The following is a 56585-nucleotide window of genomic DNA, read 5'->3' as shown; positions in this document are numbered from 1 at the left end:
AAATATTACGAAGCGGAGTGAGCGCAATGCAACATTCGAAAATTGCCGTTGTAACAATTGGTCAGGCACCTCGTAAAGATATGGCAGAGGATATACAGCAATTAAGAGAAGCAGGTTTAGATGTTCATGAATTCGGTGTACTTGATTTACTATCCTCAGAGGAAATTGCTACACTTTCGCCTTCTCTTGAGGACTCAGATGTTTTAGTGACACTTCTTACCAATGGTCGACAAGTAAAGCTCAGTAAACAAAAGCTCATGCCTTATATTCAAAGCTGCATTGATGATCTACATGAATTCACTTGGATACTACTTATGTGTACAGGAGATTTTACGAATAAATTATCCTATAAAAATCTTTTACTACCTGATCGTATGATGACTAATTTAGTGAAGGGCTTACATACAGAATTAGCCATTGGTTTAATAGGCCCCGAACCCGAACAACATCGAACGGTTGCAGAGAAATGGCAAAAAGCACAGTTCGATGTAACTTTTTCAGCAAGCTCCCCATACCACTTTGATAACCAACATTTATTGTCAAAAGCACAACAATTAGAAGAGCAAGGAGCCGATTTGCTTATTCTTGATTGTATGGGCTATTCCACAACAATGAAAAACATGATTAAAGATCAACTCACTATCCCCATCATCGTCCCTCGAGAAGCGGTTTTTACAATTTTAAAAGCCATTTGTTAATAGAAGAAAAGGTCACTTCTGATTCAGTGACCTTTTCCCCTATTCGCTAGACACGTTTGTTGAAATAAGGAAGCTGCTCAACGAATGCCTTCGTATCATCATCTCCATATTCATGAACAAGTGCATAGATTTTCATTAATCTTTTATCTATTTCATCATTTTCTCTGTCTTGGTGATACTGTATATACGGTAACTGTGCACGCCATGCATTCGAAATTTCTAACAGTTGCATTTGCTGAAAGATTCTCTCAAATACATCTAATGCTTGTCGATCTACATTGAGTTCGAAATTCCATGGCCCTGCATATGGGTTGGTATAATACGTTCTATTGGCAAGTGAAAAATATACGCGCTGACGATCCATCTTTACGATTCACTCCTTTTTCCATAGTATGGGGTGATAGGTGGTGTTTTATTCGCTTTTATGTCAAACTTCCTTCACAATTAATAGAACCAGATAATTTATAATAGGTATGATGAATAAAGAACGGAGTGAATACTATGAGTTTAACTACGCTCTTAATAGTCGCAGTTATCATCGTTATTTTAATCACCATTGCGACAATTATCAGTGTCAACCGTGCCTATGCCTTTAAACATACTGTTGATGAAAAACCGAAGCAAAACTATCATCAAGAGGAAAATTAAATACCATTACTGAATTTGGAGTGAAAGAAATGGGTGTACCTTTACCAATTATCATTATGATTGCGATGATGATGCTAATGTTTGGTGTTTCTGTCATTATTATTATGAAGAAAAAAAATAATATTTTTACACAAACAATTGATCCAAAGCCTGAACAACATACGTCTCAGCAAAAGGAAGAGCAACGATGAAATACCCCTTTATTTGGCTCATCCAGTTTTATAGAAAGTTTATTTCACCTATGACGCCACCTACTTGTCGTTTTCATCCTACCTGTTCTTCTTATGGGCTCGAAGCTTTTCAAAAGCACGGTGCATTTAAAGGCTTCCTCTTAACCATTACACGTATATCCAAATGCCATCCATTTCATCCTGGTGGCTTTGATCCTGTGCCTGAAAAATGGCCTTCGAAAAAGAATTAATTTCGGAGGGCATTTTTTTCTTGTACTTTTTTAAGTTGTGCGTTATTATAATAACTGTTCTAAAAAATAAATCGTAATGATTACTATTTAAGAGAGGTATCTTACTTATATGAAAAAACTATCTGTATTATTGTTAGTCGCAGTTCTTGCTTTATTTACTGCCGCTTGTGGAGACAAATCGTCCACATCCCAAAAGACTGAGGAAAAAGATAAATTAAGTATTTATACAACGGTTTATCCATTAAGCTATTTTGCACAGCGCATTGGTGGAGATTATGTTGAAGTAGCTTCAATTTACCCAGCTGGTGCGAATGAACACACCTTCGAGCCAACTCAAAAAGATATGATGAAATTAGCAGATGCTGATATCTTTTTCTATATTGGCTTAGGACTTGAAGGCTTTGTAGAAAACGCTAAAAAAACTTTAGCGAACGAAGATGTCACAATGGTGGCAACTGCTGATGACGTTTCAGATGAAAAATTAGCTGTAAGCACAGGACATGTTCATGCAGAAGAGGAAGAACATGAAGCAGACGCACATGATGAGCATGAGCACGGTACAACCGAGGAAGAGCATGAACATGAAGGTGAAGAACATGGACATGATGAGCATGAGCATGGCGATATCGATCCGCATGTTTGGTTATCTCCTACAATTAGTCAAGACTTAGCACTGGCTATCAAAAACACACTAGTTGAAAAAATGCCAGCTCAGGAGGCAACTTTTAACACAAATTATGATGCATTAGTAAAAGAATTACAGGATTTAGATCAAGATTTCGAAGCAATGACTGACAAAGCACAAAATAAAACATTCTTTGTATCCCATGCTGCATTTGGCTATATTGCTGGTCAATACGGCTTAACTCAAGTGCCGATTGCTGGCTTGAATTCACAAAATGAGCCATCTCAAAAGGAATTAACAAAGATTGTAGACAAAGCAAATGAATTGCACATTCACTATATTTTATTTGAGCAAAATGTCTCTTCCAAATTAGCAGAGATTATTCAAAAAGAAGTTGGTGCAGAATCTCTTGTCTTGCATAATTTAAGCGTATTAACAGCTGATGATGAAAAAAATAAGGAAACCTATTTCACATTGATGCAAAAAAATATTCAAACATTAGAAAAAGCTTTAAGCGTTCAATAATATGAGTAAGGAGGTGCCCCTCTATTGGGACACCTCCTTTATTATGACGTATTTTTCTTGTGGCATCCGTTTTTCCGTTCGATAAAAAGACCCTAGCCACTTCATTGTTTTTTGCTTAGTCACATGCTTAGCTTTTGGCTGAAGGACAACAAAAGCCATTATACTACTTTCTACTAGCATAGGTGGCCACTCAGTAAAGTTAAACTGAACTAAATTGTCTTGTTTATTTGTTTTTTGAGTAACAAGCTTCATCGGCTGCTCCACTAATGGTTGTACGGCTAACCGATTTTCTCCGATGATTGATAACCCCATAATTTCATTCAATTGATGTTGTATAGGTGACGCTAAACTTTGTCTTTTTGTTTCTTCCTGTAAATCTATATATTTTTCGCTTGTTGCAGCAGGGAAACTTGCATAATCCCAGGTATGATCTTGTGCTAATTGGCGATCCGACACTAAAAAATATTGATAGCGAACTTCTCCTTTACGATCAGGCAAAGGGTCATCCCATGTCACATCAATATGATACCAAGCATGATCAAGTTTCACTAATACCCAGGCATGTAGCTGTTCTCCTACTTTTCCTGGTACATATTGTACCTCAAAACCCAGCATTTCTAACATTCGATATAGCACTAAAGCATATGCCTGACAGACGCCCTTATTCTCCGTTAATAATGTATATGGAGAATATTGACTTCCTTCTGTTTCCTTAGAGTATTCCGCGGACAATACAATAAAATCATGTGCAGCCTGTAGTTTTTCTATGTCACTTAATCCATGCATAGGTGCAATAATATTTTCCAAAGTTTGCTCGACAAATAACGCCTCTGTTTGTGATAGATGGTACGTAAATGCAAAGGCAATGACAATATTATTGCTATAACCTTCGTACTTCCATTGGAAACTTGAAATATTAGTATAAATATAAGAGTTTTCAATTGCATTTTTAGTAATTTCTGTTAGTTCATCTTTTATCTCGGCTAAGTCACCAGTATAACGAATCGAGAATTCGGATGATAGATGCATAACTTCTTTATTAATGAGAGATTGTAGTGTTTCAATTGAATGAGCTGTTGCTACATCTTCTTTTTCATAGTTTGCAAATACTTGCACATGACTCATTTGTAGAACAAATAATATAATGACAACATTATATATATATTTCCTCATATGAGTCATTCTCCTTTACTAAATAGTTTATGCCTCTCTTTTTTTATTATGTTAATAAATGATTAATTTCATGCTAAAAGTTCAAATAAAAAAGAAGCCTTCCTTTTTAGAAGACTTCTTAACAAGATTTTTATTGTAATAATTTCCGTCTCAACAATTTATCCGCACCATTGCGCGGAAGACTGTCTGTAATAATCATTTCTTTAGGCACTTTATATTTAGCAAGTTTCTGTAAACAAAAGGCCTTTAGTTGCTCAACAGATACCTGCTCATTTAACACGATAAATGCAATGGGTACCTGACCCCATTGTTCATCAGGCATACCGCATACACCCGCCTCTTTGACAGCTGGGTGTGTGAGTAGTACATTTTCTATTTCTGCAGGATAAATATTTTCTCCCCCTGAAATGATTAAATCTGCCCTTCGATCAATGACGAATAAATAACCCTCTTCATCCACATAACCAATATCACCTGTATGAAGCCAGCCAGCCTTCGTTGCATTTTTTTGTGCAAAACGTCCAATATAGCCAGGTGTGACATGAGGACCTCGAATGCAAATTTCCCCTTCACCTTTAGCATTTGGCTCAGCAATCATAATTTGATTAAAAAATAAAGGCTTTCCAGCAGAACCAATTTTCCTCATAGCATCTTCACTTGCCAATGTGGCTGTCTGTGAAGAGGTTTCTGTCATCCCATATGTTTGTGCGACAGCTAAATTTAACGCATGTGCTCTCGCTAAATAATCAACGGGAACAGGTCCACCTCCAGCTAACATTAACTTAAAATAAGATGACGCTCTCGCATTGCGTTGCTCTAGCGTATGTAGAATTCGTTCCAAGGTCACCGCTACAACAGACATATGGGTGACATCCCCATCCATAATATTTTGTGCGATAGATTCCACATCAAATTGCTCATATAAAAAGATTTGATTTCCATATAGCAGTGAACGCACTAAAATGGAGAACCCACTAATATGGAATAAAGGGACCGCGCATAGCCAAACGTCCTGAGCCTGTAGCCCAATATTTAAAACGGAGGCAGTGGCACTAGCCTGATGATTTCCAACTGTTTGGCGAACCCCTTTTGGGAAGCCGGTTGTACCTGACGTATACATAATAGTTGTTGTTTGATGAAGAGGCCATTCCTTGACAATATCTACTGCACCCTCTGCACCCTTTTCAATTGCTGAAAATAAATGATAGGTTGTTTCAGTTGGTAGCTTTTCTACATCCTCATCGGCAACTAATACCGCTACAGCCTCTGAATCCTCTAGCTGATAAGCTAGCTCATCCTGTGATAGTCTACGATTAAGCATCACCATTTCACATTGCAGATGCATGCAGGCATACATCATGATTACAAGCTCAGGCTTACTTGGCCCCATAATAGCAATTCGATCACCCTGTTGAATACCGAGTGTTACTAATTGTCGAGCACGTTTTATTGATTCATCATTCAATTCTTGAAAAGTCCAGCTTTGCTTTTTAAAAGTAAGTGCCTTACGGAAAGGTGTTAAATAAGCTCTTTGTAAAATCCAGTTAGGATACATCTTTGTCACTCCAATCACCCTACATCTTAACGCTTTCCCATATAGTTTGTCTATTATCCATGTAGTATCTAGCTTTTTAATGAATACCTCTATCCTTCACCTATTGAGTTTTATCCACCTCTTAGACACTTCTATCCCCTATTTTTATCTTCAATCTGTTTAAGACATATAAAAAGCTCGTATCTCCAAAAGATACGAGCTTTAAACCCCATACTAATCAAGGGAATCTTGGGAATTGACCGAAATCTGGTTGACGTTTTTCTTTGAATGCATCGCGGCCTTCTTTTGCTTCATCAGTTGTGTAGTAAAGAAGTGTAGCATCTCCAGCCATTTGTTGAAGACCTGCTAAACCATCTGTATCTGCATTCATCGCTGCTTTTAAGAAGCGTAGTGCAGTTGGTGACATTTGAAGCATTTCTTCACACCATTGAACTGTCTCATCTTCCAATTGCGCATAAGGCACAACTGTATTGACTAAGCCCATATCAAGTGCTTGTTGTGCATCGTACTGACGGCATAGGTACCAAATTTCGCGTGCCTTTTTATGACCAATAATACGAGCAAGATAGCCTGAGCCATAACCAGCATCGAATGAACCCACTTTTGGTCCAGTTTGTCCAAAGCGAGCATTGTCAGCTGCAATTGTTAAGTCACAGACAACATGTAAAACGTGACCTCCACCAATTGCGTAGCCAGCTACCATTGCTACTACTGGTTTTGGAATTACACGGATTAAGCGTTGTAAATCAAGAACGTTTAGACGTGGAATTTCATCTTCTCCTACGTAGCCACCGTGACCGCGAACTTTTTGGTCTCCGCCTGAGCAGAAAGCATGTTCACCTTCACCAGTTAGAATAATAACACCGATATTTTTATCATCGCGTGCACGTGAGAATGCGTCAATCATTTCCATTACCGTTTTTGGGCGGAATGCATTACGCACTTCTGGACGGTTAATCGTAATTTTTGCGATACCGTTATAGAACTCATACTTAATATCTTCATAAGTATGTAATGTTGTCCATTGACGTGTCATTGAATTGCCTCCTATATCATTAAATTCGTCTCGTTTCTAGCGAGGCGCTAACGTAATCGTATATTACGTTAAATACTCCTCTACTATTGTAGCAAACTCAGCGGGATTTTCCACATGAATTGCATGTCCAGCGTCATTTACTGTTAAATGCTTAACAGTATTTAATAGCGCTTTCATTTCTAGTGCAATTTTACAAAATTTCTCATCCAATGAACCTGTAATTAACAGGACAGGTATTTCTAGTTGCGACAATCTATCCCAATTTGAAGGTTGAACGCCTGTCCCGATACCTCTCAAGCTACCAGCAAGTCCCTCTTCTTTCTGTGATAGTCGCTCTTCTCGAATAGTTTCTCTTACAGTTTTAGGTAGACGTTGCTGTGAAGCAAAAAGCGGTATGCTTTCCCAAGCATTGACAAAGGAAAGTACACCATTCGTCATTATTTTTTGCGCTAGTGCTTCATCTCGCATACAACGTTCATTTTGCTCTTCCATTGTTCGCAAGCCAGGAGATGCACTTTCTAAAATGAGCTGATGTATACGAGCTGGATACGAAATGGCATAGGATAAAGCGATTCTTCCACCCATTGAATAGCCCAACAGCGTAAATTTCTCTAAATGAAGCTGGCAAAATAGTTCTTCTAAATCCTGTAATTGCTCCTCCATAGAAAAACGCTGTACGTGCTGTGGAATAGCTGTTTGACCATGTCCGATTAAATCAACGGCAATAACACGCACATGAGGTAGAGCTTGTGCTAGATTATGCCATGTTGCTGAGCTACCAGTAAATCCATGTAAGGCAACGACTGTATATTCACCGTTTTCGTTCCATATATCTACATGGGTTTCAAGCCCACGAATCATCCACTTTGTCATACTTTTAACTCCGCATTAATTCGATTCCATAGACCTCGATGTGCATTCACATTCTCGGTTCTATCTGTAAATATTTCAACTAATCGTAAAGAATGGTTTTTACATGTTGAAAATTTCTCAGAAAGCTCCGATATTGTTTCGACACGTACATAGTCCATATCATACATATGTGCAATGTCACGGAATTCAAGGGCTGTTGGTGTGCCAAATAAATCCTCATAGTGATCTTCAACAGTTGACTGTGGTAAATAAGAAAAAATACCACCACCATCATTATTCATCACAATAATCGTTAAGTTACATTCCTGATATCTGGAAGCAATGAGTCCATTCACATCATGTAAAAAGGCTAAATCACCAATCAGTAAATAACTTTCTCGATTATTTCCCTGACTGAAACCGATTGCTGTTGATACGACACCATCAATCCCGTTCGTTCCTCGATTGGCAAAAACACGTAGATCTTTCGGTGTAGCCAATAAAAATGTATCAATATCTCGTACTGGCATACTACTGCTAACGAAAATATCACTACCGTCAGGAATCATTTTGAGTAAACGACTGACTATAGCCCCTTCATCTTTTTCTACCTCTGCGTATTGTTCAATAAACATAGAAGCAAGCTGATTTGCTTTTTGCCATTCGGCTAAGTATGTTTTCTCGATAGCCGTTTCAGTGATAGCTAATTCTGTTAGCCACTGATCGACATTCGCATGAATAAAATGCGTAGATACGCCTGTAGCATCTCTAAACATAGGGTCTTCATCGATAATCACATACGCATTTGGACGTGACTTTGTAATAAATTGCATTATAAACTTCGAAACTGGTTGTGCCCCTATTCGGATTACTGTATCTGGTTGTACCAGTGCTTTGAAGTCATCACTCTTCATAAGGGCATCATAGGTTGTCACGATATATGGTAAACAATCCTCTGGTACGGATGTACGCATATTCGATAAACTTTCAACAATGACAGGCCACTTCAGCTGACGTACAAATTCCCAAACTATGGATAATTCTGTACCAAGAGCTAACTCACCAATGATCATAAAACCTCTTTTAGTTGATTGTATAATAGAGGATAGTTCCTGTTGATCCCCGCGTGTTGGGGTTAATTGTCCCATACTGCTGTGCTTAAACGTCACTGCTGGTAGCTCCTGCTGTAAATCAATTAATAGTGGTTCACGGAAAGGTACATTAATATGGACTGGTCCAAAAGGTGCGCTCGTGGCAATGGCTACCGCACGAGCAAGATGACGCTCAATAAAAGGCAATGTTGGTTCAGCACCATCTGCTAACGGAAAATCAACACTCCACTTTACATGTGAACCATATAAATTGGGTTGGTTGATAGCCTGTGGAGCGCCTACCTCACGTAATTCATGTGGGCGATCAGCTGTTATAATGATTAATGGTACACGTGCATAGCTTGCCTCCACAATCGCAGGAAAATAGTTAGCTGCTGCTGTACCAGATGTACATAAAAGAACCACAGGCTTAGTAGTTGCCTTAGCAAGCCCTAGCGCAAAGAATGCTGCTGAGCGCTCGTCTACCTGCCGATACATTTTTACTTGTTTAGTAGAAGCAACCGCATAAGCAAGCGGTGTTGAACGTGAGCCTGGACTAACGACAACATTTTCTACACCAGCTTGCACTAGCGATGCGACCATTTTATAAACATAATCTGTTAGTATTTTTCGTTCACTCATGTAATTGTCCCCCTAGCGCACGAAGCATTGGACGGAATTTTACTAATGTTTCTTCATATTCAGATTGCGGTTCTGAATCTGCGACGATTCCACCGCCTGCATATAAATAAGCTTTATCATTTAGTAAGGCTGCTGAACGTATGGCAACTGCAAATTCACCGTTACCCTCTGCATCTAGCCAGCCTATTGGCGCAGCATACAGTCCCCGATTCATCGGCTCATATTTACGGATGGCTGCCAATGCTTCTTTGCGTGGTACGCCACCTAAAGCGGGTGTTGGATGTAATGATTTAGTCAATTGTAAGATTGTTGCATCCTGATTTAACTGACCTTCAACAGGCGTATACAGATGTTGAATATCTCGTATTTTTAACAAGCGTGGTCTATCTGGCACCGTCATGTCCACACAATTTTTACGGAATGTTTCCGCAATCATATCCACAACATACTGATGTTCTCCGCCATTTTTAGGGTCATTTAATAAACTTTGTCCAAAAGCCTCATCTTCCTCTGCAGTCTTACCTCGTTTAATTGAGCCAGCAACACAAGAAGAAAATGCTCGACCATCTTCTACTTTCACAAGTCGTTCAGGTGATGCTCCGAAAAATAATAAATGTCTATGCTCTAAACCAAATAAATAGCTTTCTGGTTGTTCATGAATAATTTGAGAAAGTACTTGTGGTGCGGATACATACTCTTTAAATTGCAAAGCAAGTGATCGTGCAATGACCACTTTATCTGCCTTTTTCTGTTTAATTAATGCTGTCACTTGATCGATTGAGGCTAAATAAGGCTCTTTATATGGTTCAAAATAACTTATGATTTCAGGTTTTGTATACGTTTTCACTTCTTTAACCTGAGCTGCATGGATTAAATGATCGCGCTCTTTTCTTAGCGCTTCGAACTGATCCTCAGCCTGTTGGTCTTGTGTCAAAAGGTGAATACTTACGTATGCTTTATCATCGCGTATCACCAGTTGAAACGTTGCTAATGCAAAATAAGCCTCTGGGAAATCCGTCCATTCCCCGTCTACATTATTTTGAGGATCAAATGTAAAACCGCCAAACAAAATTGGTTGTAACGCTTGTTGACCTTTTGGACAGTTTTTCGTTATGTTTTTCCATTCCGCTTCAACTGCATCAAAGCGGTTTTCTTTAGCGTTGTTTTGAATAGTATGAGCATGTCCTAGCCCAACTAATGTCATTGTTTTTTCTCTATTTTGCCAATAAAATCGTTCACCTTTATAACATTCCTCGCCAGCTGCATAGAACGCCAGTGCAGATAGGCGACTTACTTCAATTGTTTCCATATAAAAATGAAGGCTTTGGCCCAAAGAGTCCACTTCTACTTCTGTGGCTTGGTACCACTTCTGTTGCATGAAAATTACCTCCGTTGTTGCAATGTACATAATGAATGATGGTTAAATAACACATCATATTTTAGTTGGCAACACGTTATTCGTACTGTTGCTAATTGTTCTTTTTTATTTTCAGTTCATAAATGCATGTTCTATTGTATCACTTTTTTTCATTAAACAGTATGTAATAAGCTGTGAACCTACCCATTTTCTCAATCTTCGTTTAAAATAAGAAGAGTCGACAACATTTGAAGGAGAGAAAGACCTTATGACCAAAGTCATTGAAGCTGATAGGGGTTTTAAAGTATGGTGGCATTTAACACGTCCACATACTTTAACCGCTTCATTTGTTCCTGTATTCCTAGGAACAGCAATTGCCTTAGCAATTGAAAAAGAAACAATTGATTTTGGACTATTTTTTGCTATGCTCATTGCAAGTATGCTTATACAAGCAGCAACGAATATGTTCAATGAATATTATGATTACAAATTAGGATTAGATAACGAGCATTCCGTCGGGATTGGCGGAACGATTGTCCGTCATGGTGTACAGCCAAAAACAATTATGATGATTGCATTAAGCTTTTATGCTATTGCCATGCTTCTTGGCATTTACATATGTGCCTCAACATCTTGGTGGTTAGCTGTTGTCGGACTTGTTTGTATGCTTATTGGCTTTTTATATACAGGTGGACCATACCCAATCGCCTATTCGCCATTTGGTGAAATTGTTTCTGGCGCAGTAATGGGGATGGGCATTGTATTAATTGCCTTCTATATTCAAGCGCTTACAGTAACATTAGATGCTGTCTTGCTCTCTGTACCAAGCATGATTTTAGTCGGTGCCATTATGCTATCGAACAATATACGTGATATTGTTGGCGATACAGAAGGCGGACGAAAAACCTTAGCTATTTTGGTAGGACGTGATAATGCAATTTCCGTGTTATCAGGCTTTTTTATCGTCTCTTATTTATGGGTGATTGCTCTTGTAGCAGTTGATGGTATTACTTTTTGGGCATTAATCATCTTCCTAAGTATTCCAAAACCATTACGTGCCATTCAAATTTTCCGAGACAAAAAAGAAGCCAAAGAGGTAATGCCTGCGATGAAATATACAGCGCAAACAAATACATTCTTCGGCTTCCTATTAGGAATCGGTTTATTAATTCATTATTTCTTTTATTAAGATGCGGCAGCCTTAACGGGTTGCTGCTTTTTTTACATAGCGTCGGAAATTTTGGCTTGCAATACCATACACTTCTTCATCTGAAAAGCGTGTACGTAATGCCTCTAGTAAATTTTGTGCCTCTCCTGCATGGGCTAAGCCACTGACAGTCCTATCAATCCCATCAAAATCGGAGCCTAATCCAATATGCTCCACACCTACCAGTTTAGCTAAATGCTCCACATGCCCCACTAAATGGTCTAGTGTTGCACCTTTGCCTATAAAGAGTGGGAAATAAACTACATGGATATGTCCTCCCGCCTCAACAAGTGCCTTTGCCTGGGCATCAGTTAAGTTACGCGGGTGATCACATAGTGCACGTGCATTACTATGGCTTGCAATAATATGCTTTGCAAGCGGCAAGACATCCCAAAAGCTTTGCTCATTTAGATGGGACACATCAATAATAATATCGCGTTCATTTAATAATTGTATAACTTCTTTACCAAATGGCTTTAAACCAAGAGTTGCATCCTGTTCAGCACCATGGGCCACAGCATTTTCTTCATTCCATGTTAAACCTACCAACTTCACCCCTGCATCCAGTACAGCTGTCAGTTTTGTTAAATCTTCGCCAATGGCACTACAGCCCTCTAAGCTTAAAATGGCTCCTATTTCGTGGGGAGCTAATTGATCTAACTGTGCCCAACCTGTAATATGCACCATGCCCTCTGTTTGTAATACGTGAGTATGGAATGCTTCGATTTGGCGCATGACCTCAAGAAATTGTAGACTTTGTGGGATTGTTGGGTCAATAAAGATAGCGAATACTTGAGCCTCTACTTGCCCTAACTGCAATCTTTTTTGATTAGCATGTATTCGCACATCCTCAGCAAAATTGGCCGCTTCAAGAGTAGTTAACTTTAAAAGCGCATCACAATGTAAATCAATAATCTTCATATCCTCACCTCTACAGTTATTATACTGCTTCTGCGAGGAAAAACTTACTAAATTTTATCCTGTGGTGTATCAGAAGAGCCGAATTCCTCCAGCTCAATAAAATCATCTGATTTTGGTGTTGAAGAAAGAACATCTTCTTCCACTGGTCGTAAATTGTCTTCTTTCTTTTCTGCATGTTCCACACATGTCAGAGCTTGCGGCATTGCCTTTAAGCGACCAATTGGAATTTCTTTACCACAGACTGTACAATTGCCATATGTACCGTCTGCCATTGCTTGAAGAGCTTCTTTTATTTCTTCAGCATTATCACCACGATGCTCATCAATAGCCATTTCTGTAAGCTGATCCGTTAAATCACTTGCATTATCAGCTGGATGATTATCATAATTCGATAATTCTGTCGCTTGAGGTCGCTCTGATTCTTCTATTCGTTGTTCTATTTCTTGTAATTCTTGCTCTAGTTGTCTTTTTAATTGTTGCATTATTTGTTGATCCACAATAATCTCCTCCTCATGCTTTCATTTTTTCCTATTTTACGATTTCTAAAACATGTCAGCATAAGGAAGACCTATTTACTTACTTGTATAAGCTATAATGGCGTCATGCAAAAATTGCGCTGCTCCTGTTTCACCACGTTCATCATAATAAGCTGTAAAGCGTTCATCAGCAATATACATTTGTGCCAGCCCTGCATGTGCCTCTTTGGAATACTCTTTCCACGTAAAGTTGAGCCAGCGTTTATGCAACTCTGCAACTTCCATCGCAATGTCACTTGTAGTATCTCCAAGTTTCATTGCCTCTGCTAAACGTTCAAACATTTGCTGTTCTAGCTGTTGCATCGCTTGATATTGTTGCTCCGTCATGTTCATAAGCTTAGCATTGGATGCATCCACTGTTTCATTCCCATATTTCTCACGGATTTCTTTGCCGTACTGCTTTTCGTTATTCTCAATTAACTTTTCTTTAAAGCCTTTAAATTTTTCTTCATTAGACATTGGTTGTTCCTCCTCAATGGATTGTATTGTTTTTTCTACTGTCTGTAAGATCGTTTCCAACTGCTCTTTGCGTTGAAGCAAAGCAGCTCTATGTGTTTTGAGCGCCTCAGCATGCTGAAAATTTGGTGCTTGAATAATAGCCTGAATTGTCGCTAATTTCATATCCAAAGCACGGTAAAATAAAATCTGCTGCAACATATCGACCTCCCATTGGCCATAAAATCGATAACCTGCCTCATTGGTTCTTGCTGGTTTCAGCAATCCAATTTCATCATAATAACGCAATGTTCTTGTACTAACGCCCGATAGTTGAGCAAGCTCCTGAATGGTATATTCCATCTCATCACCTCCACTAATGCTACTGTAAGCTTTGACGCAACGTTAAGGTCAAGAGTTAAAATAAAAAAATTTAATTAAACTTAATTATACTTTCAAATCCTTTTACAAAAGGAAAATAGCAAACTAGTAAATCACTAGTTTGCTATTGATTCGCATATTTCCCATGCCATACTATTTCTCGATAACTCTCTTTATCTGTATCACCCTCTGTATTAATAAACAGCACCCTTGCTTGTTCATTTAGGTGCAAGGCATGTTTTAATTCCTTATATTGTTCATTAGTCATTATTTCATAAAAGCAACCAAATGGCGCCGCTCCTGATTCACCAGCTATAATGCGAGTGTCTGTAGCTAAAGGATTTCCTAGAACGCGCATACCTGTTGCTGCTATTTCTTCCTCACAGGAGATACTTATTTTTGTGTAGGCTTTTAAGATTTGCCAAGCCTGTGGATTCGGTTCACCACAAGCAAGACCTGCCATTATAGTTTGCATCTCCCCACCAACAGTGACAAATTGATCTGTATTTTTCTTAAAGCTTTCATAATAGCAATTAGCGACATGTGGCTCAACCAAGACAAATGTAATATCCTGCTCATAGTATTGCTGTAAAAATGCTACTACTGCTCCGGCAAAGGACCCCACACCAGCTTGCAAAAATACATGTGTTGGGGCTTGCTGTATCTGTTCAACAATCTCCTGTACAAGGGTTGTGTACCCCTGCATAATCCATAATGGAATTTCATCATAGCCTTGCCACATTGTATCCTGAATCAAAACCCAACCATTTTCTAGTGCAAGCTGTGAGGTATAACGAACAGTATCGTCATAATTCATTGTCGTAATTTCAGCAAAAGCCCCTTCACTTTTAATATGCAGTAACCGCTCAGCGGCGCTACCAGCTGGCATATATATTCTTGCTTGAAAACCCAGTTCTCTTGCAGCCCATGCCACACCACGACCATGATTTCCATCAGTCGTTGAAATAAATGTTAAATTGCCTACTTGCGCTCTTACTTCTGGAGTTTTTAACTGTTCAAACGATAGCTCCTCTATATTCCTTCCAAGCTTATTGGCAACATATTGCGCAATTGCATAAATACCTCCTAAAACTTTAAAGGCATTTAAACCAAATCGATAAGATTCATCTTTAATCATAATTTTTTCTACATCTATATATGAAGATAGTGCCTCAAGATGATGGAGTGGTGTCTTCTCAAATTGCTCATATGTACGCTGAAATTGACCAACTTTCCTCACTTGATCTAGTGAAAAATATGGAAGTATTGCTGTTGCTTGTTTTATATGATCTTGCTCTAAATAATGCTGATTATAAACCCACCTTAATTTTTCCTTCATCGCCATCCCCCTCAATTTATGGTCAATATCTACATCATAGTCTATCTAACTTTAAAGTACCAGGAGAGTATATATTAGGAAGTAAAAAAACTATACATTTATCGAACATCGATAAATGTATAGTTTATAAGAAAATTATTTAACAAAGATTTCTTTCACTTGATCTAGCATAATATTCGCAGCTAAAATGCCTCCAGCCGTATTCCAAATGACATCATCCACCTTATGTGCATTGCCTTTTTGGACTGCTGTTAAGTTTTTCCAAAGCGGGTCTTGTGTCCACTCTTGTTCAGTTGCTAGTGCTGAATCATCGCCTGTTGGCATGTACGTGAAGTAGAAAATAACATCCCCATCCATTTGAGGGATCGCTTCTTTCCCTACTTCAATCGCTAAGTTTCCTAGTTTAGCATTATCTTTAAATAAATCTGCTTGCGCTGCAACACGTTTAAATCCTAAAGCATCAAAAATCACACCTGAGAATGAATCTGTGTAATAGATACGAGATTTATCGGCCATAAAGCGTACAAATGAAACTTCTTGGTTGGTTTGTTCTCCAAGTTCTTCTTTCAGAGCTTGTAACTTATCTTCGTAAGCTTTTAGAACTTCTTCACCTTTTGTTTCTTGATTTACTGCTTTAGCGTATAATTTAAAATTCTCTTTCCAGTCACCACGTAATGTATCAGAAAACACAGTTGGAGCAATTTTGCTAAGTTTAGCATAATCTTTTTCTTGTCGTAATTTATTGCCAATGATTAAATCTGGCTTTAAAGAAGCAATTTTTTCGATATTTATTTCATGTTCAATACCGACAACCTCTACACCTTCCATTTGATCCTTGATGTGATCATACCATGGATCGCCTGTCCAAGATTGAACAGCACCTACTGGTTTAATACCTAGAGCTAATAATGCTTCTGTTCCTTCATTAGTTAAAACAACGATACGTTTTGGTGTGTCTTTTACTTCAGTTGTCCCCATTGCATGGTCAATACTGTAAGCATTGCTTTCTTTTGTACTTTCTTCTTTGGCATTATCTTTAGAAGTACCGCATGCTGCCAGAACAAAAATAGCAACCACAGCTAGTAAAACTAATAGTTTTTGAAAAGCTTTTTGCACCTTTTCTTCCTCCATTGTATATGATAAAATATTTAAGCATATTTGACGAGAATGAAAATCACTTTCATCTGTCTAAGAACGATATTAATCGTATTGTATGTAACTATCAAAGTCAATAACTAATTTATTAATTTTCCAAGAAAAGAGTACACGTTAAATATGATATTAAAAAATAATTATTCTAAAATGATTGCTTTACTAGTAGGAGTCATACTATTACTTCTTTCTATGGGGATCAGTATTGTGTATGGTTATGCAAATACTTCTATTCAAACTACGTATGAATCTTTTAGACAATTTAACAATTCAAATGAGCATCTTATTATTCAAAATGTTCGAATTCCAAGAGCTCTTATAGCCAGTTGCGTTGGTGCTTCATTAGCTATTACAGGCGTGCTTATGCAGACCTTAACGAAAAATCCATTAGCCTCTCCTGGAATTTTGGGCATTAATGCAGGAGCAGGCTTTGCTGTTGTCTTTGCCATGATTTTTTTCCACATTTCAAGCTTGCAATCTTTTGCGTGGATTGCATTTCTTGGTGCAGCAATCGCTGCTTTATCCGTTTATGGAATTAGTTTCTCAGGTAGAGATGCTGTTACTCCAGTGAAAATAACTTTAGCTGGTGCTGCCATCAGTGCCCTATTTGCATCATTTACGCAAGGTTTACTCGCTACAAATGAAGCAGAGCTTGATCAAGTTTTGTTTTGGTTAGCAGGTTCTGTACAAGGTAGAAAACTTGAAATTCTACTATCTGTTCTACCGTATCTAGTAATTGGGTGGATTGCTGCCCTCATCATTTCCCCCAAAATGAATATTCTCGCTCTTGGAGATGATGTAGCAAGAGGTCTTGGTTTACGTTTAGGACTTATGAAGATATTGGTCGGTCTTATTGTTATTTTTTTAGCAGGGGGAGCAGTTGCAATTGCTGGCCCCATTGGTTTTATAGGGATTGTCGTTCCCCATTTTGCGCGCAAGTTTGTCGGCACTGATCATCGATGGCTTATTCCTATGGCTGCTTTACTTGGGGGGATACTTTTATTGCTGGCTGATGTTGCGGCTCGTTATATTATCATGCCACAAGAAGTTCCAGTAGGAGTCATGACTGCTATGATTGGCACACCATTCTTTATTTACCTTGCGCGAAAAGGTGGAAAAAAATAATGAAACATGTAAAAACAATTCGTTTACTTCAACAAAAAATTTCATTTTTAATAGATGTACAAGCTATAAAAAAATTAACAGTGATTTGCATACTAACTCTTGCCGTGTTCTTTCTTAGTGCATCATTTGGTGATTCATTCATCAATCCATTTAAAGTTTTACAAGCTTTTTTTGGTTACGGCTCAGATTTTGATCAACTGATTATTATTGATTTTCGAATGCCTCGAATTTTCATGGCCTTGTTTGCTGGAATGGCGTTAGCCGTCGCAGGTGCAGTTTTACAAGGAATCATTAAAAATCCACTTGCCTCACCTGATATAATCGGCATATCTGCTGGTGGTGGGGCAGCGGTTGTTGGTTTCTTAGCCATTTTCAGTGATTCTAATCACTCTTTAACAGTTAGTATAGAGTGGTTGCCATTAGCAGGATTCATAGGTGCTACTATCGTCGGATGTATAGTCTACCTATTTGCTTGGAAAGATGGTGTCACACCAAATCGTCTTGTCTTAATCGGTATTAGCGTGTCGGCATTCATGCAAGCAATTACTACAATGTTAATGATTATCGGCCCAATTTATCAAGCAAGTGAAGCGAATAAATGGATTACGGGTAGTGTCAAAAGTTCGGATTGGGATCAAGTACAAATCGTTGTTCCATTGATTATTGTACTTCTACTTATCACCTTTTTTATTACTCGGCAGTTAAATGTTCAAGAATTAGGTGATGATACAGCATCAAGCCTAGGGCAGCCTGTTCAAAAAACACGCCTTTACTTAATTCTATTATGCTCCAGTTTAGTAGCGAGTGCCATAGCATTTGCTGGTGCTATTGGGTTTGTAGGATTAATGGCTCCTCATATTGCACGACGCATTGTTGGTTCATCGTTCGGTGTACTTATTCCGGCATCCGCAGCAATTGGTGCATTGCTTGTAATGGTTGCAGATATTATAGGTCGTACAGCATTTAGCCCATTAGAAGTACCCGCAGGCGTCTTTACTGCTGCTATCGGTGCTCCTTACTTTATCTATTTATTATTTAGAAACCCTAAAAAATAAAGGAGTCTATACTACATGACTGAATCTTTATTAACCAAATCTCTAACATTAAGTTATGGTGATTTCAATATTATCGAAGATCTCAATTTATCTATTCCTTTGAATGAAATTACTGTATTAATCGGAGCGAATGGCTGTGGTAAATCCACACTCTTACGCTCCATTGCTCGATTATTAAAACCTAAAAAAGGCTCCGTTTTATTAGACGGTGAGGATATTTTTAAATTATCTACAAAACAAGTGGCTAAAAACCTCTCTATTCTTCCTCAATCTCCTGTTGCACCAGAAGGCTTAACTGTCCTACAACTTGTGAAACAAGGTCGCTATCCTTACCAAAGTTGGCGACAACAGTGGACTGAAAAGGATGAAGAAATCGTTTTAAGCGCTTTAAAAGCTACAGGTACAGAGCATTTACAAGATAGACCAGTAGATGAGCTATCAGGAGGACAACGTCAACGTGCTTGGATAGCTATGACGCTTGCTCAAGATACAGATATCATTCTTTTAGACGAGCCTACGACATACTTAGATTTAACTCATCAAATAGACGTTTTAGATTTACTATTCGAATTGAACCAACAGCAAAAGCGAACTATTATTATGGTACTACATGATATTAATCTTGCTTGTCGCTATGCCGATCATATTATTACAGTGCGTGACCGTGGTGTCTATCGTCAAGGGAAACCAGAAGAAATTATGACCACTGATTTAGTTAATCATGTGTTTGACCTTGATTGCCAAATGACGACAGATCCAATCTTTGGTACACCTCTTTGCATCCCATATGGAAAAGGGCGAAAAATTTAATCGCTAATTTGAAAAACAACAAGCCTACACAGTTTAATCCTTCTGTGTAGGCTTTCATTTATTATAGCTTTGTTATAAATCTAAATATCAAGTAAATTAAAAAGTGCAGTAGATGTAAATTCATCTACTGCACTTAGTATGACCCGTACGGGATTCGAACCCGTGTTACCGCCGTGAAAGGGCGGTGTCTTAACCACTTGACCAACGGGCCCATGGCGGAGAAGGAGGGATTTGAACCCTCGCGCCGGTTACCCGACCTACACCCTTAGCAGGGGCGCCTCTTCAGCCTCTTGAGTACTTCCCCAAAATAAAAATGGCTCCGAAGGCAGGACTCGAACCTGCGACAACCTGATTAACAGTCAGGTGCTACTACCAACTGAGCTACTTCGGAATAATGGTGGGCCTAAATGGACTCGAACCATCGACCTCACGCTTATCAGGCGTGCGCTCTAACCAGCTGAGCTATAGGCCCTTGGAGCGGGTGATGGGAATCGAACCCACGACATCAGCTTGGAAGGCTGAGGTTTTACCATTAAACTACACCCGCATAAATGGTGGGTCAGGACGGAATCGAACCGCCGACACTTAGAGCTTCAATCTAATGCTCTACCAACTGAGCTACTGACCCATTTCGTCCATGCTAAGCTTGCTCACTCTTTTGCTTCTCATGACTTTTATCTTTAAAAATGGCGGTCCCGACCGGGATCGAACCGGCGATCTCCTGCGTGACAGGCAGGCATGTTAACCGCTACACCACGGGACCTTTTGGTTGCGGGGGCCGGATTTGAACCAACGACCTTCGGGTTATGAGCCCGACGAGCTACCACTGCTCCACCCCGCGATAATTTTATGTTGTTTCGAGTTTTTAAAGCACCATTTATAAAAATTTAAAACTGGAGGAGGTAGAGGGATTCGAACCCCCGCGCGGTGTTACCCGCCTGTCGGTTTTCAAGACCGATCCCTTCAGCCAGACTTGGGTATACCTCCGTTACAATATATAAATGGTGGACCTTGCAGGACTCGAACCTGCGACCGGACGGTTATGAGCCGTCTGCTCTAACCAACTGAGCTAAAGGTCCTTTAAGATGGCGGCAGAGGGGATCGAACCCCCGACCTTACGGGTATGAACCGTACGCTCTAGCCAGCTGAGCTACGCCGCCAGGATCTTTATACTGGTTAATTTACTTATGGTGGAGCCTAGCGGGATCGAACCGCTGACCTCCTGCGTGCAAGGCAGGCGCTCTCCCAGCTGAGCTAAGGCCCCATAATCTTTTTGGAAATGGTCGGGAAGACAGGATTCGAACCTGCGACCCCTTGGTCCCAAACCAAGTGCTCTACCAAGCTGAGCTACTTCCCGTTGTTCTTTTGGCGCGCCCGACAGGAGTCGAACCCATAACCTTCTGATCCGTAGTCAGACGCTCTATCCAATTGAGCTACGGGCGCATTTAAAATGGTGCCGAGGACCGGAATCGAACCGGTACGGTAGTCACCTACCGCAGGATTTTAAGTCCTGTGCGTCTGCCAGTTCCGCCACCCCGGCACATTTGGAGCGGAAGACGAGGTTCGAACTCGCGACCCCCACCTTGGCAAGGTGGTGTTCTACCACTGAACTACTTCCGCATGTGCATAAGCTTTTTTATCTGGCAATGAAAATAATGGTGCGGGTGAAGGGAGTCGAACCCCCACGCCTTGCGGCGCTAGATCCTAAGTCTAGTGCGTCTGCCAATTCCGCCACACCCGCTTATTATTATTTATAAATGGTGAGCCATGAAGGACTCGAACCTTCGACCCTCTGATTAAAAGTCAGATGCTCTACCAACTGAGCTAATGGCTCGAAAAAATGGTGCCGGCTATAGGAATCGAACCCACGACCTACTGATTACAAGTCAGTTGCTCTACCTGCTGAGCTAAACCGGCATATGGTGGAGGATGACGGGCTCGAACCGCCGACCCTCTGCTTGTAAGGCAGATGCTCTCCCAGCTGAGCTAATCCTCCTGGGTATTATGCCTAGCGACGTCCTACTCTCACAGGGGAAGCCCCCAACTACCATCGGCGCTAAAAAGCTTAACTTCCGTGTTCGGTATGGGAACGGGTGTGACCTCTTTGCCATCATCACTAGACTTTGTTATGTATCTTGTTTTGAAGTTGTTTACCTGTCCTTCAAGACAAGAATTATTGTATAACGTTTTCTAACATTGTGCAATACTTTTTTATAAAAAAAAGAAATTATTACTTTTTAAAGATATTTTTGTTAAGTAAGAGAAAATATTGCCCTGCAAAATATTATAGCAATTGTTGGTTCAAAAGAAAACAATTATTTTATTTGGCCGATATTATTAGCTTATAATCTATTTCACTACAAGTGAAGAATATAGATAATCCTTCACTCGTCTTTTCGTTAAATATTTGAAAGCTCTATTTTTAATTTTACAATATCCTCAAGTGTAGTGGAAGGTCCAAAAGATATTCTAAAAAATTGGCGTGCCGCTTCCAAAGAGAACCCCATTGATAGAATAGCCTTTGTTCCCGATTCACTATGAATATCACATGCACTACCTGTAGAGATACAGATTCCCACCTCATTTAACTTTAAAAGAACATATTGCCCCTCTACTTTTTCCATCATTACCCCACAAATATTAGGTAGTTGCTGTTTACACTCAACGAGCTGACATTTTTCAGGTAAATTATTTTCAAAATAATTTCTTAGCGTTTCATAATGTTGCAATTCATATTGATAGTTTTCAATTGCCGCGGCAAAGGCCACGATTGCAGGAGTATCTAATGTCCCCCCTCTAAGACCCCTCTCATGTGTCAAACCTGGTGTTAATGCAGGTACTCTGATTGCAGGGTTCAGATATATAGCACCACAGCCCTTTGGTCCGCCTATTTTATGAGCCGAGATGGTAATCGCATCTGCCCCTTGTGGTATAGCTAGTTTGCCAAATGATTGTACACAATCAACATGACAGAATATATTTGATTTTCTTGCCATCTTTACGATTTTCTCTACAGGCTGGATTGAACCAATTTCAGAATTGACATGTTGAATGGTAATCAAAGCAGTCTCTTCCCGGATTGCTTGTTGCAATTGCCCCAGATCAACACAACCATCCTTCTGCAAAGGTAATTTTGTTACAGTAAAGCCCTTTTTCTCAAGTGTATTCAAAGCCGCATGCACTGACGTATGCTCAGCTTGAGATGAAATAATGTGTTTTCCTTTTTTTGAGGCTAGCGCTAACGACAAGATGGCTATGAGATTTCCTTCTGTTCCACTACCCGTAAAAATTACGCCATCACTAGTTACACCTAGGGCTTGGGCTACAACCTCCCTTGATTGCTGGACAAAATAAAAAGCTTGTCCCCCTAAATCATGCAAACTCGCACTATTTCCATAATACCGTTGTGCCACCTCTACATATGCCTCAAGAGATTCCCTCATCATAGGTGATGTTGCAGCATAATCCATATAAATCATCGTCTTCTTCCTCTCTTGTTCATCAGGTCTTGTTTTCTTTTATATTTTATGTAAAGATAAGTGTCAAGACAACTGTAAAGAAGGTATAACAATGGATGTAAAGACAGACGTCCTTATAATTGGTAGTGGTATTGCTGCACTTCAGGCTGCTTTAGTGCTTGAAAAACATTTTCAAATACAAATTGTTACAAAATCATCTATATATATGAGTAGTTCTTATCGTGCACAAGGTGGGATTGCTGCTGTTACCAGTGAGGAGGATCATATTCAACATCATATTGCTGATACATTGAAAGCTGGAGAGTATCATCATGAGAAAAGGCATGTTAAAACACTTATAAAAGATGGCACTGAGATTATGCAAAACTATCTAAAGGATGGCCTCCCTGTTGATCGGCAGGTCGATGGAAAACCTGCTCTAGGACTTGAAGGAGCACATAGTCATCATCGTATTCTACATGCAGGTGGTGATCGTACTGGTCAGATTTTCATAGATTACTTGCTTCATAAACTTTCGCCCAAAACAAAGATCAATTGCTATGAAATGGCTTATGAGCTTTTACGGAATACAGATGGTGACTGTGTAGGAGTGCTAACTAAAGGAGAAAAAGGTACAAAACGTTATTTGGCTCATCATGTTATTTTAGCGACAGGTGGCGCAGGTGCCCTTTATTCAAGTACATCTAATTTTCCAACTAATACAGGGGATGGGATCGCATTAGCATTTCGAGCAGGCGCTGCCATTAGTGATATGGAATTTATGCAATTTCACCCGAGTCTTCTGTGGTGTAAAAATGAAGCAAAGGGATTAGTTTCTGAAGCTGTCAGAGGGGCTGGTGGTATTTTTGTTAATGCCCAGCATCAGCCCATTATGACAGGTTTACATGCTCAACTTGACCTAGCACCAAGACATATTACTGCACTTGCCCTATTTACAAAACGTGCAGCGGGTGAAGAAACGTTTATTGATATCACTAACATTCAAGACTTTGAAGCAAAGTTTCCAACAATTGCTCAGCTGTGCCATGTTCATCACGTTCATTTACAAGATGGTCTAATCCCCGTGGCTCCAGGAAGTCATTTCTTGATGGGTGGTGTTATTGCTGATGACAAAGGAAGAACTACTATACCGAACTTATATGCAGTCGGTGAGGTTGCCTGTACAGGCGTACATGGTGCGAATCGTTTAGCAAGTAACTCCCTATTGGAAGGTATTACATTTGGTCAAAAAATGGCGCAGTTCATTATTCAAAAAGGGTGTCATCAAAAAAACTTTTTACTGGAAAAGCATCAATGTCCTGATAAAATGCCACCTTTATTTAGCAAACCCCAATTACAGCAACACATGATGCAGTTCCTAGGTATTGTTAGAAATATTGATGACTTGCAGCATTTTGTAAAGCAACTACCCTCCTTGCAATCACTTATTCAAGTTAATTTAAAGGGTCTAGAACTAGCTGAGTTGGAATTATTTATGATGCATGTAGTCGCCACATTAATGGCACATGCAGCAATTACTCGAACGGAAACAAGAGGAGCTCATATTCGGAAGGATAAATCCGAAATGAAATCACAATGGGCAAGTCGATGGATTATTTTTTCGCAAGGACAAATGAAAGTGAGGAACTCATTGTATGAATATCATCAAACTTGAGGAAATGCTCAAGCAATTTTTTAATGAGGATTTAGGAGATGGAGATTTATCGAGTGAATTTATCTTTTCAGCCGAACAACAGGGAGCTTTTTCTTTTTACGCGAAAGAAAGCGGAATTTTTTGTGGGGCTAACATTATTGAGCATGGCTTTCTCTTACTCGATCGATCAATCGAAGTCAATCTTCATACAAAAGATGGAGAGATGGTGAAGTCAGGTGATGTACTCGCTGTGATTAAAGGTCCCTTACAAAAATTATTAATCGGTGAGCGTGTCATTTTAAATCTTATTCAACGTATGTCTGCTATTGCAACGGCTGCCCATCTTGCCGTTCAAGAAACAGTAGGTACTCACGCAAAAATATGTGATACGCGTAAAACACTACCTGGACTGCGTATGTTAGATAAATATGCTGTTCGAATTGGTGGTGCTTTTAATCATCGTAATGGCCTGTACGACGCAATTATGCTAAAGGACAATCATATTGCCTTTGCTGGTAGCATTACAAAGGCAGTTCAGACCGCTAGAGCGAAAGTCGGTCATACCGTAAAAATTGAAGTTGAAATTGAATCAAAAGAACAATTAGAAGAAGCTATCAACGCAGGAGCAGATATTATTATGTTTGATAACCGTAGCCCAGAAGAAATCCGTGCATGGCTTCCCATTGTTCCTCCCACTATTGCGACTGAAGCATCTGGGGGCATCACACTTGAAAATTTAAAGGCTTATGCCCAAACGGGTATTCAATGGATTTCACTTGGCTCCTTAACACATTCAGTTAAAGCTTTTGATATTAGTGCACTCGTTCAAATGAAAGGAGATCATTCCCTTGTCCATCACTAGTTTATTACAACAGACGACATTACTCCCAGAGCATTATCGGGCACTATCTGTAAAGGAAATGGAATCTCGTATTTTATCAATAAAGAAAAAATTAGGTTCTAAATTATTTATTCCTGGCCACCATTATCAAAAAGATGAAGTCATTCAATTTGCAGATTCAACTGGGGATTCTTTACAGTTAGCTCAATTATCTGCAGCAAATAAGGAAGCTGAACACATCGTATTTTGCGGTGTACATTTTATGGCAGAAACTGCTGATATGCTGACAACGAAACAGCAACATGTCTATTTACCAGATATGCGCGCTGGTTGTTCAATGGCTGATATGGCTGATATTTATCAAACTGAACAAGCATGGCCAATTCTTCAAGAACTCTTTGGTGATACGATTATTCCTCTAACCTATGTTAACTCAACTGCGGCTATTAAAGCCTTTACTGGAAGACATGGTGGTGCTTGTGTCACTTCATCGAATGCAAAGGAACTTGTTCAATGGGCTTTTACCCAAAAACAGCGTATCTTCTTTTTACCTGACCAACATTTAGGAAGAAATACTGCCTATGATTTAGGTATACCTCTTGAAAATATGGCTGTTTGGAATCCACATAAGAACTTGCTCGAAACAAAAGAGCCACTTGAAAATATCCAGGTTATTCTTTGGAAGGGTCACTGCTCTGTGCACGAAGGTTTTACTGTTCAACATACAGAGGTTATTCGCAAAGAACACCCGACTATGAGGATAATTGTTCACCCTGAGTGCAGCCGTGAAGTGGTTGCAGCGGCTGATGATGCAGGCTCCACAAAATACATTATTGATACAATCAATCGAGCTCCAAGCGGATCTGCATGGGCAATTGGAACAGAAATGAACCTTGTCAATCGCATTATTAAGCAGCATCCTGATAAACATATTGTCTCCTTAAACGAAAACTTTTGTCCTTGTTTAACAATGAATCGAATTGACCTTCCACATTTGTTATGGAGCTTAGAAAGTATTGAGCAAGGTCAACCTCATAACCGTATACAAGTAGATGAACATACTACCGCTGAAGCACTTAGTTCACTTGAAAGAATGCTAGCCAGAGGATAAATAGTTAAAACTTTTTAAACAGAAAGGTTGAAGATATAACCTTTCTGTTTTTGTTGACATAACGCCTACTTCTAATAGTGCTAATGGCTTCCATTTGCGCCCCGCTTTGCTATAATTGACACGACTTTATGCTCCATGATACTGTCAATTTGGAGGTGATACTAAATGGCTTTTCAATCGAAAAATATCTTTATCAATTTACCAGTACAAGATCTAAACAAATCTATCAGTTTTTTTAAGGAATTAGGTTTTGAGTTCAATCAACAATTCAGTGATGAAACAACAGCCTCAATGATTATTAGTGAAAATATCTTCGTATTAATAATGGTTGAAGAACGATTTAAAGGATTTAGTAAGAAAGAAGTTACAGATACTACTACTTCTGCAGAAGCAATCTTATGTCTTTCTGCTGAAAATCGTGAACAAGTAGATCAATTAGTGAATAAGGCTCTTGCCTCTGGTGGTAAACCTTATAGTGAACCACAAGATCACGGATTTATGTATGGTTGGGGTTTTCAAGATGTAGATGGGCATATCTGGGAAGTAGTTTATATGGATGAAAATGCATTGAATCAAGAGTAAATTTTGTATCTATGAATATCAAAAAACAGTAGATGCAATTGCATCTACTGTTTCTAGTATGACCCGTACGGGATTCGAACCCGTGTTACCGCCGTGAAAGGGCGGTGTCTTAACCACTTGACCAACGGGCCCATGGCGGAGAAGGAGGGATTTGAACCCTCGCGCCGGTTACCCGACCTACACCCTTAGCAGGGGCGCCTCTTCAGCCTCTTGAGTACTTCCCCAAAATAAAAATGGCTCCGAAGGCAGGACTCGAACCTGCGACAACCTGATTAACAGTCAGGTGCTACTACCAACTGAGCTACTTCGGAATAATGGTGGGCCTAAATGGACTCGAACCATCGACCTCACGCTTATCAGGCGTGCGCTCTAACCAGCTGAGCTATAGGCCCTTGGAGCGGGTGATGGGAATCGAACCCACGACATCAGCTTGGAAGGCTGAGGTTTTACCATTAAACTACACCCGCATAAATGGTGGGTCAGGACGGAATCGAACCGCCGACACTTAGAGCTTCAATCTAATGCTCTACCAACTGAGCTACTGACCCATTTCGTCCATGCTAAGCTTGCTCACTCTTTTGCTTCTCATGACTTTTATCTTTAAAAATGGCGGTCCCGACCGGGATCGAACCGGCGATCTCCTGCGTGACAGGCAGGCATGTTAACCGCTACACCACGGGACCTTTTGGTTGCGGGGGCCGGATTTGAACCAACGACCTTCGGGTTATGAGCCCGACGAGCTACCACTGCTCCACCCCGCGATAATTTTATGTTGTTTCGAGTTTTTAAAGCACCATTTATAAAAATTTAAAACTGGAGGAGGTAGAGGGATTCGAACCCCCGCGCGGTGTTACCCGCCTGTCGGTTTTCAAGACCGATCCCTTCAGCCAGACTTGGGTATACCTCCGTTACAATATATAAATGGTGGACCTTGCAGGACTCGAACCTGCGACCGGACGGTTATGAGCCGTCTGCTCTAACCAACTGAGCTAAAGGTCCTTTAAGATGGCGGCAGAGGGGATCGAACCCCCGACCTTACGGGTATGAACCGTACGCTCTAGCCAGCTGAGCTACGCCGCCAGGATCTTTATACTGGTTAATTTACTTATGGTGGAGCCTAGCGGGATCGAACCGCTGACCTCCTGCGTGCAAGGCAGGCGCTCTCCCAGCTGAGCTAAGGCCCCATAATCTTTTTGGAAATGGTCGGGAAGACAGGATTCGAACCTGCGACCCCTTGGTCCCAAACCAAGTGCTCTACCAAGCTGAGCTACTTCCCGTTGTTCTTTTGGCGCGCCCGACAGGAGTCGAACCCATAACCTTCTGATCCGTAGTCAGACGCTCTATCCAATTGAGCTACGGGCGCATTTAAAATGGTGCCGAGGACCGGAATCGAACCGGTACGGTAGTCACCTACCGCAGGATTTTAAGTCCTGTGCGTCTGCCAGTTCCGCCACCCCGGCACATTTGGAGCGGAAGACGAGGTTCGAACTCGCGACCCCCACCTTGGCAAGGTGGTGTTCTACCACTGAACTACTTCCGCATGTGCATAAGCTTTTTTATCTGGCAATGAAAATAATGGTGCGGGTGAAGGGAGTCGAACCCCCACGCCTTGCGGCGCTAGATCCTAAGTCTAGTGCGTCTGCCAATTCCGCCACACCCGCTTATTATTATTTATAAATGGTGAGCCATGAAGGACTCGAACCTTCGACCCTCTGATTAAAAGTCAGATGCTCTACCAACTGAGCTAATGGCTCGAAAAAATGGTGCCGGCTATAGGAATCGAACCCACGACCTACTGATTACAAGTCAGTTGCTCTACCTGCTGAGCTAAACCGGCATATGGTGGAGGATGACGGGCTCGAACCGCCGACCCTCTGCTTGTAAGGCAGATGCTCTCCCAGCTGAGCTAATCCTCCTGGGTATTATGCCTAGCGACGTCCTACTCTCACAGGGGGAAGCCCCCAACTACCATCGGCGCTAAAGAGCTTAACTTCCGTGTTCGGTATGGGAACGGGTGTGACCTCTTTGCCATCATCACTAGACTATGGTCGACCTTCCATACACGGCGTACTGCTGTATCTAGAAGCTCTCTTTTTAGAAAGATTTGCTCTTTCAAAACTGGATAAACGGTGCATTGAATGTTTCAAACGTTTTGGTTAAGTCCTCGATCGATTAGTATTCGTCAGCTCCATGTGTCACCACACTTCCACCTCGAACCTATCTACCTCATCGTCTTTGAGGGATCTTACTTACTTGCGTAATGGGAAATCTCATCTTGAGGGGGGCTTCATGCTTAGATGCTTTCAGCACTTATCCCGTCCACACATAGCTACCCAGCGATGCCTTTGGCAAGACAACTGGTACACCAGCGGTGTGTCCATCCCGGTCCTCTCGTACTAAGGACAGCTCCTCTCAAATTTCCTACGCCCACGACGGATAGGGACCGAACTGTCTCACGACGTTCTGAACCCAGCTCGCGTACCGCTTTAATGGGCGAACAGCCCAACCCTTGGGACCGACTACAGCCCCAGGATGCGATGAGCCGACATCGAGGTGCCAAACCTCCCCGTCGATGTGGACTCTTGGGGGAGATAAGCCTGTTATCCCCGGGGTAGCTTTTATCCGTTGAGCGATGGCCCTTCCATGCGGAACCACCGGATCACTAAGCCCGTCTTTCGACCCTGCTCGACTTGTAGGTCTCGCAGTCAAGCTCCCTTGTGCCTTTACACTCTACGAATGATTTCCAACCATTCTGAGGGAACCTTTGGGCGCCTCCGTTACCTTTTAGGAGGCGACCGCCCCAGTCAAACTGTCCGCCTGACACTGTCTCCTGCCCCGCTAAGGGGCATGGGTTAGAATTTCAATACAACCAGGGTAGTATCCCACCGACGCCTCCTTCGAAGCTGGCGCTCCGAGATCTCTGGCTCCTACCTATCCTGTACAAGTTGTACCAAAATTCAATATCAGGCTACAGTAAAGCTCCACGGGGTCTTTCCGTCCTGTCGCGGGTAACCTGCATCTTCACAGGTACTATAATTTCACCGAGTCTCTCGTTGAGACAGTGCCCAGATCGTTACGCCTTTCGTGCGGGTCGGAACTTACCCGACAAGGAATTTCGCTACCTTAGGACCGTTATAGTTACGGCCGCCGTTTACTGGGGCTTCAATTCGCAGCTTCGCTTGCGCTAACCACTCCTCTTAACCTTCCAGCACCGGGCAGGCGTCAGCCCCTATACGTCACCTTACGGTTTTGCAGAGACCTGTGTTTTTGCTAAACAGTCGCCTGGGCCTATTCACTGCGGCTCTCATGCGCTTGCACGCTCAAGAGCACCCCTTCTCCCGAAGTTACGGGGTCATTTTGCCGAGTTCCTTAACGAGAGTTCTCTCGCACACCTTAGGATTCTCTCCTCGACTACCTGTGTCGGTTTGCGGTACGGGCACCTCTCACCTCGATAGAGGCTTTTCTTGGCAGTGTGAAATCAGGAACTTCGTCCATACGGACTCGCCATCACAGCTCAACGTTACAGTGTGCGGATTTGCCTACACACACGCCTTACTGCTTGGACGCGCACAACCAACGGCGCGCTTACCCTATCCTACTGCGTCCCCCCATTTCTCAAACGGTGAGGAGGTGGTACAGGAATATCAACCTGTTGTCCATCGCCTACGCCTATCGGCCTCGGCTTAGGTCCCGACTAACCCTGAGCGGACGAGCCTTCCTCAGGAAACCTTAGTCATACGGTGGACGGGATTCTCACCCGTCTTTCGCTACTCATACCGGCATTCTCACTTCTAAGCGCTCCACCAGTCCTTCCGATCTGACTTCAACGCACTTAGAACGCTCTCCTACCACTGACATCGTAGATGTCAATCCACAGCTTCGGTGAATCGTTTAGCCCCGATACATTTTCGGCGCAGCGTCACTCGACCAGTGAGCTATTACGCACTCTTTAAATGATGGCTGCTTCTAAGCCAACATCCTGGTTGTCTGTGCAACGCCACATCCTTTTCCACTTAACGATTACTTTGGGACCTTAGCTGGTGGTCTGGGCTGTTTCCCTTTTGACTACGGATCTTATCACTCGCAGTCTGACTCCCGTGTATAAATATCTGGCATTCGGAGTTTGTCTGAATTCGGTAAACCGGGATGGCCCCCTAGTCCAAACAGTGCTCTACCTCCAGTATTCTCATCACGAGGCTAGCCCTAAAGCTATTTCGGAGAGAACCAGCTATCTCCAAGTTCGATTGGAATTTCTCCGCTACCCACACCTCATCCCCGCACTTTTCAACGTGCGTGGGTTCGGGCCTCCAGTAAGTGTTACCTCACCTTCACCCTGGACATGGGTAGATCACCTGGTTTCGGGTCTACGACCACGTACTATTTCGCCCTATTCAGACTCGCTTTCGCTGCGGCTCCGCCTTCTAAAGCTTAACCTTGCACGTAATCGTAACTCGCCGGTTCATTCTACAAAAGGCACGCTATCACCCATTAACGGGCTCTAACTACTTGTAGGCACACGGTTTCAGGATCTCTTTCACTCCCCTTCCGGGGTGCTTTTCACCTTTCCCTCACGGTACTGGTTCACTATCGGTCACTAGGTAGTATTTAGCCTTGGGAGATGGTCCTCCCGGATTCCGACGGAATTTCACGTGTTCCGCCGTACTCAGGATCCACTCAGGAGAGAACGAACTTTCGACTACAGGGCTTTTACCTGCTCTGGCGGACCTTTCCAAGTCGCTTCATCTAACTCGCTCTTTTGTAACTCCGTATAGAGTGTCCTACAACCCCAAGAGGCAAGCCTCTTGGTTTGGGCTCTTCCCGTTTCGCTCGCCGCTACTCAGGGAATCGATTTTTCTTTCTCTTCCTCCAGGTACTTAGATGTTTCAGTTCCCTGGGTCTGCCTTCAAGACGCTATGTATTCACGTCAAGATACTACGCGATTAAACGTAGTGGGTTCCCCCATTCGGAAATCTCCGGATCAAAGCTCACTTACAGCTCCCCGAAGCATATCGGTGTTAGTGCCGTCCTTCTTCGGCTCCTAGTGCCAAGGCATTCGCCGTGCGCCCTTAATAACTTAACCAAGTTATTAAGCCTATAAAAAACTTAAAAAAATAAATGTGTTTGTTACAATTTCAATGTCGTTTTATCCAGTTTTCAAAGAACAAGTTTTGAAGTGTTTCATTCAGAAGAATGAACCTTCAAAACTGAACGCAAAACGTAATCTTACAAACCCAAGGTTTGTATTCCGAAATAATCCTTAGAAAGGAGGTGATCCAGCCGCACCTTCCGATACGGCTACCTTGTTACGACTTCACCCCAATCATCTATCCCACCTTCGGCGGCTGGCTCCAAAAGGTTACCTCACCGACTTCGGGTGTTACAAACTCTCGTGGTGTGACGGGCGGTGTGTACAAGGCCCGGGAACGTATTCACCGCGGCATGCTGATCCGCGATTACTAGCGATTCCGGCTTCATGTAGGCGAGTTGCAGCCTACAATCCGAACTGAGAACGACTTTATCGGATTAGCTCCCTCTCGCGAGTTGGCAACCGTTTGTATCGTCCATTGTAGCACGTGTGTAGCCCAGGTCATAAGGGGCATGATGATTTGACGTCATCCCCACCTTCCTCCGGTTTGTCACCGGCAGTCACCTTAGAGTGCCCAACTAAATGATGGCAACTAAGATCAAGGGTTGCGCTCGTTGCGGGACTTAACCCAACATCTCACGACACGAGCTGACGACAACCATGCACCACCTGTCACCGTTGCCCCCGAAGGGGAAACTATATCTCTACAGTGGTCAACGGGATGTCAAGACCTGGTAAGGTTCTTCGCGTTGCTTCGAATTAAACCACATGCTCCACCGCTTGTGCGGGCCCCCGTCAATTCCTTTGAGTTTCAGTCTTGCGACCGTACTCCCCAGGCGGAGTGCTTAATGCGTTAGCTGCAGCACTAAGGGGCGGAAACCCCCTAACACTTAGCACTCATCGTTTACGGCGTGGACTACCAGGGTATCTAATCCTGTTTGCTCCCCACGCTTTCGCGCCTCAGCGTCAGTTACAGACCAGAAAGTCGCCTTCGCCACTGGTGTTCCTCCAAATCTCTACGCATTTCACCGCTACACTTGGAATTCCACTTTCCTCTTCTGCACTCAAGTCCCCCAGTTTCCAATGACCCTCCACGGTTGAGCCGTGGGCTTTCACATCAGACTTAAAGGACCGCCTGCGCGCGCTTTACGCCCAATAATTCCGGACAACGCTTGCCACCTACGTATTACCGCGGCTGCTGGCACGTAGTTAGCCGTGGCTTTCTAATAAGGTACCGTCAAGGTACAGCCAGTTACTACTGTACTTGTTCTTCCCTTACAACAGAGTTTTACGATCCGAAAACCTTCTTCACTCACGCGGCGTTGCTCCATCAGGCTTTCGCCCATTGTGGAAGATTCCCTACTGCTGCCTCCCGTAGGAGTCTGGGCCGTGTCTCAGTCCCAGTGTGGCCGATCACCCTCTCAGGTCGGCTACGCATCGTCGCCTTGGTGAGCCGTTACCTCACCAACTAGCTAATGCGCCGCGGGCCCATCCTATAGCGACAGCCGAAACCGTCTTTCAGTCTTTCACCATGAAGCAAAAGAGATTATTCGGTATTAGCCCCGGTTTCCCGGAGTTATCCCAAACTATAGGGTAGGTTGCCCACGTGTTACTCACCCGTCCGCCGCTAACGTCAAAGGAGCAAGCTCCTTTTCTGTTCGCTCGACTTGCATGTATTAGGCACGCCGCCAGCGTTCGTCCTGAGCCAGGATCAAACTCTCCATAAAAGAAATTTGATTAGCTCAAATTGTTTTGCTGGCATCATGTTTGATGTCCAAAATTGTGTTTTATTCACTAGCAAAACTAGCTACTTAAAACTTTATTGATTACGTTTTGCTTGTTCAGTTTTCAAGGTTCATTTTATTTAAGTCGTTTTCAGCGACTTTATTATCTTATCTCATTCCCAACTAAAAGTCAACAACTTTTCAAAACTTTATTTTCAAGCGTTCCTTCTTGTTAAGGACAAGTAATAATATATAATATAGCATTTTAAAAATCAAGCATTTTTCTTAAAAAAATTAAAAATCTTTTTAATATCTATTACAAACAATAGAATTCCTGCTAATACAATCAATCCACCGATGATTTGTGTCATGATTAAATACTCTTTAAATATCACCAAAGCTAAAAGAGCAGCTCCTACAGGCTCAAATAATATAGCAATTGAAACAACATTCGTACTAACATATTTAATTGACCAATTAAACAAAGTATGACCAAGTAAATTTGGTATTAACGCTAATAAGATAAACCATAACCAATCCATCGAAGAATATGGACCAAAAGATTCCCCTTTAACCATTACATATATAAATAAAGTGATGGTACTTACAACATATACAACCATTGTATAGGTTACAAGTGATAATCTCTTACGTACATCCTGTCCTAATAGAAAATAAGCTGTCGCTAGTGCACAAGCAACGAGCGCCAGTACATCTCCATATAAGGCTGTTCCACTTACTTTAAAATCGCCCCAACTAATTAAAATACTTCCTATTATTGCAATTGATCCTGCTACGATTGTTTTCACCGTAATTTTCTCTTTAAAGAAAAAGTAAGTGCCCACAAACGCAAACAAAGGTTGTAGTGTTACTAAAACTGTTGAACTTGCTACTGAAGTATAGTTGAGTGATTCAAACCATAATATAAAATGAAAAGCTAAAAAAATCCCTGCAACTGAAGAAAATAGCCAATCACGTCTTTTTAAAGTCGTTAACTCCTTTGTATATCCCCTTAAAAACCATGGCGCCATGATTAAAACGGAAAATAGCATGCGATAAAATGCTATAATCCCCGCTTCCGCCGATGCTAATTTCACAAAAATAGCTGACATCGATACTGAAATTACACCAATCACAATCGGGATGTATGGATGGATTTTTGGCTGCTCCAAAAAACCCCACCTTCCTAAAAAAATACTTATATGTCCTTACTTCATGTTGTACAATACAAAAAAGTGATGCACATATAATAATGACAGTTTGCATATCTCTTAGCAATACGAAATATCAATGGAGGGTTGTGTATGGAAACATTATTCGAAAATATGATTACATATGAAGTTGGCATAAAATTAGTTATTGCAGCCACATTAAGTTTAGTAATCGGTATCGAAAGGGAATTAAAGAAAAAACCAGTTGGATTAAAAACAAGTTTAGTTATTGCTACTTTCAGCTGCTTATTAACGATTATCTCCATTGAAACTGCCTACTCAACCCCCGCTAGAGAAGATATTAATATTACGATGGACCCTCTTCGTTTAGCCGCACAAATTGTTAGTGGAATTGGCTTTCTTGGTGCAGGAGTCATTCTAAGACGCGGGAATGACAGCATTACGGGTTTAACAACCGCTGCTATGATTTGGGGAGCCGCTGGTATTGGTATTGCGGTTGGTGCAGGTTTTTACATGGATGCAACACTAGCTGTTGTGATCATTGTTTTTGGAATTGAAGTACTATCACCTTTTCTTATGAAAATCGGACCAAAGCGAATTCGTATGCGGGAAATTTTATTAAAAGTCCAAATTGATGATGACAACCATACAGAATCATTTCTATTATTTTTAAAGGACAACAACATTATCATTGAAAATATACGCATTAAAGATGTGCACTTAAAAAACGATAGTGTTTTACATGAGTTAGATTTACGTCTTTCCTTAATCGTCTCGGATAATTTGTTGTCATTTTATCGTTCATTACGAGCACTATCTTATATAGAAAAAATCGAAATGGAAATTTTAAACTAGTTGGAGGATTTTTTATGGCAGAACTATTAAAACTACTAAAAGACGGTAACAAACCCTCTCTAATGGCTGCATGTGTAAATGCATTTTTAGGAATTATTAAAGGAATCGCCTTTTTCTTTACAGGTAACGTTGCGATGTTTGCAGAAATGATGCACTCTCTAGGCGATGCAGCAAACCAATTATTTGTGTATATAGGGTCAGCACTCTCTAAAAAGGCACCTACAAAACAATTTCCCGGTGGCTTTGGTCGTATTGTCAATTTAGTATGCCTTTTCGCCGTAATAATTGTAGCTATCCTTTCTTATGAAACAATAAAAGAAGGTTGGCATCATTTTATTCATCCCACAGGAGAGTCTAGCGGGATATTGATTGCCCTAGGAGTATTATTCATCGGGATTGTTTTAGAAGGGACAGTGCTAGCTAAAGCGGCTGCAGAAGTGCTACATGAATCAGGTCAAGAAAAAGCAGGTATCGCATCTATTCCGAAAGCATTCACATACTTGAATAGAGCAAAACCGGCAACAAAATTAGTTTTTATGGAAGATTTAGTTGCTACTGGGGGCAACTTCTTAGCCTTTGCTGCTATTTTAATTGCTTATTTTACAGGTTGGGGTCGAATAGAAGGACTAGTTTCGATGATAATTGGGGTCATGATGTTTTATGTTGTAGGTAAGGTATTCCTTGATAACGCACGTGGTGTCATTGGTGAAACTGATGAAGAGATGTTAAACCATATCGCTCATCTCGTAATGGATGATCCAAATATCAAAGATATTGTGCGTCTTGAAGTGATTAAAGAAGGAGAGTTTTTACATGTAGAATTAGTGGCTGAAGCTGATCCGCTTTTATCGTTAGCCTTTTTAGATGATGTTCGGGATCATTTAACAGAGGTAATCCTAAGCCAAAAAGGAGTATCTAAAGTAGCTATATTATTCGACGAAGATGACGGGAAAACAAGCTGGATACACGTTGGTGAAAAACCAAACAACTCCATTTAATACTTTATAAAAACAAATAGCCAATTGCCGTATTTCAGGCAGTTGGCTATTTGTTAGACTAATTTTAAATTAGGAATATCCTCATAACCTACATAAACATGGTTTGTAATCATAAAAGTAAGTAATTTATTACAAGCAATCATTTGTCTTTTACCATTCTGCTGAATAACGATTTTTGAAAATAGTAAGGAGGCTTGACGATTAGCTAATGCATATTCTTCTGCATTGAGAATATTTCTGCCATCCACATGACAACCCAACACGAAATTTCCTAAAAAAGAATCCTTTAATACATTCGGATGCATGGATTGATAATGTACTTCAGCAATTGAATCTTCTATAATCATAAATTGATGGGCTACCAAATAATGTTTTAAAGCACCTTTTAAATCAATTGCAATAGCTGTATCTGCTAAAATTGTTCGATAATAAACAGGAACAATCTCAGCACCCCCCAAATACGGCTTAACTTCTACAACAATTTCTCCAGAAGGACGAACAAATAATTGTACAATTGCTTTATTTACACCATCCGAAAAAATAACATTCGTTTGCCCAAAACGCACGCTTTTAAAAAATATACTTTGATCTACAATGTATCCAGTGATAATTTTATCATTTTCAATTTGCAATGATTTCGCTTCAATCCCCAATACCTCTACACAATTTTGCATTTTATAAACATGTTGCTGAAATGGCATTTCTATACAACTTAATGTAACAATACGATCCTGTAGCAATTGTTTCAACATTTGATCCCTCTCCTCTTTGTTTAATATTGTAATTATTTTAGTAAAGGTGGCTGAACAACTTCTGAACATTGACACACGAATTGACTGATTACGACAAAAAACTATCCTTTTCTGTCATTCCATAAATCACCTTATAGTAAAATAATCTACAATATAGGTTGAATGACTCAATTAAAAACATGACTTTCCTCACTTAAAATAAAGAAAAATACATTTATATTCCTTCTATTATGTATCTATTTTATTATATTGCAGGACTAAAGAAACTTCTACGACAAAATTCTACATTAATCGTTAATTTTTCTTAACCTTGCAATAAAAAAAAGTATGAGGCTATAAGCATAGCCTCATACTTAAAGTATTAAAGAGAATTTCGTAAAATGGTTCTTACATCTTCCTCTTGCAATCGATTAAAGTTGCCAAAAGGGCCATTTTGCATAGCATGATCTACAATTTGCTGGAATTTCGAATCATCAATATCATAATCTGCCAAACGACTAGGTGCCCCTAATGATGTCCAAAATGCAGATAAACGATCAATCCCCTCATAAGCAACCTCTTCTACTGTTTTGCCTGTTGCATCGACTCCAAACACACGTGTTGCTATACCTGCAAAACGCTCAGGATTTACTGGTACATTTAAACGCATCCAATGCGGTTGAAGAATGGCTAAACCACCTGCATGTGGAATGTCATATACAGCAGACACTGCATGTTCAATATTATGAGATGCCCAATCCCCTCGTGAACCAATTGATAGGAATCCATTTAAACCAATTGTCCCTGCTAATAGAATGGTTTCGCGTAACTTTGTATTTTCTAGGTCCTCTAATAATTTTGGAGCTGTCGTAATAACCGTTCGCAATACCCCTTCACACATTTCATCTGTGATAGGAGTATTCGTTGTATTGTGGAAATATTGCTCAAATACATGTGACATCATATCCACTATTCCATACACAGTGTGATTTTTAGGTACAGTCACTGTATATGCTGGGTTTAGTATCGAAAATTTCGGGAAGGCTGCTGGACTACCCCAACTTAGTTTTTCTTCTGTAGCAGCATTCGTTATCACAGATCCAGCATTCATTTCTGAGCCTGTAGCAGCAAGTGTTAATACCGTTCCTAGTGGTATAGCTTGTTCTACAAACACTTTACGTTTCACGATATCCCAAGCATCTCCATCATACTTAGCGCCAGCAACAATTAATTTAGAACAATCGATTACTGAACCACCACCCACAGCAAGAACTAAGTCAATTCCTTCAGTTTTGCATATCTCAATACCTCGTCTAGCTGTTTCTACTCGTGGATTTGGCTCTACACCACCTAATTCAAATACGGTTTTATCCGCCTGTTGTAATTTTTCTATAACAGCATCGTATACACCATTCGATTTAATACTTCCTCCACCATATACAACTAATACCTTGTTTCCAAATTGCTCTAATTCTTTCGGCAATTTTTCAAGTGCATCCTCACCAAAATGTAGTTTCACTGGGTTAAAAAAAGTAAATGAATCCATCTAATTCGCCCCTTTCTAGTTGGATTTTCTCATAATTACGCTAGAGAAAGCAAAGATTAAACGCTGTCAACACTTTGCTATTTCGAAAGCGTTTTTTCAAACTGTTCAGATTTTGTTCAGACAATAGTTGTATAGTACTACTCATTACATAAAATAAAAGGAATTTTTGCACATGCTTATTATTGTAATTGTTGTCGTAACCATAATTTTGGGCTTTTTTCTGCTAAGATTTTTTAAAATCAAAAAAATAAGGAACGAAAAAAAGATGCTATTAGAGCAGCGCCTAGACCACCTTCTTCAATCAAATAAAAACGAAAAAAATGAGTCATCCCAATAATATAGGAATGACTCATTATCTTCTTTTTACTTAAACCCAACCACGGAAGCGAGAAGCTTCTGCAGTACGGCGAACACCTACCATGTAAGCTGCTAAGCGCATGTTGATGTTACGTGTTGTTGCTGTTGTATATACATTATCAAATGCTTCGACCATTTTTTTGTATAGACGTTCTTCCACTTCTTCTTCTGTCCAATAATAACCTTGGTTATTTTGCACCCATTCAAAGTAAGAAACTGTAACTCCACCTGCAGAGGCTAATACGTCTGGTACAAGTAAAATGCCACGCTCTGTTAAGATTTTAGTTGCTTCAGCTGTTGTTGGACCATTTGCTGCTTCTACTACGATATTTGCTTTCACATTATGTGCATTGTCAGCAGTAATTTGGTTTTCAATAGCAGCTGGTACTAAAATATCACAATCAAGCTCTAACAATTCTTTGTTTGAAATTGTGTTTTCAAATAGAGTAGTTACTGTTCCGAAGCTATCGCGACGATCTAATAAATAGTCGATATCTAAACCTTCAGGATCATGAAGTGCACCATAAGCATCTGAAATACCGATTACTTTCGCACCTAAATCATGCATGAATTTTGCAAGGAAGCTTCCTGCGTTACCAAATCCTTGAATAACAACACGAGCACCTTTAATATCAATACCACGTTTTTTTGCTGCTTCTTCGATTACGATTGTAACACCTTGTGCAGTCGCACGGTCACGACCTTGAGAACCACCAAGTACTAGTGGCTTACCAGTGATGAAGCCTGGAGAGTTGAACTCATCCATTCGGCTATATTCATCCATCATCCATGCCATAATTTGTGCATTTGTAAATACGTCTGGCGCAGGAATATCTTTTGTTGGTCCTACGATTTGACTTACCGCACGAACATAGCCACGGCTTAAACGTTCGATTTCGCCCATTGACATTTGACGAGGATCACAAATGACACCGCCTTTACCACCGCCGTACGGTAGATCGACAATACCACATTTCAATGTCATCCACATTGAAAGCGCTTTAACTTCCTCCTCAGACACTTGTGGGTGGAAACGAACCCCACCTTTAGTTGGTCCTACAGCATCATTATGTTGTGCACGGTAACCAGTAAATACTTTTGTTGTACCATCATCCATTTTCACTGGGATACGTACTTGTAGCATGCGAAGCGGTTCTTTTAGTAATTCATACATTGCTTCATCATAGCCAAGTTTATTTAGAGCATCTTGAATGACATCTTGTGTTGATGTGAAAAGATTTAAGTTTTCAGACATTATTAAATCGCCTCTTTGTTTTTTTTAATGATAGTTATCGGCATCATTGTAACATACTTCCGAATTAAAATGTGAACATTTTGTTAAAGTTTAAATACTTTTTCAATTTGTTCAATTGACCAATCTAAATCCTCTTGAGAAATAACAAGTGGTGGTGCAAAACGAATTACTGTATCATGTGTTTCTTTACATAATAGACCTAATTCTTTAAGTTTTTCACAGTATGGACGAGCCGCTTCTGTTAGCTCCATACCGATAAATAAACCACGACCACGTACTTCCTTAATAACTGGGTTGTTAATTTCTTTTAATTTACCTTTGAAGTATTCGCCAAGTTCGTGTGAACGCTCTGCTAATTTTTCATCTAATAATACTTTAATTGATGCAATTGAAACTGCACAAGCTAAAGGATTACCGCCAAAAGTTGAACCATGTGAACCCGGGTTGAATACACCTAAAATACTACGGTTTGCAGCCACACAAGAAATTGGGAATACGCCGCCACCTAGAGCTTTACCCAAGATATACATATCTGGTTCTACTTCTTCCCAATCACAAGCAAACATTTTACCTGTACGTGCTAAACCAGCTTGAATTTCGTCAGCAATGAAAAGTACATTGTTTTCACGGCAAAGTTCACGAGCTGCTTTTAAGAAGCCTTCTGTTGGAATGACGATACCCGCTTCACCTTGAATTGGCTCAATTAAAAATGCAGCAGTGTTTGGTGTAATAGCCGCTTTTAAAGCTTCAAGATTACCATAATCTACTAATTTAACATTTGGTAGCATTGGACCAAAACCACGACGGTATTCTTCATCAGAAGATAAAGATACAGCTAGCATTGTACGACCATGGAAGTTACCATTACATGCAATAACTTCAGCTTTACCCTCTTCTACGCCTTTTACATCATATGCCCAACGACGAGCTGCTTTAAACGCAGTTTCTACTGCTTCAGCACCAGTATTCATTGGTAATACCATTTCTTTATTTGTTAATTTCCCTACTAGCTCATACCATTCACCAAGGTTTTCACTGTAAAAAGCACGTGAAGTTAACGTTACTTTATCAGCTTGCTCTTTTAAAGCAGCGATAATTTTTGGGTGACGGTGTCCTTGGTTTACTGCTGAATAAGCAGATAACATATCTAAATATTTGTTACCTTCTGGATCTTTAACCCAAGCACCCTCAGCCTCTGAAATAACGATTGGCAGTGGATGATAGTTTGCTGCACCAAAATTTTGTGTTTGTTCAATAACTTGTTGAGTTTTTGTCATATCCTATTCTCTCCTTACTAATCATGTTGAAAAACTTTATAAAAGAAAGGGATTATGTATCACTATAAGTAGAATGATTAAGAATATAGCAACAATTCAAACGGTAAATTTGCTAACTTCTCCAAGGTAAACTACGTCATGAAAGTCTACGGTTTTAGCCAGGTAGCGTTACCTGGAGAAGTGTCACAAATTCATTCAAAATGCCTCAATTTCTACCTACTTTGAACAGCCCTCACGTCAATGTGAAAATTAAAGCATTTCTGAAGTTGTTTTTGCTTGCATATGCAGTTGTAGGTAGTCTGGGCCACCTGCTTTTGAATCTGTACCTGACATGTTGAAGCCACCAAATGGTTGGTAACCTACGATTGCACCTGTACAGCCACGGTTGAAGTAAAGGTTTCCTACATGGAATTCTTCACGTGCTTTTTCTAGGTTCATACGGTTTGTTGTGATAACAGCGCCTGTTAAACCGTATTCTGTATCGTTTGCAATTTCAATCGCATGGTCGAAATCTTTTGCTTTTGCAATGGCTACCACTGGTCCGAAGATTTCTTCCTTCATAATACGAGCAGAAGGCTCTACGTCCGCGAATACAGTTGGTTGTACGAAGTAGCCGACTGAATCGTCTGCTGTACCACCAGCTACTAAACGACCTTCGCCTTTACCGATTTCGATGTACTCTGTAATTTTATTGAATGCTGCTTGGTCAATAACTGTTGCCATGAAGTTGCTATAATCAGTTGGGTCACCCACTGTTAAAGCGTTTGTTAACTCTTCTACGCGATTTACCACTTGCTCATACACATCTTCTACGATGACAGCACGAGAACATGCTGAACATTTTTGACCTGAGAAACCAAATGCTGATTTCACGATGGATTGTGCAGCTAATTCTAAATCTGCTTCTTTATCCACTACGATTGTATCTTTACCGCCCATTTCAGCGATGACACGTTTAATCCAAATTTGGCCTTCGTTTAATACAGATGCACGTTGGTTGATACGTAAGCCAACATCACGTGAACCTGTGAAGCTGATGAAGCGTGTTTTTGGATGATCGACTAAGTAGTCACCTACTTCAGCACCAGAACCTGGTACGAAGTTCACCGCACCTGCTGGAAGACCAGCTTCTTCTAATACTTCGATAAATTTATACGCTATAACTGGCGTTGTTGAAGCTGGTTTTAATAACACTGTATTCCCTGTTACTAAAGCAGCTACTGTTGTACCAGCCATGATTGCAAATGGGAAGTTCCAAGGAGAAATGACAATACCGATTCCTAATGGAATGTAGTCATAACGATTATATTCACCTGGACGGCTTTCGACTGGCTGACCGTTTTTAATGCGTAGCATTTGGCGACCATAGTATTCCATGAAGTCGATTGCTTCCGCTGTATCTGCATCAGCCTCTGCCCATGGTTTCCCCGCTTCTTTTGTTAATAGTGCAGAGAATTCATGTTTGCGACGACGGATAATCGCTGCCGCTTTGAAAAGAACGTCCGCACGAATGGCTGGATCAACTTTTTTCCATGTTTTGAATGTTTCATCTGCCGCTTGCATCGCTTTTTCAGCTAAATCTTTGCTTGCTTTCGAAACGCGACCAATGACTTCTGTTTTCTTTGCAGGATTGTACGAAACGATTTTATCTTCTGTTGTAATGCGCTCGCCACCAATAATTAGTGGGTAGTCTTGACCTAAGTAACCTTCAACTTTATTTAAAGCCTCTACATAAGCATTGTAGTTTGCCTCTTGTGAAAAATCTGTGAATGGTTCGTGTTTGTATGGAATCATACTTAATCCTCCCTTGTGAGATGTGTTTGGGTATGCAAAAAACATTGACGCAAAATATCTTTGCGTATAAAATATTCTTACACTTATTATAATGCAAAATTTCGTTGCATATTTCAAGTAAAAAATTTTTGAGGTGCACATTTTTATGAAAAATTCTGAACCTTTACTACCTTTTTATGAGTTTATTGCAACAAATGTATCCGTTGGTATTCATGCAGTAGACCTATCTGGCAAAACGATTATTTACAATACGAAAATGAAAGAAATTGAAGGATTTCATTTTGATGAACTTGCGGATCGTTCCATTATTGAAATGTTTTCCTTCCGTCAACATGAAAGTACGTTAATGCGTGTTTTACAAACGGGAAAAAAAGAAATTAACGTTAAACAATCCTACTGGAATAAAAATGGTCATGAAATTACAACAATCAATGATACTTTTCCACTTTTTGTTGAAGGCAAACTGATTGGCGCAATTGAATTTGCACGTGATATTACCTCTCTGGAAAAGCTTGTTTATCAACCCCTTCGTCGTTACGATGAACCATTAACATTTGATATGATTAAAGCTGATTCTGAATCCATGAAGCAGGTTATCGACAACGCTAAAAAAGCAGCTGCTGTAAAATTACCAGTATTATTAATTGGCGAATCTGGCACAGGGAAAGACTTAGTAGCAGAGGGCATTCACCACGCCGCTTCACCTGATCCTGATGCCTTTGTGACACTCGTTAGTCGCCGTTCAGCTCAATCGGTGCTTGATAAATTACAGCAATTATTAGAAGAAGATAAAGATTACACCTTCTTCTTCGAACGTATAGATTTTTTAAGCTTAGACATTCAAGAGCAACTTTTGGATATACTACATTCACTTCCACAGTCCAAATATATGCTAATTGGCAGTGTGGGCAGTGATCCCATTACATTGATTGCCGAAAAGAAGCTGTCAAAATCTCTATATTATTTCTTTGCTACAATGGCCATTACCATTCCTAATTTAACGGATCGAAAAGAAGACATTCTTCCATTTGTAGAAGATTATTTTAGTCGACATCGAGAACGATTTGCTTCACAAGTCACTGAACTTGCACCAGATGTACAGGAATTATTTTTACAATATGATTGGCCAGGAAATCTAAAAGAGCTTGAGCTACTACTGGATGAAATTGTTTCATTTATGACAACGGAATCCACTGTTACTTCGGATTTATTACCTTTACATTTCCGCTTCAAAGTGCAGCAACAAGATACAAATAATCGTGAACCAGAATTTTTTATGTTCCATCAAAATCACAATGTCATGCCACTCGATGCCTATTTGCGTGAAGCCGAATCATATTATGTGCAAAATGTCTTAAATTTATATGAGGGCAATATTACAAAGGCAGCGAATGCACTTGGTATGAGCAGACAAAACCTGCAATATCGAATCCGCAAAATAAAAAAGCAATAGAAAAAACGAGGATACTTTCATTCGAAAGCATCCTCGTTTCTTTATTGACCAGATTGTTCAATCCAGTCCTGCAATTTATCTTTTAAGGAATTAAAACCATTTGCATCCGATTCATCTACACGGTCCTGCAATGATTTACGTGGTGGTGCATCTTTTTTTCTTACTGTTGCTGGGCGATCCTGTAGCGCTCTCATCGATAAACTAATTTTTTCGGCCTCTTCATCGATTTCAAGAATCTTGACTTCAACTTCTTGCCCAACAGCTAAAAATTCACTAACGTCCTTCACAAAGCCGTATGTTATTTCCGAAATATGCACAAGGCCTTGCGTATTGTCATCTAGTGCAACAAATGCACCGTATGGTTGAATACCTGTAACTTTTCCGGTCAACACGTCTCCTAATTCATATTTTTTTACCATAACCTTTGCCCACTTTCTTTTGTTTGCTACGTATATATCGCTTAAATTATAACATACGTGTAAAAACGGGGCAAAAAATCATCTCATCAATCCATGATACCAATTATACGGTAAAAACCATCTTCATTTTGAGATAATCTAAACAAAATTTGCTTGCCATACTCTTTTTGATGTTCTTCATCAAGTCGTACAGCCACCATTGGATAAATTCCATTGTATTGTGATATTTGGCTAATTATGGATAATCCTTTTACTTTGTTTAAAAAATCAGACTCTATTTCTACATTTGATAGGATTACTTTCTCTTGCAATGATTCATCTCCAATAGAAATTGCATATAAATAAAGGGATACCATATTTAAAGGACTGAGCTGATTAATAAATGGTTCAGGGTCACTTTTCAAATACTGATCATAAATTCTCTTAATTTGTGCAATCTCTGCATCATCGATGTCTACAATATTAAATTCTTCAACTGCCGTATCTTTCCTAACTTGCAAAATGGCCGTTGAAATATCTTGTATTGACAGCCCTACTAACGTTTCTGAGTTGTTATATTGGTGTAATTCATTTAAAATAGTTGCCGCATTCTTTGTCATTACCTCCCCATACTTTCCATTAGCAACTTTTTGTAAAAAATTCAGGTATTCTTTATTAACGATTCCCTTTTCAGCATACACTTGATAATTAGTGGATCCTTTCATTAGAGCTAACCAAGTATTTTCAAATACTGCCTTTAATTCCTTATAAGTAACATTCGCCGTATTGATATCAAACAGCAATGAACGCTCCATAATTTTCAAGGATTCAGCTGTTTCTTCTCGTGTATACCTCAAGCCTTCTTCTCCTACTAAAAATCCTTTTTGTAAAAACTCAAAGTAACCAAAAATATCAGGGTGCATGTATTTTATAGGCTCAAAAGCATATTCCCCATCGATGGGATTAGCTTTAAAATAATAGGAACCATCCGTATCCAAATGAAGTTCCATATATTGCTTGCTTGCTGTTTCAATGATTGCTTTTAAATCTGATGGATACTGACTACGATCTATCTTTTTCTTTAAAAACTGTTCATAAGGTTCAAGTAAAGAATTAAAATACATTTCTATGTCATTAAGCGATTGCTTATATAAGCTAAAGATTCCGTAAGATTCATTAAAGGATAATGGCCCATATCCTTTGATTGTCTCTAAGGCTCGTCTTGGGGTCATTAATCCGTCTAAAATTTCTTTCTCCATTATTTGCAATTCCCAATCCTCTTCTATCGGACGTTCGTAACTCGTATAGAAGGCTAACATGGAATCTGCATTTTGAATATATGAAAAAGTATTCAGTTCTTCTACTGAAACTTTCAACTCTCTACTGATATCTTCTTTCACTCTCTTATATTTCTTGGTGATTCGCTCTACCCATTTTTCATACGTCCCTATCGTTTTGTCATCATTTTCTTGGGAAATCTGTTTATCACTGTTATTGTATGTTTCAGGCTGTCTAATCATATATGAAGTTCCTAATAAACCCACTAATAACATGCTCGCAATACTTACAAACCAAACAACCGACTTTTGCCATCTTGAGGGGCGCTGATGACCTTTATTAATAATTTCAAAAGATAATTCCTTGGATATATCCTCTTCTTCAATTTGTTTAAAGACAGTATCAGGATCAAGCTTCGCTTCCATTCGTTCATAGGATTTTTTCAGTAGTGCCATACGTTGGTCAAATTGCTTATCATCCATTTTCAACACTCCCATCTTGCATTAATGCTGCCTTTAGCTTTTCCTTCGCTCGTAATAATCGCACTTTCACCGTCGATAACGAAATATTTAAAACTTCAGCGATTTCTTCGTATTTTAATTCGTGGAAATAATACAACACGAGAGGATAACGGTATTTTTCGTCAAGTGCCTGAATAGCACGATGTAGATGCCTGTCCTCTTCAAACAAAAGAACATCCTCTTCAGCAGATGAATGAGTCTTTTGCTGTTGGGCTTGTAGCTTGTCCTCTTTAGCCTGCTGCCGTTGTTCCTTACGATAATAATCACGCGTAGCATTTAATGTGATTTTATAGAGCCACGTGGTAAATCGATCCTGTTTAAATTGGTGTAAAAAGCGATATAGTTTAACAAATACCTCCTGTGAAACATCAGCTAAATCATTTGTATGTACGCCACATTGAAAGGCAAACTTTTCAACGGTTTGCTGATGTATGCGGATAAGCTCGATATAGGCTTCTTTATCTCCTTGCTGCGCCCTTGCTATTAGTTCAACCTCCGTCATAGCTCTCCCCCTTTTTGATAATGAAACGAAGTATTCTACCTAATTGTTACATAATTTAAATGTCTTTCCTCATATGTCATCTCTCTATATTTTTACTCCATCAAATGTCTTTCTTGCTATCATCAATTTTCTGATATTTGCTTGTGTTATGAGAATATTGAGGTAAAATAATACTTTAGTATAAGGAGGATTTATTTTCGTGTCATCGAGGGATCAATTTACAACAAAAATTGGGTTTATTTTAGCTGCCGCAGGAAGTGCTATAGGTTTAGGAGCCATTTGGAAATTCCCCTATATGGCGGGTACGAATGGCGGTAGTGTCTTTATTTTATTATTTATTTTATGTACTTTCTTTATTGGCTTACCCGTCCTCATTGCTGAGTTCATGATAGGTCGTCGAGGTCAAAAGGATGCCGTCACTTCCTTTAAGGAACAAGCACCAGGAAAGCCATGGTATTTGATTGGCTGGGGCGGTATGGTAATTGCAGGCCTTATCTTATCATTCTACAGCGTTGTTGGTGGATGGATTTTAAGCTACTTAGGTCGTGCCTTTACATTTAAGCTAACGAATGCTGGCTCTGACATCAACTACGCTGATTTATTTGGCGATATTATTTCAAGCCCTTTCGAAGCAGTACTTGTACAGGGACTATTTATGTTATTAACAGTAGTCATTGTGTCAGCAGGTATTAAGGGCGGAATTGAAAAAGCCAGCACATGGATGATGCCTCTCCTCTTTATTTTCTTTATTGTCCTAGTTATTCGCTCTTTAACTTTAGATGGGGCTATGGAAGGCGTTAAATTTATGTTTGTACCTGATTGGTCCTATTTAAATGCTGAAACATTTTTAATGGCCTTAGGACAAGCTTTCTTCTCATTAAGTGTAGGTATTGCGGTTATGATTACATATGCTTCCTATTTATCTAAAACAGAGAAGATTGGTAACTCTGCGATTAATGTAGCATCTATGAATATTATTATCTCTTTACTTGCAGGACTTGTTATTTTCCCAGCAGTATTTGCGCTTGGTTATACGCCTGATCAAGGGCCAGGCTTAGTATTCATTATTTTGCCAGCTGTATTCGAGCAGTTACCTCTTGGTGGCTTATTCTTAACTATTTTCTTCATTCTATTGCTTTTTGCTACAGTCACTTCTTCCATTTCCATGTTAGAAATAGTCGTGGCAATCGCTATTGGTGATAAACCAGAAAAACGTAGAAAAATTGCTTGGATTGGTGGAATCGTTATTTTCATCTTTGGTATTCCAAGTGCCCTTTCATTTGGCATATTAGCAGATGTAAAAATAGTAGATCGCTCTATTTTTGACTTTGTTGATTTTATGACTAATAGCATCGGAATGCCGATTGGAGCTTTGTTGATTTCAATTTTTGCAGGTTATTATTATACAAGGGATATTTCACGTAAAGAATTAGCTGCGTCTAGCTTCATGTTTAATATTTGGTACATTTTAATTCGCTACGTCTCCCCACTCGCCATTTTTATTATTTTCATTCAGGGGATTTTGCCTTTATTTAAATAAGTACTAGCCTCATGATGCATTAAAAAAGAGGTTGTCCATTGACAACCCCTTTTTTTATAAGGAATATGCAAAATATTTTAAATAATACATTTCGCTTCAAATTTAATGGCAATTAGTTTGTAAGAAATGGCTACACAATCTTCAAACGGTATCCATTGCTCAAACGAATGCTCATATGTTTCTTGAATAACTTTTGCAAGTGTTGATGGATCATCAATCCCTTGCAATGCTGCAACTACATCTGCTGTTTCTGTATCATAATGGTCTGGACCTAAGTGGAATGGATCCCACTCCTCTAGCAGATGGACAGCTGCTTGATTCATTTTTATATTTTCCAAAATACTCACCTATTATCCTTTGATCATACTCGTATGATACCATAGTAAAAAAAAAAGAAAAGAGTGATTTGCTTGTCTATTTTTGATCAAACTATCAAACGTCGATGTACAAACTCAGTAAAATGGGACGCAATGGAAAAGGTTTATGGCCTAAACGATGCCTCAGATATCTTACCAATGTGGGTAGCCGATATGGATTTTCCTGCTCCAATAGCCGTTTCAAAGGCTTTACAACAACATGCTGAACATACTATTTTTGGCTATAGTTATATGAGTGAAGAAGCGATACAATCCATTGTAGACTGGCAAAATACTCGCCATGACTGGCACATAGAGAAAGAAGCCATCCTATTCTGTAATGGTGTTGTGGCTGCATTAGCTAACAGCATTGTTGCCCTAACTAACCCTGGGGACAAAGTACTCATTTCACCTCCAGTTTATCCGCCATTCTTTAACATACCAAAAAGTAATGGTCGTGAAGTTGTGAGCTGCCCATTAATTGAAAAAGACGGATTGTTTGTCTATGATTTTGAAGCCTTCGAGCAGTCTTTAGCTCAAGATGTGAAAGCCTACATACTATGTAACCCGCATAATCCAGGAGGCTATGTATGGGATGAAGCTACTTTAAAGGAAATTGTACGACTTTGCGCTAAATATGATGTCATCATTATTTCTGATGAAATCCATGCTGATTTAATGATTAATGGGGATAAACATATTCCTTTAGCTAAAGTTGCAGGTGATGAAATCAATCGCATTGTTACGTGTATGGCTCCTACTAAAACATTTAACTTAGCAGGAATTCAAGTTTCATATATGATCGTAACAGATAAGAAAAAACGCTTGAAGCTAGAGGCCATCAATATGGCAAGTGGTCAAGGCTCATTAAATACATTTGCCTCTGTTGCCCTTCATGCAGCATACACAGAAGGGGCTCCTTGGTTAGATGAATTACTTCCTTATATTTCTGCCAACATGGATTATGTGAAAACGGAGTTAGAGCAGATCCCAGGTATTCGTGTTACGATTCCTCAATCCACTTATTTAATCTGGATTGATTACCGAGAACTAGCGCTTGAAGAGAAGGAGATCATGAACCGCTTACTTGAAATCGGAAAGCTTGCTCTAGAACCAGGGACAAAATACGGAGAAGAAGGTCGTGGCTTCCTACGTATGAATGTTGCTTGTTCATTTGATACTGTGAAAGATGGAGTCGAGCGTTTTAAAAAGGTCTTTGCGCAATAAAATGATTGAAAGGATATCTCTCCCCTTAGAGCTATCCTTTTTCTATGTTTAAAAACAAAATTTTGTGGAAAAGGTTCTTATCAATCGGATTTATACAGAGGTGATTTTACATGGACATTGTCCCATTAACGATTAAATGTGCTTATATGACATTCCTATTTCCCTTCGCCTATTCCGAAAAAAATCGTCAAAAAATCAGTGATATACTACTAAACGAGGGCTTTTCCTTTTTCACCTTAAACAATACATCTCTTGAAGACGCTTTTTATGGTGATATGACGATTATACATGAGGAGCTTGCCCAATTTTTCTATCCTTTTTTGGAGGATAAATTATTTCCAAACGAAATGAATAACCCTGACTTTATTCGTTTTTCGAAAGCTTTTTATACACAAGGCGCCTTACATCTGCAAGAAAGTCAAATCAATTATGATTACGAAGTGATGAGTATTGATGTGACATTATGTCCTTTTGGGAATGGGATTATAACAGTCAGAACAAATATTACAGATCAATCGCATGATCTAAGTGATATCTTAAATTTTATCCACTATTTTAGAGTATTAGAGGCTAAACTAAGAGAGGAAAAAGGTGCAAGTCATCATTTTTCATTTGGTCATTGTTCTTCTACGAGTGAATTATTATTTAAGTATTTTATACCTTATTTAAAACCCTTTCTATTACATCAACAAGACCATAGCTATGAAGGCTTACCTTTCTTTGAAGATGAGAGAATGTTTGCCTCAGCTTATTTAATTGCAGAGGAAGAAGCTAAAATTATACCTGAGCATTTATTTCGCTTAGGACAAGTAGACGGTAGGACACCTGCTGGCAAACCCTTTATTTCTAGCACTAATCCTTCATATATCTCTAATTATGTACAAGAGCATGCCCATACACGCTGGGCTCCTAACAGTTATATTATCACCTCCTCACAAGCACAAATAACGATTACAAATAGGCCGTTTGCCAAATGTACACATAGTATTCAAGAATTTATGGGTACGCACTATTACAATTTGTTCATTCATTATTTTTATAAAATGATGCTCTTAAAGCTTTCCTATGAGTATAGTGAAATAAAGTGGGGCAAAGATAAACAGGTTGTCAATGAACTAATCGAGCTGATTACAAAGTTTTCTGCACGCTATTATTTTGAAGAAGTCATCGTACGAACAGAAGGCAGAGAAATTGCTCAATTGCTACGAAAGTACTTCCGTATAAATGAACATTATGTAGAAACGAAAGAAACATTGAATAGTTTGTATCGAACACAGGAAGATCAATCCGATAATCGAAGTAATAATTTACTATTTATTTTAACAGTCTTTACTGTGGTATCGGGCATTTATGGGATGAACTTAGTCATTGAAGGGTGGAAAGATAGCAGTGATTTCGATAGCATCGGTAGTTATACACTCTTTGAATGGGTAGCCTTTATTACTGCATTGAGTGGGATTGGCTTGTCACTTGTACTGGTTTGTTTCACTGCCATCAAGGCCCTGCAAAATACTATTCGACGCTTTAAAAAAAATTGATACAATAAAAAAGAATCTGCTCGCCCTCTGTGGCAAGCGGATTCTTTTTCTTATATATTCTGTTGATTGTTTGTGTTTTTCTTTTCTGCTAAAATACGTGCTTCAATTTCTTTTGATTTTAATTCTTGTTTCTTAGAAATTTTTCTGAAAAGCGTAAACACGATAATACATAAAATAAGCATAATTAAAAATTCAAATGCTGCTGGAATATAACCTGATTTGTCTTCTGGGAAATATAAAAATTGATACATAAAGTTCTGCATGTTCTACACGTCCTTATACGTATTATTCAAAGACTGTAATTGACTCAATTTTCACATCTTCTAATGGTTTGTCACGGAAATCTTTTTCCACATCTGCAATTTTATCCACAATGTCCATACCTTCTACTACATGACCGAATACTGTGTGTTTATGGTCTAACCAAGGTGTACCACCGTTTTGAGCATAAGCTTCGATGATCTCTTCAGGGAAGCCCGCCCCTTGTAATTGACGAAGCATATCACTTGGAAGGTGCTTCATTTGTACAATAAAGAATTGAGAACCATTTGTGTTTGGTCCTGCATTTGCCATTGAAAGCGCTCCACGTAGGTTAAACAATTGCTCTGAGAACTCATCTTCAAAGGAATTACCCCAAATTGATTCTCCGCCCATACCAGTACCAGTTGGGTCGCCACCTTGAATCATGAAGTCTTGAATAACACGGTGGAAAATAATGCCGTTATAGTAGCCTGATTTAGCATGACCTAAAAAATTCTCAACCGTTTTCGGTGCGTGCTCAGGGAATAATTTAATTTTGATAGCACCTAATGTTGTGTTCATTTCTACAAGCACTTCGCCTGCTTGTACGTCTGTTGTTAACTGTGGAAACATGGAAGTCTCTCCTTTAATGATAAATTTCAGTTTCAATGAAAAAGATGCCCTTGCACCTTTTCTGACCTCATTTTAGTCTAACATACTTCCTACTGGTTTTCTCCCTCTAAGTATTGACGATTTTTGCACTTTTACTATTCATGTTTAAAACTATGTAAATAGGTCTGAGCGAGTATTTGGAATCAATCCAAAATATGTTATTCTGATGAAGGATTTATAGAAAGAGTGGAGGCACACATGAAAAAGGCTTTTGGTTTTTTTATTATCGTTCTATCCCTTCCTGCTTTATGGTGGATTAGCACAAACATTAAAACAGAAATCAATATTGCACAAGCACATGAGGAACAAATGACTAATGCAATACATTTACCCGAGGTAGAGGCCCAACTACCTGTTACCCTTATTGATCGAAATGGGCAAACATTTAGTGAGGAATATGTCGAATGGCGGCAGCCACTAAGTTTACAAGAAATTCCACAAATTGCCCAGGAAATATTCATTACCAGTGAGGATGCTGATTTTTATACACATATTGGCTTTGATTTAAGTGCTATTATTCGTGCAGTTGTAGCCAATTCAAATAGCAACACAACCTCTCAAGGTGGTAGTACAATTACGCAGCAGCTTGTTCGGATGCGTTATTTATCCGAAGAAAAAACATATGAACGTAAATTAACAGAGCTTTTTTATGCCTATGAATTAGAAAAAGAATTTGATAAAGAAGCCATTTTAACGATGTACCTAAATGAGTCCTATTTCAGCAATCAAGTTTATGGCATTGGCGGAGCAGCCACCTATTATTTTCAAAAGCCACTCAAAGAATTATCCATCGCTGAAATAGCTTTTATTGCTGCCATCCCAAATAACCCTTCCCTTTATAATCCTTTAAAGAATTATGATCAAACTAAAGCAAGGCAGGAGCGTTTGTTAGATACCCTTGCAGCAAATGGGGCTATTACAGAGGGAGAGGCAAAAAACTATAAGGCTGATGCCATTACATTAAATGTGAAAGATAAAATTCAAAGTTATCCAATGTATAGCACTTATGTTCTTCAAGAGCTAAAATGGCTTATTGCAGAAAAAGAAGGTTATGCGGATCGACTAAGCTCTACAGATAATGAGGAAGAAAAGAAAAAAATTAAAGCACAATTAGACATTCGACTCAATACATTATTTCAAAATGGACTCATCATTCACACAGCACTTGATCCTACTAAACAGCAACATGATGAGGAAAAAATGTCAGCTATTTTAGGTACTAGCCCATGGCAAGCTGCAGGTGCAGCCATTGAAAACCAATCAAGAGAAATAGTCAGTCTGTATGCAGGAAAGAACTATGAAAAATTTGATTTCCATCGTGCATTCCAAGGAACACGTCAGCCTGGTTCAGCTTTTAAGCCTCTGGCAGTCTATGCTCCATTCTTCGAAACAACATCTCATACACCTGATTCGATTGTCAATGGTGGGCGTTATTGTGTGGGCTCGTTTTGCCCACAAAACTATGGGGGCTATACGTATGGTGATGTGTCAATTCGTACTGCTTTTCGACATAGCTATAATACATCTGCACTTCGTCTCTTTCAAACCGTTGGCGTCGAGACAGCCTTTCATTACCTTAATCGCTTTCACTTCCGCTCGATTGTAGAGAAAGATTATAATTATGCTGCATCATTAGGAGGACTAACCTATGGTGTAACAGCATTAGAACTAGCAGATGCTTATACTAGCTTTATTGATGGCTCTTATGTACTTGCACATAGTATTCGAAAAGTCACAGCATTAGATGGAACAGAGCTTTATAGTTGGGATACACAGCGTGATCAAATTTGGTCTCCTAAAACAGTAAAATACATGCGTGAACTCCTTGCAGATGTTGTAGCAAACGGTACGGGTCAAGGTGTCTATAGTAATAGCAGCTACGTTGGTGCAAAAACAGGGACAACGAATGACTATCGTGACTACTGGCTTGCTGGACTCAATAATGAATATACTGCTGCTGTATGGCTAGGGTATGATAAACCTCAATCGATGCAGCAATTAGAAGAGTACAAAATTCATCACCAATTATTTAACGTGTTGCTTGAGTAGTGAAACATGCAAAAGGTAGTAGTCGCTAAGACTACTACCTTTTTAAAGTGTTAAAAAACAAAACCATCAATTAAATTTTTATTAAAGATGTAAATGGTTTTCCGTTACAGGCTACTTGCTTTCCTGTGGACGAGCGCCGAGCCGCTTCCTCCGCTCCGTACAGGGGCTCGCCTGTCTCACTATCCATGGAATTTAACGTCACAGAGGAGACCCTGGAGCGAATGTAAAGGAGTGAAGCGGCTCATCGAACTCCCCCTGGAAAGGACGCTGGCAGAACGGAAATCAACCCCTCGCCTTTCAAACTCTCTTTTTCTACTATTAACATCACCATTTTAATAGTATGTATTAATTTGCAAACGGCAAACTTGCCAAAATGCCATTATATAGCTTTAATACGACATAAATAACTAATGTTAAAAGAATCGTCCACATAAAAAGCTCAAAGATTAATAGACCGATTGTGCCGCCCATTGATATAAAATGACTCATTTTATAAATCAGATAAATAAAGTAGGTAAATATCGTTATCACGAAAATACCTATTAAAACATAAATAAATTGGATGGCAAATGCAGAACACATAGCACCTACAAATAAGATAATATAGCCACCTCGAGCCTGACTAACTGTGGCTCCTTCGTTGTCCTTTGAAAAGAACAGCATTCCTACTTCATGAATGGTTTCGCCTACTAGTTTAAGGGCAGAAAATAACATAAAAAAAACAATGGCAAAGACGATGAGAAGAAATACACGTAACTCAAAATCTGATAAAAACTCTCGCATTCC

At 39.7% G+C, this 56585-nt stretch carries 47 protein-coding genes, 40 tRNA genes and 4 rRNA genes (2 of these 91 cut by a window edge); 21 read left to right on the top strand and 70 right to left on the bottom strand.

The genetic code is table 11. The features are described 5' to 3' along the window. Together ACMGGO_RS04725 and ACMGGO_RS04720 are read left to right on the top strand one after the other, a co-directional pair. Nucleotides 1–21: the final stretch of an amidohydrolase gene (locus tag ACMGGO_RS04725; RefSeq protein ID WP_279495823.1), read on the top strand. Its footprint begins 1122 nt before the window's first position; the window shows 21 of its 1143 coding nt (coding positions 1123–1143); its start codon lies beyond the left edge, outside the window; the stop codon is at nucleotides 19–21. A gap of 5 nt (nucleotides 22–26) precedes the next feature. Then, a complete protein-coding gene (locus ACMGGO_RS04720; RefSeq protein WP_112116405.1) occupies nucleotides 27–698 on the top strand; it encodes an AroM family protein in 672 nt (223 codons plus the stop codon). A gap of 46 nt (nucleotides 699–744) precedes the next feature. Here the strand turns inward: ACMGGO_RS04720 and ACMGGO_RS04715 are convergent, their stop codons facing one another. After that, the gene (locus tag ACMGGO_RS04715) at nucleotides 745–1062 is read right to left on the bottom strand and encodes a hypothetical protein (RefSeq protein WP_009371464.1); all 318 of its coding nucleotides are present in this window, start codon (nucleotides 1060–1062) and stop codon (nucleotides 745–747) included. Between the two features lie 137 nt (nucleotides 1063–1199). Here ACMGGO_RS04715 and ytzI point away from each other — a divergent pair, with 137 nt between their 5' ends. From ytzI to ACMGGO_RS04695, 4 genes are all read left to right on the top strand, one after another. Beyond that, nucleotides 1200–1346: a YtzI protein gene (gene ytzI / locus ACMGGO_RS04710; RefSeq protein ID WP_004225932.1), complete on the top strand. Its 147-nt coding sequence runs from the start codon at nucleotides 1200–1202 to the stop codon at nucleotides 1344–1346. 29 nt (nucleotides 1347–1375) lie between these two features. Continuing rightward, nucleotides 1376–1537, top strand: a complete 162-nt coding sequence (locus tag ACMGGO_RS04705; RefSeq protein ID WP_004225927.1) for a hypothetical protein — start codon at nucleotides 1376–1378, stop codon at nucleotides 1535–1537. Beyond that, nucleotides 1534–1767: a membrane protein insertion efficiency factor YidD gene (yidD, locus tag ACMGGO_RS04700; RefSeq protein ID WP_016992521.1), complete on the top strand. Its 234-nt coding sequence runs from the start codon at nucleotides 1534–1536 to the stop codon at nucleotides 1765–1767. Before ACMGGO_RS04705 ends, yidD begins: the two co-directional genes overlap by 4 nt. Before the next feature lie 109 nt (nucleotides 1768–1876). After that, a complete protein-coding gene (locus tag ACMGGO_RS04695) occupies nucleotides 1877–2917 on the top strand; it encodes a metal ABC transporter solute-binding protein, Zn/Mn family (protein WP_054549905.1) in 1041 nt (346 codons plus the stop codon). Between the two features lie 21 nt (nucleotides 2918–2938). Here ACMGGO_RS04695 and ACMGGO_RS04690 read toward each other — a convergent pair whose 3' ends face one another. The 6 genes from ACMGGO_RS04690 to ACMGGO_RS04665 all read right to left on the bottom strand — a co-directional run bounded on the left by ACMGGO_RS04690 (nucleotide 2939) and on the right by ACMGGO_RS04665 (nucleotide 10644). After that, nucleotides 2939–4090: a transglutaminase domain-containing protein gene (locus ACMGGO_RS04690; protein WP_048391056.1), complete on the bottom strand. Its 1152-nt coding sequence runs from the start codon at nucleotides 4088–4090 to the stop codon at nucleotides 2939–2941. A gap of 130 nt (nucleotides 4091–4220) precedes the next feature. After that, nucleotides 4221–5645: an o-succinylbenzoate--CoA ligase gene (locus tag ACMGGO_RS04685; RefSeq protein ID WP_054549904.1), complete on the bottom strand. Its 1425-nt coding sequence runs from the start codon at nucleotides 5643–5645 to the stop codon at nucleotides 4221–4223. Nucleotides 5646–5862: 217 nt separating this feature from the next. Continuing rightward, complete coding sequence (gene menB / locus ACMGGO_RS04680) at nucleotides 5863–6681, bottom strand: 1,4-dihydroxy-2-naphthoyl-CoA synthase (RefSeq protein ID WP_004225917.1); 819 nt, start codon at nucleotides 6679–6681, stop codon at nucleotides 5863–5865. A 63-nt stretch (nucleotides 6682–6744) separates the two neighbouring features. Then, entirely contained in the window at nucleotides 6745–7554 is an 810-nt protein-coding gene (gene menH / locus ACMGGO_RS04675) for a 2-succinyl-6-hydroxy-2,4-cyclohexadiene-1-carboxylate synthase (protein ID WP_319839498.1), read from the bottom strand. Continuing rightward, a complete protein-coding gene (menD, locus tag ACMGGO_RS04670) occupies nucleotides 7551–9266 on the bottom strand; it encodes a 2-succinyl-5-enolpyruvyl-6-hydroxy-3-cyclohexene-1-carboxylic-acid synthase (protein ID WP_048391049.1) in 1716 nt (571 codons plus the stop codon). The genes menH and menD overlap by 4 nt, the downstream gene beginning before the upstream one ends. Continuing rightward, nucleotides 9259–10644 (bottom strand): isochorismate synthase, encoded by a 1386-nt coding sequence (locus tag ACMGGO_RS04665; RefSeq protein ID WP_066038112.1) that lies wholly within the window; start codon nucleotides 10642–10644, stop codon nucleotides 9259–9261. Before ACMGGO_RS04665 ends, menD begins: the two co-directional genes overlap by 8 nt. Nucleotides 10645–10891: 247 nt before the next feature. Here ACMGGO_RS04665 and ACMGGO_RS04660 point away from each other — a divergent pair, with 247 nt between their 5' ends. Continuing rightward, a complete protein-coding gene (locus ACMGGO_RS04660) occupies nucleotides 10892–11812 on the top strand; it encodes a 1,4-dihydroxy-2-naphthoate polyprenyltransferase (protein WP_016992515.1) in 921 nt (306 codons plus the stop codon). 12 nt (nucleotides 11813–11824) lie between these two features. Here the strand turns inward: ACMGGO_RS04660 and ACMGGO_RS04655 are convergent, their stop codons facing one another. From ACMGGO_RS04655 to ACMGGO_RS04635, 5 genes are all read right to left on the bottom strand, one after another. Then, a complete protein-coding gene (locus ACMGGO_RS04655) occupies nucleotides 11825–12751 on the bottom strand; it encodes a dipeptidase (RefSeq protein WP_420281626.1) in 927 nt (308 codons plus the stop codon). A 47-nt stretch (nucleotides 12752–12798) separates the two neighbouring features. Beyond that, the gene (locus ACMGGO_RS04650) at nucleotides 12799–13248 is read right to left on the bottom strand and encodes a TraR/DksA C4-type zinc finger protein (RefSeq protein WP_333879445.1); all 450 of its coding nucleotides are present in this window, start codon (nucleotides 13246–13248) and stop codon (nucleotides 12799–12801) included. 75 nt (nucleotides 13249–13323) lie between these two features. Beyond that, a complete protein-coding gene (locus tag ACMGGO_RS04645; RefSeq protein WP_048391040.1) occupies nucleotides 13324–14085 on the bottom strand; it encodes a MerR family transcriptional regulator in 762 nt (253 codons plus the stop codon). 142 nt (nucleotides 14086–14227) lie between these two features. Next, nucleotides 14228–15442, bottom strand: a complete 1215-nt coding sequence (locus ACMGGO_RS04640; RefSeq protein ID WP_281216025.1) for a diaminopropionate ammonia-lyase — start codon at nucleotides 15440–15442, stop codon at nucleotides 14228–14230. Nucleotides 15443–15577: 135 nt separating this feature from the next. Beyond that, complete coding sequence (locus tag ACMGGO_RS04635; protein WP_281216024.1) at nucleotides 15578–16573, bottom strand: ABC transporter substrate-binding protein; 996 nt, start codon at nucleotides 16571–16573, stop codon at nucleotides 15578–15580. A 144-nt stretch (nucleotides 16574–16717) separates the two neighbouring features. On the opposite strand from ACMGGO_RS04635, the gene ACMGGO_RS04630 reads away from it, so the two are divergent. The 3 genes from ACMGGO_RS04630 to ACMGGO_RS04620 are packed head-to-tail and all read left to right on the top strand — an operon-like array spanning nucleotide 16718 to nucleotide 19584. Further along, a complete protein-coding gene (locus ACMGGO_RS04630) occupies nucleotides 16718–17719 on the top strand; it encodes a FecCD family ABC transporter permease (protein WP_048391034.1) in 1002 nt (333 codons plus the stop codon). After that, a complete protein-coding gene (locus ACMGGO_RS04625; protein ID WP_048391031.1) occupies nucleotides 17719–18774 on the top strand; it encodes a FecCD family ABC transporter permease in 1056 nt (351 codons plus the stop codon). Before ACMGGO_RS04630 ends, ACMGGO_RS04625 begins: the two co-directional genes overlap by 1 nt. Before the next feature lie 15 nt (nucleotides 18775–18789). Further along, the gene (locus tag ACMGGO_RS04620; RefSeq protein ID WP_054549894.1) at nucleotides 18790–19584 is read left to right on the top strand and encodes an ABC transporter ATP-binding protein; all 795 of its coding nucleotides are present in this window, start codon (nucleotides 18790–18792) and stop codon (nucleotides 19582–19584) included. Nucleotides 19585–19723: 139 nt separating this feature from the next. Here ACMGGO_RS04620 and ACMGGO_RS04615 read toward each other — a convergent pair. The 22 genes from ACMGGO_RS04615 to ACMGGO_RS04510 form a co-directional block, all read right to left on the bottom strand. Next, nucleotides 19724–19795: transfer RNA gene (locus ACMGGO_RS04615), tRNA-Glu, on the bottom strand. 2 nt (nucleotides 19796–19797) lie between these two features. Then, nucleotides 19798–19888, bottom strand: a tRNA-Ser gene (locus tag ACMGGO_RS04610). Between the two features lie 10 nt (nucleotides 19889–19898). Then, nucleotides 19899–19975: transfer RNA gene (locus ACMGGO_RS04605), tRNA-Asn, on the bottom strand. A gap of 4 nt (nucleotides 19976–19979) precedes the next feature. Further along, nucleotides 19980–20056 (bottom strand) — tRNA-Ile (locus ACMGGO_RS04600). Between the two features lies 1 nt (nucleotide 20057). Further along, nucleotides 20058–20131, bottom strand: a tRNA-Gly gene (locus ACMGGO_RS04595). 5 nt (nucleotides 20132–20136) lie between these two features. Further along, nucleotides 20137–20212: transfer RNA gene (locus ACMGGO_RS04590), tRNA-Phe, on the bottom strand. A gap of 59 nt (nucleotides 20213–20271) precedes the next feature. Further along, nucleotides 20272–20347 (bottom strand) — tRNA-Asp (locus tag ACMGGO_RS04585). A gap of 3 nt (nucleotides 20348–20350) precedes the next feature. Next, nucleotides 20351–20425, bottom strand: a tRNA-Met gene (locus ACMGGO_RS04580). Between the two features lie 53 nt (nucleotides 20426–20478). Continuing rightward, a tRNA-Ser gene (locus tag ACMGGO_RS04575) sits at nucleotides 20479–20571 on the bottom strand. A 15-nt stretch (nucleotides 20572–20586) separates the two neighbouring features. Next, nucleotides 20587–20663 (bottom strand) — tRNA-Ile (locus ACMGGO_RS04570). Nucleotides 20664–20670: 7 nt separating this feature from the next. Beyond that, nucleotides 20671–20744: transfer RNA gene (locus tag ACMGGO_RS04565), tRNA-Met, on the bottom strand. Between the two features lie 28 nt (nucleotides 20745–20772). Continuing rightward, nucleotides 20773–20848: transfer RNA gene (locus tag ACMGGO_RS04560), tRNA-Ala, on the bottom strand. Nucleotides 20849–20864: 16 nt separating this feature from the next. Next, a tRNA-Pro gene (locus tag ACMGGO_RS04555) sits at nucleotides 20865–20941 on the bottom strand. Nucleotides 20942–20950: 9 nt separating this feature from the next. Continuing rightward, nucleotides 20951–21027: transfer RNA gene (locus ACMGGO_RS04550), tRNA-Arg, on the bottom strand. Nucleotides 21028–21035: 8 nt separating this feature from the next. Continuing rightward, a tRNA-Leu gene (locus ACMGGO_RS04545) sits at nucleotides 21036–21124 on the bottom strand. A 5-nt stretch (nucleotides 21125–21129) separates the two neighbouring features. Further along, nucleotides 21130–21204, bottom strand: a tRNA-Gly gene (locus ACMGGO_RS04540). Nucleotides 21205–21240: 36 nt separating this feature from the next. Further along, nucleotides 21241–21325 (bottom strand) — tRNA-Leu (locus ACMGGO_RS04535). Between the two features lie 17 nt (nucleotides 21326–21342). Next, a tRNA-Lys gene (locus ACMGGO_RS04530) sits at nucleotides 21343–21418 on the bottom strand. A gap of 7 nt (nucleotides 21419–21425) precedes the next feature. Beyond that, nucleotides 21426–21501: transfer RNA gene (locus tag ACMGGO_RS04525), tRNA-Thr, on the bottom strand. Nucleotides 21502–21504: 3 nt separating this feature from the next. Beyond that, nucleotides 21505–21580, bottom strand: a tRNA-Val gene (locus tag ACMGGO_RS04520). Between the two features lie 10 nt (nucleotides 21581–21590). Next, nucleotides 21591–21705, bottom strand: a 5S ribosomal RNA gene (rrf, locus tag ACMGGO_RS04515). A 278-nt stretch (nucleotides 21706–21983) separates the two neighbouring features. After that, entirely contained in the window at nucleotides 21984–23054 is a 1071-nt protein-coding gene (locus ACMGGO_RS04510) for a cysteine desulfurase family protein (RefSeq protein ID WP_374806380.1), read from the bottom strand. Nucleotides 23055–23154: 100 nt separating this feature from the next. On the opposite strand from ACMGGO_RS04510, the gene nadB reads away from it, so the two are divergent. The 4 genes from nadB (at nucleotide 23155) to ACMGGO_RS04490 (ending at nucleotide 27230) form a co-directional block, all read left to right on the top strand. Continuing rightward, nucleotides 23155–24717 carry an L-aspartate oxidase gene (gene nadB / locus ACMGGO_RS04505; protein WP_054548465.1) on the top strand — a complete coding sequence of 521 codons (1563 nt, stop codon included), beginning with the start codon at nucleotides 23155–23157 and terminating at the stop codon, nucleotides 24715–24717. Next, nucleotides 24698–25558, top strand: a complete 861-nt coding sequence (gene nadC, locus ACMGGO_RS04500) for a carboxylating nicotinate-nucleotide diphosphorylase (protein ID WP_066038273.1) — start codon at nucleotides 24698–24700, stop codon at nucleotides 25556–25558. Before nadB ends, nadC begins: the two co-directional genes overlap by 20 nt. Beyond that, nucleotides 25545–26648: a quinolinate synthase NadA gene (gene nadA / locus ACMGGO_RS04495; RefSeq protein WP_054548463.1), complete on the top strand. Its 1104-nt coding sequence runs from the start codon at nucleotides 25545–25547 to the stop codon at nucleotides 26646–26648. Before nadC ends, nadA begins: the two co-directional genes overlap by 14 nt. Nucleotides 26649–26813: 165 nt before the next feature. Next, nucleotides 26814–27230, top strand: coding sequence for a VOC family protein (locus ACMGGO_RS04490; RefSeq protein ID WP_279495843.1), 417 nt, complete (start codon nucleotides 26814–26816; stop codon nucleotides 27228–27230). Between the two features lie 59 nt (nucleotides 27231–27289). On the opposite strand, the gene ACMGGO_RS04485 is transcribed toward ACMGGO_RS04490, so the two are convergent. The 24 genes from ACMGGO_RS04485 to ACMGGO_RS04370 all read right to left on the bottom strand — a co-directional run bounded on the left by ACMGGO_RS04485 (nucleotide 27290) and on the right by ACMGGO_RS04370 (nucleotide 35212). Continuing rightward, a tRNA-Glu gene (locus ACMGGO_RS04485) sits at nucleotides 27290–27361 on the bottom strand. A gap of 2 nt (nucleotides 27362–27363) precedes the next feature. Continuing rightward, a tRNA-Ser gene (locus ACMGGO_RS04480) sits at nucleotides 27364–27454 on the bottom strand. Nucleotides 27455–27464: 10 nt separating this feature from the next. Next, a tRNA-Asn gene (locus tag ACMGGO_RS04475) sits at nucleotides 27465–27541 on the bottom strand. Nucleotides 27542–27545: 4 nt separating this feature from the next. Next, nucleotides 27546–27622 (bottom strand) — tRNA-Ile (locus ACMGGO_RS04470). A 1-nt stretch (nucleotide 27623) separates the two neighbouring features. Beyond that, nucleotides 27624–27697: transfer RNA gene (locus ACMGGO_RS04465), tRNA-Gly, on the bottom strand. Nucleotides 27698–27702: 5 nt separating this feature from the next. Beyond that, nucleotides 27703–27778: transfer RNA gene (locus tag ACMGGO_RS04460), tRNA-Phe, on the bottom strand. A 59-nt stretch (nucleotides 27779–27837) separates the two neighbouring features. Continuing rightward, nucleotides 27838–27913 (bottom strand) — tRNA-Asp (locus tag ACMGGO_RS04455). A gap of 3 nt (nucleotides 27914–27916) precedes the next feature. Continuing rightward, nucleotides 27917–27991, bottom strand: a tRNA-Met gene (locus ACMGGO_RS04450). Between the two features lie 53 nt (nucleotides 27992–28044). After that, nucleotides 28045–28137, bottom strand: a tRNA-Ser gene (locus ACMGGO_RS04445). A gap of 15 nt (nucleotides 28138–28152) precedes the next feature. Continuing rightward, nucleotides 28153–28229: transfer RNA gene (locus ACMGGO_RS04440), tRNA-Ile, on the bottom strand. A 7-nt stretch (nucleotides 28230–28236) separates the two neighbouring features. Then, a tRNA-Met gene (locus ACMGGO_RS04435) sits at nucleotides 28237–28310 on the bottom strand. Nucleotides 28311–28338: 28 nt separating this feature from the next. Beyond that, a tRNA-Ala gene (locus ACMGGO_RS04430) sits at nucleotides 28339–28414 on the bottom strand. A gap of 16 nt (nucleotides 28415–28430) precedes the next feature. Continuing rightward, nucleotides 28431–28507: transfer RNA gene (locus ACMGGO_RS04425), tRNA-Pro, on the bottom strand. Between the two features lie 9 nt (nucleotides 28508–28516). Further along, nucleotides 28517–28593: transfer RNA gene (locus tag ACMGGO_RS04420), tRNA-Arg, on the bottom strand. 8 nt (nucleotides 28594–28601) lie between these two features. Further along, a tRNA-Leu gene (locus ACMGGO_RS04415) sits at nucleotides 28602–28690 on the bottom strand. A 5-nt stretch (nucleotides 28691–28695) separates the two neighbouring features. Then, nucleotides 28696–28770 (bottom strand) — tRNA-Gly (locus tag ACMGGO_RS04410). A gap of 36 nt (nucleotides 28771–28806) precedes the next feature. Beyond that, nucleotides 28807–28891: transfer RNA gene (locus ACMGGO_RS04405), tRNA-Leu, on the bottom strand. Between the two features lie 17 nt (nucleotides 28892–28908). Beyond that, nucleotides 28909–28984: transfer RNA gene (locus ACMGGO_RS04400), tRNA-Lys, on the bottom strand. A 7-nt stretch (nucleotides 28985–28991) separates the two neighbouring features. Continuing rightward, nucleotides 28992–29067: transfer RNA gene (locus ACMGGO_RS04395), tRNA-Thr, on the bottom strand. 3 nt (nucleotides 29068–29070) lie between these two features. Beyond that, nucleotides 29071–29146, bottom strand: a tRNA-Val gene (locus ACMGGO_RS04390). 10 nt (nucleotides 29147–29156) lie between these two features. After that, nucleotides 29157–29272, bottom strand: a 5S ribosomal RNA gene (gene rrf, locus ACMGGO_RS04385). A gap of 110 nt (nucleotides 29273–29382) precedes the next feature. Continuing rightward, nucleotides 29383–32310 (bottom strand): 23S ribosomal RNA (locus ACMGGO_RS04380). A gap of 181 nt (nucleotides 32311–32491) precedes the next feature. Next, nucleotides 32492–34043: ribosomal RNA gene (locus ACMGGO_RS04375) — 16S ribosomal RNA — on the bottom strand. Together the 16S, 23S and 5S rRNA genes with 20 tRNA genes alongside form the textbook arrangement of a ribosomal RNA operon. A 269-nt stretch (nucleotides 34044–34312) precedes the next feature. Continuing rightward, the gene (locus ACMGGO_RS04370) at nucleotides 34313–35212 is read right to left on the bottom strand and encodes a DMT family transporter (protein WP_279495844.1); all 900 of its coding nucleotides are present in this window, start codon (nucleotides 35210–35212) and stop codon (nucleotides 34313–34315) included. Nucleotides 35213–35344: 132 nt separating this feature from the next. On the opposite strand from ACMGGO_RS04370, the gene ACMGGO_RS04365 reads away from it, so the two are divergent. Together ACMGGO_RS04365 and ACMGGO_RS04360 are read left to right on the top strand one after the other, a co-directional pair. After that, the gene (locus tag ACMGGO_RS04365) at nucleotides 35345–36067 is read left to right on the top strand and encodes an MgtC/SapB family protein (RefSeq protein WP_004233792.1); all 723 of its coding nucleotides are present in this window, start codon (nucleotides 35345–35347) and stop codon (nucleotides 36065–36067) included. 14 nt (nucleotides 36068–36081) lie between these two features. Beyond that, nucleotides 36082–37065, top strand: coding sequence for a cation diffusion facilitator family transporter (locus ACMGGO_RS04360; RefSeq protein ID WP_048395811.1), 984 nt, complete (start codon nucleotides 36082–36084; stop codon nucleotides 37063–37065). Between the two features lie 53 nt (nucleotides 37066–37118). Here the strand turns inward: ACMGGO_RS04360 and ACMGGO_RS04355 are convergent, their stop codons facing one another. From ACMGGO_RS04355 to pruA, 5 genes are all read right to left on the bottom strand, one after another. After that, a complete protein-coding gene (locus tag ACMGGO_RS04355) occupies nucleotides 37119–37817 on the bottom strand; it encodes a hypothetical protein (protein WP_279495848.1) in 699 nt (232 codons plus the stop codon). A gap of 361 nt (nucleotides 37818–38178) precedes the next feature. Continuing rightward, nucleotides 38179–39342 (bottom strand): iron-containing alcohol dehydrogenase, encoded by a 1164-nt coding sequence (locus tag ACMGGO_RS04350; RefSeq protein ID WP_279495850.1) that lies wholly within the window; start codon nucleotides 39340–39342, stop codon nucleotides 38179–38181. Nucleotides 39343–39709: 367 nt separating this feature from the next. Next, entirely contained in the window at nucleotides 39710–40954 is a 1245-nt protein-coding gene (locus tag ACMGGO_RS04345) for a Glu/Leu/Phe/Val family dehydrogenase (RefSeq protein WP_004233781.1), read from the bottom strand. Between the two features lie 83 nt (nucleotides 40955–41037). Next, on the bottom strand, nucleotides 41038–42231 hold the full coding sequence (locus ACMGGO_RS04340; RefSeq protein WP_004233780.1) for an ornithine--oxo-acid transaminase: 1194 nt from the start codon (nucleotides 42229–42231) through the stop codon (nucleotides 41038–41040). A 249-nt stretch (nucleotides 42232–42480) separates the two neighbouring features. Next, entirely contained in the window at nucleotides 42481–44025 is a 1545-nt protein-coding gene (gene pruA, locus ACMGGO_RS04335) for an L-glutamate gamma-semialdehyde dehydrogenase (protein ID WP_279495853.1), read from the bottom strand. A 145-nt stretch (nucleotides 44026–44170) separates the two neighbouring features. On the opposite strand from pruA, the gene ACMGGO_RS04330 reads away from it, so the two are divergent. Next, nucleotides 44171–45478, top strand: coding sequence for a sigma 54-interacting transcriptional regulator (locus tag ACMGGO_RS04330; protein ID WP_103118704.1), 1308 nt, complete (start codon nucleotides 44171–44173; stop codon nucleotides 45476–45478). Nucleotides 45479–45519: 41 nt separating this feature from the next. Here ACMGGO_RS04330 and yugI read toward each other — a convergent pair whose 3' ends face one another. From yugI to ACMGGO_RS04315, 3 genes are all read right to left on the bottom strand, one after another. Then, complete coding sequence (gene yugI / locus ACMGGO_RS04325) at nucleotides 45520–45897, bottom strand: S1 domain-containing post-transcriptional regulator GSP13 (RefSeq protein WP_004228409.1); 378 nt, start codon at nucleotides 45895–45897, stop codon at nucleotides 45520–45522. 86 nt (nucleotides 45898–45983) lie between these two features. Then, nucleotides 45984–47636 (bottom strand): hypothetical protein, encoded by a 1653-nt coding sequence (locus tag ACMGGO_RS04320; protein ID WP_279495856.1) that lies wholly within the window; start codon nucleotides 47634–47636, stop codon nucleotides 45984–45986. Continuing rightward, nucleotides 47629–48177, bottom strand: a complete 549-nt coding sequence (locus ACMGGO_RS04315) for an RNA polymerase sigma factor (protein WP_048394469.1) — start codon at nucleotides 48175–48177, stop codon at nucleotides 47629–47631. Before ACMGGO_RS04315 ends, ACMGGO_RS04320 begins: the two co-directional genes overlap by 8 nt. A gap of 199 nt (nucleotides 48178–48376) precedes the next feature. Between ACMGGO_RS04315 and ACMGGO_RS04310 the strand changes: the two genes are divergently transcribed. Then, nucleotides 48377–49717: a sodium-dependent transporter gene (locus ACMGGO_RS04310; RefSeq protein ID WP_048394467.1), complete on the top strand. Its 1341-nt coding sequence runs from the start codon at nucleotides 48377–48379 to the stop codon at nucleotides 49715–49717. Nucleotides 49718–49794: 77 nt separating this feature from the next. Here the strand turns inward: ACMGGO_RS04310 and ACMGGO_RS04305 are convergent, their stop codons facing one another. Then, nucleotides 49795–50055, bottom strand: a complete 261-nt coding sequence (locus ACMGGO_RS04305; protein WP_004228396.1) for a DUF1871 family protein — start codon at nucleotides 50053–50055, stop codon at nucleotides 49795–49797. Between the two features lie 72 nt (nucleotides 50056–50127). Here ACMGGO_RS04305 and ACMGGO_RS04300 point away from each other — a divergent pair, with 72 nt between their 5' ends. Then, nucleotides 50128–51300: a MalY/PatB family protein gene (locus tag ACMGGO_RS04300; RefSeq protein ID WP_279495859.1), complete on the top strand. Its 1173-nt coding sequence runs from the start codon at nucleotides 50128–50130 to the stop codon at nucleotides 51298–51300. Nucleotides 51301–51410: 110 nt separating this feature from the next. Next, nucleotides 51411–52838 carry a hypothetical protein gene (locus tag ACMGGO_RS04295; RefSeq protein ID WP_279495860.1) on the top strand — a complete coding sequence of 476 codons (1428 nt, stop codon included), beginning with the start codon at nucleotides 51411–51413 and terminating at the stop codon, nucleotides 52836–52838. Between the two features lie 50 nt (nucleotides 52839–52888). On the opposite strand, the gene ACMGGO_RS04290 is transcribed toward ACMGGO_RS04295, so the two are convergent. Together ACMGGO_RS04290 and ACMGGO_RS04285 are read right to left on the bottom strand one after the other, a co-directional pair. After that, nucleotides 52889–53101 (bottom strand): hypothetical protein, encoded by a 213-nt coding sequence (locus tag ACMGGO_RS04290; protein WP_004228391.1) that lies wholly within the window; start codon nucleotides 53099–53101, stop codon nucleotides 52889–52891. Between the two features lie 22 nt (nucleotides 53102–53123). Continuing rightward, a complete protein-coding gene (locus ACMGGO_RS04285; RefSeq protein ID WP_004228389.1) occupies nucleotides 53124–53711 on the bottom strand; it encodes a peptidylprolyl isomerase in 588 nt (195 codons plus the stop codon). Between the two features lie 237 nt (nucleotides 53712–53948). On the opposite strand from ACMGGO_RS04285, the gene ACMGGO_RS04280 reads away from it, so the two are divergent. Then, nucleotides 53949–55799, top strand: coding sequence for a transglycosylase domain-containing protein (locus ACMGGO_RS04280; protein ID WP_420281625.1), 1851 nt, complete (start codon nucleotides 53949–53951; stop codon nucleotides 55797–55799). A gap of 345 nt (nucleotides 55800–56144) precedes the next feature. Here ACMGGO_RS04280 and ACMGGO_RS04275 read toward each other — a convergent pair whose 3' ends face one another. Further along, nucleotides 56145–56585, bottom strand: partial view of a DUF5366 family protein gene (locus tag ACMGGO_RS04275; RefSeq protein WP_048394459.1) — the 3' portion only. Its footprint extends 123 nt past the window's final position; the window shows 441 of its 564 coding nt (coding positions 124–564); its start codon lies beyond the right edge, outside the window — the gene reads right to left on this strand; its stop codon occupies nucleotides 56145–56147.

This window comes from Lysinibacillus sp. BNK-21, assembly GCF_048684915.1.
Taxonomy (GTDB): domain Bacteria; phylum Bacillota; class Bacilli; order Bacillales_A; family Planococcaceae; genus Lysinibacillus; species Lysinibacillus capsici.
This window is presented reverse-complemented; position numbering and strand designations above follow the sequence as displayed.

Excerpts from the sequence above, each read along its gene's own strand:
- ACMGGO_RS04625 (WP_048391031.1), top strand. The coding sequence starts at position 17,719 with ATGAAACATGTAAAAACAATTCGTTTACTTCAACAAAAAATTTCATTT.
- ACMGGO_RS04720 (WP_112116405.1), top strand. The coding sequence starts at position 27 with ATGCAACATTCGAAAATTGCCGTTGTAACAATTGGTCAGGCACCTCGT.
- ACMGGO_RS04320 (WP_279495856.1), bottom strand. The coding sequence starts at position 47,636 with ATGGATGATAAGCAATTTGACCAACGTATGGCACTACTGAAAAAATCC.
- ACMGGO_RS04685 (WP_054549904.1), bottom strand. The coding sequence starts at position 5,645 with ATGTATCCTAACTGGATTTTACAAAGAGCTTATTTAACACCTTTCCGT.
- ACMGGO_RS04660 (WP_016992515.1), top strand. The coding sequence starts at position 10,892 with ATGACCAAAGTCATTGAAGCTGATAGGGGTTTTAAAGTATGGTGGCAT.
- ACMGGO_RS04640 (WP_281216025.1), bottom strand. The coding sequence starts at position 15,442 with ATGAAGGAAAAATTAAGGTGGGTTTATAATCAGCATTATTTAGAGCAA.
- ACMGGO_RS04315 (WP_048394469.1), bottom strand. The coding sequence starts at position 48,177 with ATGACGGAGGTTGAACTAATAGCAAGGGCGCAGCAAGGAGATAAAGAA.
- ACMGGO_RS04340 (WP_004233780.1), bottom strand. The coding sequence starts at position 42,231 with ATGACAAAAACTCAACAAGTTATTGAACAAACACAAAATTTTGGTGCA.
- ACMGGO_RS04645 (WP_048391040.1), bottom strand. The coding sequence starts at position 14,085 with ATGGAATATACCATTCAGGAGCTTGCTCAACTATCGGGCGTTAGTACA.
- menB (WP_004225917.1), bottom strand. The coding sequence starts at position 6,681 with ATGACACGTCAATGGACAACATTACATACTTATGAAGATATTAAGTAT.
- yidD (WP_016992521.1), top strand. The coding sequence starts at position 1,534 with ATGAAATACCCCTTTATTTGGCTCATCCAGTTTTATAGAAAGTTTATT.
- ACMGGO_RS04345 (WP_004233781.1), bottom strand. The coding sequence starts at position 40,954 with ATGTCTGAAAACTTAAATCTTTTCACATCAACACAAGATGTCATTCAA.
- nadB (WP_054548465.1), top strand. The coding sequence starts at position 23,155 with ATGGATGTAAAGACAGACGTCCTTATAATTGGTAGTGGTATTGCTGCA.
- ACMGGO_RS04350 (WP_279495850.1), bottom strand. The coding sequence starts at position 39,342 with ATGGATTCATTTACTTTTTTTAACCCAGTGAAACTACATTTTGGTGAG.
- ACMGGO_RS04715 (WP_009371464.1), bottom strand. The coding sequence starts at position 1,062 with ATGGATCGTCAGCGCGTATATTTTTCACTTGCCAATAGAACGTATTAT.
- yugI (WP_004228409.1), bottom strand. The coding sequence starts at position 45,897 with ATGGTAAAAAAATATGAATTAGGAGACGTGTTGACCGGAAAAGTTACA.
- ACMGGO_RS04690 (WP_048391056.1), bottom strand. The coding sequence starts at position 4,090 with ATGAGGAAATATATATATAATGTTGTCATTATATTATTTGTTCTACAA.
- nadC (WP_066038273.1), top strand. The coding sequence starts at position 24,698 with ATGAATATCATCAAACTTGAGGAAATGCTCAAGCAATTTTTTAATGAG.
- ACMGGO_RS04695 (WP_054549905.1), top strand. The coding sequence starts at position 1,877 with ATGAAAAAACTATCTGTATTATTGTTAGTCGCAGTTCTTGCTTTATTT.
- ACMGGO_RS04665 (WP_066038112.1), bottom strand. The coding sequence starts at position 10,644 with ATGCAACAGAAGTGGTACCAAGCCACAGAAGTAGAAGTGGACTCTTTG.
- ACMGGO_RS04285 (WP_004228389.1), bottom strand. The coding sequence starts at position 53,711 with ATGTTTCCACAGTTAACAACAGACGTACAAGCAGGCGAAGTGCTTGTA.
- menD (WP_048391049.1), bottom strand. The coding sequence starts at position 9,266 with ATGAGTGAACGAAAAATACTAACAGATTATGTTTATAAAATGGTCGCA.
- ACMGGO_RS04635 (WP_281216024.1), bottom strand. The coding sequence starts at position 16,573 with ATGGAGGAAGAAAAGGTGCAAAAAGCTTTTCAAAAACTATTAGTTTTA.
- ACMGGO_RS04490 (WP_279495843.1), top strand. The coding sequence starts at position 26,814 with ATGGCTTTTCAATCGAAAAATATCTTTATCAATTTACCAGTACAAGAT.
- ACMGGO_RS04630 (WP_048391034.1), top strand. The coding sequence starts at position 16,718 with ATGATATTAAAAAATAATTATTCTAAAATGATTGCTTTACTAGTAGGA.
- ACMGGO_RS04355 (WP_279495848.1), bottom strand. The coding sequence starts at position 37,817 with ATGTTGAAACAATTGCTACAGGATCGTATTGTTACATTAAGTTGTATA.
- ACMGGO_RS04295 (WP_279495860.1), top strand. The coding sequence starts at position 51,411 with ATGGACATTGTCCCATTAACGATTAAATGTGCTTATATGACATTCCTA.
- menH (WP_319839498.1), bottom strand. The coding sequence starts at position 7,554 with ATGACAAAGTGGATGATTCGTGGGCTTGAAACCCATGTAGATATATGG.
- ACMGGO_RS04510 (WP_374806380.1), bottom strand. The coding sequence starts at position 23,054 with ATGGATTATGCTGCAACATCACCTATGATGAGGGAATCTCTTGAGGCA.
- ACMGGO_RS04290 (WP_004228391.1), bottom strand. The coding sequence starts at position 53,101 with ATGCAGAACTTTATGTATCAATTTTTATATTTCCCAGAAGACAAATCA.
- ACMGGO_RS04280 (WP_420281625.1), top strand. The coding sequence starts at position 53,949 with ATGAAAAAGGCTTTTGGTTTTTTTATTATCGTTCTATCCCTTCCTGCT.
- ACMGGO_RS04330 (WP_103118704.1), top strand. The coding sequence starts at position 44,171 with ATGAAAAATTCTGAACCTTTACTACCTTTTTATGAGTTTATTGCAACA.
- pruA (WP_279495853.1), bottom strand. The coding sequence starts at position 44,025 with ATGATTCCATACAAACACGAACCATTCACAGATTTTTCACAAGAGGCA.
- ACMGGO_RS04620 (WP_054549894.1), top strand. The coding sequence starts at position 18,790 with ATGACTGAATCTTTATTAACCAAATCTCTAACATTAAGTTATGGTGAT.
- ACMGGO_RS04655 (WP_420281626.1), bottom strand. The coding sequence starts at position 12,751 with ATGAAGATTATTGATTTACATTGTGATGCGCTTTTAAAGTTAACTACT.
- ACMGGO_RS04360 (WP_048395811.1), top strand. The coding sequence starts at position 36,082 with ATGGCAGAACTATTAAAACTACTAAAAGACGGTAACAAACCCTCTCTA.
- ACMGGO_RS04365 (WP_004233792.1), top strand. The coding sequence starts at position 35,345 with ATGGAAACATTATTCGAAAATATGATTACATATGAAGTTGGCATAAAA.
- ACMGGO_RS04705 (WP_004225927.1), top strand. The coding sequence starts at position 1,376 with ATGGGTGTACCTTTACCAATTATCATTATGATTGCGATGATGATGCTA.
- ytzI (WP_004225932.1), top strand. The coding sequence starts at position 1,200 with ATGAGTTTAACTACGCTCTTAATAGTCGCAGTTATCATCGTTATTTTA.